This window comes from Pseudomonas sp. 30_B (genome assembly GCF_017491605.1).
Taxonomy (GTDB): Bacteria; Pseudomonadota; Gammaproteobacteria; order Pseudomonadales; family Pseudomonadaceae; genus Pseudomonas.
In genome coordinates this window covers 222,581-276,624 of sequence record NZ_JAFGYY010000005.1, presented here as the reverse complement: position 1 = coordinate 276,624, position 54,044 = coordinate 222,581, and the positions used below count along the sequence as shown (strand labels likewise).

General features: G+C 66.7%; 53 protein-coding genes and 4 riboswitches (2 of these 57 running past the window's edge). Of the genes, 29 read left to right on the top strand and 24 right to left on the bottom strand.

Translation table 11 applies throughout. The features are described from left to right. The 6 genes from rpsK to bfr all read left to right on the top strand — a co-directional run. Window positions 1-159: the 3' end of a 30S ribosomal protein S11 gene (rpsK, locus tag J5M67_RS07795; protein WP_003093689.1), read on the top strand. Its footprint begins 231 nt before the window's first position; 159 of the gene's 390 nt are visible here — the last part of the coding sequence; the start codon falls outside the window, past its left edge; it ends in the stop codon at window positions 157-159. A gap of 16 nt (window positions 160-175) precedes the next feature. Then, window positions 176-796, top strand: a complete 621-nt coding sequence (gene rpsD / locus J5M67_RS07790) for a 30S ribosomal protein S4 (protein ID WP_207884733.1) — start codon at window positions 176-178, stop codon at window positions 794-796. Between the two features lie 22 nt (window positions 797-818). Continuing rightward, window positions 819-1,820 carry a DNA-directed RNA polymerase subunit alpha gene (rpoA, locus tag J5M67_RS07785; protein ID WP_009617182.1) on the top strand — a complete coding sequence of 334 codons (1,002 nt, stop codon included), beginning with the start codon at window positions 819-821 and terminating at the stop codon, window positions 1,818-1,820. 43 nt (window positions 1,821-1,863) lie between these two features. Continuing rightward, window positions 1,864-2,253, top strand: a complete 390-nt coding sequence (rplQ, locus tag J5M67_RS07780; protein ID WP_015475338.1) for a 50S ribosomal protein L17 — start codon at window positions 1,864-1,866, stop codon at window positions 2,251-2,253. 261 nt (window positions 2,254-2,514) lie between these two features. Continuing rightward, a complete protein-coding gene (katA, locus tag J5M67_RS07775; protein ID WP_207884732.1) occupies window positions 2,515-3,963 on the top strand; it encodes a catalase KatA in 1,449 nt (482 codons plus the stop codon). 133 nt (window positions 3,964-4,096) lie between these two features. After that, complete coding sequence (gene bfr, locus J5M67_RS07770; protein WP_207884731.1) at window positions 4,097-4,561, top strand: bacterioferritin; 465 nt, start codon at window positions 4,097-4,099, stop codon at window positions 4,559-4,561. A gap of 119 nt (window positions 4,562-4,680) precedes the next feature. On the opposite strand, the gene uvrA is transcribed toward bfr, so the two are convergent. Next, window positions 4,681-7,515, bottom strand: a complete 2,835-nt coding sequence (gene uvrA / locus J5M67_RS07765) for an excinuclease ABC subunit UvrA (protein WP_207884730.1) — start codon at window positions 7,513-7,515, stop codon at window positions 4,681-4,683. Between the two features lie 214 nt (window positions 7,516-7,729). Between uvrA and J5M67_RS07760 the strand changes: the two genes are divergently transcribed. The 3 genes from J5M67_RS07760 to J5M67_RS07750 all read left to right on the top strand — a co-directional run bounded on the left by J5M67_RS07760 (window position 7,730) and on the right by J5M67_RS07750 (window position 9,999). Further along, complete coding sequence (locus J5M67_RS07760; protein ID WP_207884729.1) at window positions 7,730-9,118, top strand: MFS transporter; 1,389 nt, start codon at window positions 7,730-7,732, stop codon at window positions 9,116-9,118. A gap of 18 nt (window positions 9,119-9,136) precedes the next feature. Beyond that, the gene (gene ssb / locus J5M67_RS07755) at window positions 9,137-9,634 is read left to right on the top strand and encodes a single-stranded DNA-binding protein (RefSeq protein WP_207884728.1); all 498 of its coding nucleotides are present in this window, start codon (window positions 9,137-9,139) and stop codon (window positions 9,632-9,634) included. Between the two features lie 176 nt (window positions 9,635-9,810). Next, entirely contained in the window at window positions 9,811-9,999 is a 189-nt protein-coding gene (locus J5M67_RS07750; protein WP_207884727.1) for a hypothetical protein, read from the top strand. Window positions 10,000-10,158: 159 nt separating this feature from the next. Here J5M67_RS07750 and J5M67_RS07745 read toward each other — a convergent pair whose 3' ends face one another. From J5M67_RS07745 to cobG, 7 genes are all read right to left on the bottom strand, one after another. Further along, entirely contained in the window at window positions 10,159-12,603 is a 2,445-nt protein-coding gene (locus tag J5M67_RS07745) for a TonB-dependent siderophore receptor (RefSeq protein WP_207884726.1), read from the bottom strand. Window positions 12,604-12,781: 178 nt separating this feature from the next. Beyond that, window positions 12,782-13,738, bottom strand: a complete 957-nt coding sequence (locus J5M67_RS07740; protein WP_207884725.1) for a FecR domain-containing protein — start codon at window positions 13,736-13,738, stop codon at window positions 12,782-12,784. Beyond that, complete coding sequence (locus tag J5M67_RS07735; RefSeq protein WP_207884724.1) at window positions 13,735-14,232, bottom strand: sigma-70 family RNA polymerase sigma factor; 498 nt, start codon at window positions 14,230-14,232, stop codon at window positions 13,735-13,737. Before J5M67_RS07735 ends, J5M67_RS07740 begins: the two co-directional genes overlap by 4 nt. A gap of 265 nt (window positions 14,233-14,497) precedes the next feature. Further along, window positions 14,498-16,159 carry a precorrin-3B C(17)-methyltransferase gene (cobJ, locus tag J5M67_RS07730; protein ID WP_207884723.1) on the bottom strand — a complete coding sequence of 554 codons (1,662 nt, stop codon included), beginning with the start codon at window positions 16,157-16,159 and terminating at the stop codon, window positions 14,498-14,500. Beyond that, a complete protein-coding gene (locus tag J5M67_RS07725; RefSeq protein ID WP_207884722.1) occupies window positions 16,159-16,899 on the bottom strand; it encodes a precorrin-2 C(20)-methyltransferase in 741 nt (246 codons plus the stop codon). The genes cobJ and J5M67_RS07725 overlap by 1 nt, the downstream gene beginning before the upstream one ends. Further along, the gene (locus J5M67_RS07720; protein ID WP_207884721.1) at window positions 16,899-17,525 is read right to left on the bottom strand and encodes a precorrin-8X methylmutase; all 627 of its coding nucleotides are present in this window, start codon (window positions 17,523-17,525) and stop codon (window positions 16,899-16,901) included. Before J5M67_RS07720 ends, J5M67_RS07725 begins: the two co-directional genes overlap by 1 nt. After that, window positions 17,518-18,861 (bottom strand): precorrin-3B synthase, encoded by a 1,344-nt coding sequence (gene cobG / locus J5M67_RS07715; protein WP_207884720.1) that lies wholly within the window; start codon window positions 18,859-18,861, stop codon window positions 17,518-17,520. Before cobG ends, J5M67_RS07720 begins: the two co-directional genes overlap by 8 nt. 85 nt (window positions 18,862-18,946) lie before the next feature. Further along, window positions 18,947-19,192, bottom strand: a riboswitch (cobalamin riboswitch). 70 nt (window positions 19,193-19,262) lie between these two features. On the opposite strand from cobG, the gene cbiE reads away from it, so the two are divergent. Genes cbiE through J5M67_RS07700 form a run of 3 tightly spaced genes read left to right on the top strand, consistent with a single transcriptional unit; the run spans window position 19,263 to window position 22,300 of the window. Further along, entirely contained in the window at window positions 19,263-20,474 is a 1,212-nt protein-coding gene (gene cbiE / locus J5M67_RS07710; protein WP_207884719.1) for a precorrin-6y C5,15-methyltransferase (decarboxylating) subunit CbiE, read from the top strand. Window positions 20,475-20,477: 3 nt separating this feature from the next. Continuing rightward, window positions 20,478-21,575 (top strand): cobalt-precorrin-5B (C(1))-methyltransferase, encoded by a 1,098-nt coding sequence (locus tag J5M67_RS07705; protein ID WP_207884718.1) that lies wholly within the window; start codon window positions 20,478-20,480, stop codon window positions 21,573-21,575. Next, window positions 21,572-22,300, top strand: a complete 729-nt coding sequence (locus tag J5M67_RS07700; RefSeq protein WP_207884717.1) for a cobalt-precorrin-6A reductase — start codon at window positions 21,572-21,574, stop codon at window positions 22,298-22,300. The genes J5M67_RS07705 and J5M67_RS07700 overlap by 4 nt, the downstream gene beginning before the upstream one ends. A gap of 65 nt (window positions 22,301-22,365) precedes the next feature. Here the strand turns inward: J5M67_RS07700 and J5M67_RS07695 are convergent, their stop codons facing one another. Further along, complete coding sequence (locus J5M67_RS07695; protein WP_207884716.1) at window positions 22,366-23,097, bottom strand: VWA domain-containing protein; 732 nt, start codon at window positions 23,095-23,097, stop codon at window positions 22,366-22,368. Then, on the bottom strand, window positions 23,022-24,029 hold the full coding sequence (locus tag J5M67_RS07690) for an ATP-binding protein (protein ID WP_207884715.1): 1,008 nt from the start codon (window positions 24,027-24,029) through the stop codon (window positions 23,022-23,024). The genes J5M67_RS07695 and J5M67_RS07690 overlap by 76 nt, the downstream gene beginning before the upstream one ends. 584 nt (window positions 24,030-24,613) lie before the next feature. Here J5M67_RS07690 and J5M67_RS07685 point away from each other — a divergent pair. The 3 genes from J5M67_RS07685 (at window position 24,614) to J5M67_RS07675 (ending at window position 26,579) form a co-directional block, all read left to right on the top strand. Continuing rightward, window positions 24,614-25,711 (top strand): 3-deoxy-7-phosphoheptulonate synthase, encoded by a 1,098-nt coding sequence (locus J5M67_RS07685; RefSeq protein ID WP_207884714.1) that lies wholly within the window; start codon window positions 24,614-24,616, stop codon window positions 25,709-25,711. A 142-nt stretch (window positions 25,712-25,853) separates the two neighbouring features. Continuing rightward, window positions 25,854-26,012, top strand: coding sequence for a DUF5993 family protein (locus tag J5M67_RS07680; protein ID WP_207884713.1), 159 nt, complete (start codon window positions 25,854-25,856; stop codon window positions 26,010-26,012). Between the two features lie 9 nt (window positions 26,013-26,021). Continuing rightward, window positions 26,022-26,579 carry a disulfide bond formation protein B gene (locus J5M67_RS07675; protein ID WP_207884712.1) on the top strand — a complete coding sequence of 186 codons (558 nt, stop codon included), beginning with the start codon at window positions 26,022-26,024 and terminating at the stop codon, window positions 26,577-26,579. A gap of 162 nt (window positions 26,580-26,741) precedes the next feature. On the opposite strand, the gene cobN is transcribed toward J5M67_RS07675, so the two are convergent. Together cobN and cobW are read right to left on the bottom strand one after the other, a co-directional pair. Further along, entirely contained in the window at window positions 26,742-30,473 is a 3,732-nt protein-coding gene (cobN, locus tag J5M67_RS07670; RefSeq protein WP_207884711.1) for a cobaltochelatase subunit CobN, read from the bottom strand. A gap of 100 nt (window positions 30,474-30,573) precedes the next feature. Beyond that, window positions 30,574-31,626 (bottom strand): cobalamin biosynthesis protein CobW, encoded by a 1,053-nt coding sequence (cobW, locus tag J5M67_RS07665; RefSeq protein ID WP_207884710.1) that lies wholly within the window; start codon window positions 31,624-31,626, stop codon window positions 30,574-30,576. A 234-nt stretch (window positions 31,627-31,860) separates the two neighbouring features. Further along, window positions 31,861-32,056: riboswitch (cobalamin riboswitch) on the bottom strand. Between the two features lie 71 nt (window positions 32,057-32,127). Then, window positions 32,128-32,343, top strand: a riboswitch (cobalamin riboswitch). Window positions 32,344-32,445: 102 nt separating this feature from the next. On the opposite strand from cobW, the gene J5M67_RS07660 reads away from it, so the two are divergent. The 4 genes from J5M67_RS07660 to cobM all read left to right on the top strand — a co-directional run bounded on the left by J5M67_RS07660 (window position 32,446) and on the right by cobM (window position 34,737). Next, window positions 32,446-32,634, top strand: a complete 189-nt coding sequence (locus tag J5M67_RS07660; RefSeq protein WP_152219965.1) for a CbtB-domain containing protein — start codon at window positions 32,446-32,448, stop codon at window positions 32,632-32,634. A gap of 163 nt (window positions 32,635-32,797) precedes the next feature. Continuing rightward, window positions 32,798-33,508, top strand: coding sequence for a CbtA family protein (locus J5M67_RS07655; RefSeq protein ID WP_207884709.1), 711 nt, complete (start codon window positions 32,798-32,800; stop codon window positions 33,506-33,508). Between the two features lie 69 nt (window positions 33,509-33,577). Continuing rightward, entirely contained in the window at window positions 33,578-33,994 is a 417-nt protein-coding gene (locus J5M67_RS07650) for a cobalamin biosynthesis protein (RefSeq protein WP_207884708.1), read from the top strand. Then, complete coding sequence (gene cobM / locus J5M67_RS07645; RefSeq protein ID WP_207884707.1) at window positions 33,991-34,737, top strand: precorrin-4 C(11)-methyltransferase; 747 nt, start codon at window positions 33,991-33,993, stop codon at window positions 34,735-34,737. Before J5M67_RS07650 ends, cobM begins: the two co-directional genes overlap by 4 nt. 338 nt (window positions 34,738-35,075) lie before the next feature. Here cobM and mapR read toward each other — a convergent pair whose 3' ends face one another. The 3 genes from mapR to J5M67_RS07630 form a co-directional block, all read right to left on the bottom strand. After that, complete coding sequence (mapR, locus tag J5M67_RS07640; protein WP_207884754.1) at window positions 35,076-36,485, bottom strand: GntR family transcriptional regulator MpaR; 1,410 nt, start codon at window positions 36,483-36,485, stop codon at window positions 35,076-35,078. Between the two features lie 86 nt (window positions 36,486-36,571). Beyond that, entirely contained in the window at window positions 36,572-37,981 is a 1,410-nt protein-coding gene (ccoG, locus tag J5M67_RS07635; protein WP_207884706.1) for a cytochrome c oxidase accessory protein CcoG, read from the bottom strand. Between the two features lie 12 nt (window positions 37,982-37,993). Then, window positions 37,994-38,251, bottom strand: coding sequence for a hypothetical protein (locus J5M67_RS07630; RefSeq protein WP_207884705.1), 258 nt, complete (start codon window positions 38,249-38,251; stop codon window positions 37,994-37,996). Between the two features lie 75 nt (window positions 38,252-38,326). Between J5M67_RS07630 and J5M67_RS07625 the strand changes: the two genes are divergently transcribed. From J5M67_RS07625 to J5M67_RS07610, 4 genes are all read left to right on the top strand, one after another. Continuing rightward, on the top strand, window positions 38,327-39,991 hold the full coding sequence (locus J5M67_RS07625; protein ID WP_207884704.1) for a nitrite/sulfite reductase: 1,665 nt from the start codon (window positions 38,327-38,329) through the stop codon (window positions 39,989-39,991). Next, on the top strand, window positions 39,988-40,566 hold the full coding sequence (locus tag J5M67_RS07620) for a DUF934 domain-containing protein (protein WP_243434556.1): 579 nt from the start codon (window positions 39,988-39,990) through the stop codon (window positions 40,564-40,566). The genes J5M67_RS07625 and J5M67_RS07620 overlap by 4 nt, the downstream gene beginning before the upstream one ends. A 141-nt stretch (window positions 40,567-40,707) precedes the next feature. After that, window positions 40,708-41,592 (top strand): sugar nucleotide-binding protein, encoded by an 885-nt coding sequence (locus J5M67_RS07615; protein WP_207884703.1) that lies wholly within the window; start codon window positions 40,708-40,710, stop codon window positions 41,590-41,592. Then, complete coding sequence (locus J5M67_RS07610) at window positions 41,585-42,532, top strand: NAD-dependent epimerase/dehydratase family protein (RefSeq protein WP_207884702.1); 948 nt, start codon at window positions 41,585-41,587, stop codon at window positions 42,530-42,532. The genes J5M67_RS07615 and J5M67_RS07610 overlap by 8 nt, the downstream gene beginning before the upstream one ends. On the opposite strand, the gene J5M67_RS07605 is transcribed toward J5M67_RS07610, so the two are convergent. The 6 genes from J5M67_RS07605 to J5M67_RS07580 all read right to left on the bottom strand — a co-directional run bounded on the left by J5M67_RS07605 (window position 42,513) and on the right by J5M67_RS07580 (window position 47,021). Beyond that, entirely contained in the window at window positions 42,513-42,869 is a 357-nt protein-coding gene (locus tag J5M67_RS07605) for a SirB2 family protein (RefSeq protein WP_207884701.1), read from the bottom strand. The genes J5M67_RS07610 and J5M67_RS07605 overlap by 20 nt on opposite strands. 57 nt (window positions 42,870-42,926) lie before the next feature. After that, window positions 42,927-43,646, bottom strand: a complete 720-nt coding sequence (locus J5M67_RS07600) for an OmpW family protein (RefSeq protein ID WP_207884700.1) — start codon at window positions 43,644-43,646, stop codon at window positions 42,927-42,929. A gap of 133 nt (window positions 43,647-43,779) precedes the next feature. Beyond that, window positions 43,780-44,298 carry a DUF3299 domain-containing protein gene (locus J5M67_RS07595; protein ID WP_207884699.1) on the bottom strand — a complete coding sequence of 173 codons (519 nt, stop codon included), beginning with the start codon at window positions 44,296-44,298 and terminating at the stop codon, window positions 43,780-43,782. 152 nt (window positions 44,299-44,450) lie between these two features. Continuing rightward, window positions 44,451-45,716, bottom strand: coding sequence for an ABC transporter permease (locus J5M67_RS07590; protein WP_207884698.1), 1,266 nt, complete (start codon window positions 45,714-45,716; stop codon window positions 44,451-44,453). A 2-nt stretch (window positions 45,717-45,718) separates the two neighbouring features. Then, window positions 45,719-46,426 carry an ABC transporter ATP-binding protein gene (locus J5M67_RS07585; RefSeq protein WP_207884697.1) on the bottom strand — a complete coding sequence of 236 codons (708 nt, stop codon included), beginning with the start codon at window positions 46,424-46,426 and terminating at the stop codon, window positions 45,719-45,721. Between the two features lie 16 nt (window positions 46,427-46,442). After that, complete coding sequence (locus J5M67_RS07580) at window positions 46,443-47,021, bottom strand: DUF2796 domain-containing protein (RefSeq protein WP_207884696.1); 579 nt, start codon at window positions 47,019-47,021, stop codon at window positions 46,443-46,445. A gap of 129 nt (window positions 47,022-47,150) precedes the next feature. On the opposite strand from J5M67_RS07580, the gene J5M67_RS07575 reads away from it, so the two are divergent. Next, a complete protein-coding gene (locus J5M67_RS07575) occupies window positions 47,151-47,495 on the top strand; it encodes a hypothetical protein (protein WP_207884695.1) in 345 nt (114 codons plus the stop codon). Window positions 47,496-47,609: 114 nt separating this feature from the next. Here J5M67_RS07575 and trxA read toward each other — a convergent pair whose 3' ends face one another. The 3 genes from trxA to J5M67_RS07560 all read right to left on the bottom strand — a co-directional run bounded on the left by trxA (window position 47,610) and on the right by J5M67_RS07560 (window position 49,758). Then, a complete protein-coding gene (gene trxA / locus J5M67_RS07570) occupies window positions 47,610-48,479 on the bottom strand; it encodes a thioredoxin (RefSeq protein WP_207884694.1) in 870 nt (289 codons plus the stop codon). A gap of 170 nt (window positions 48,480-48,649) precedes the next feature. Continuing rightward, window positions 48,650-49,306 carry a 50S ribosomal protein L11 methyltransferase gene (locus J5M67_RS07565; RefSeq protein WP_207884693.1) on the bottom strand — a complete coding sequence of 219 codons (657 nt, stop codon included), beginning with the start codon at window positions 49,304-49,306 and terminating at the stop codon, window positions 48,650-48,652. Continuing rightward, window positions 49,303-49,758, bottom strand: a complete 456-nt coding sequence (locus J5M67_RS07560) for a YbaY family lipoprotein (protein WP_207884692.1) — start codon at window positions 49,756-49,758, stop codon at window positions 49,303-49,305. Before J5M67_RS07560 ends, J5M67_RS07565 begins: the two co-directional genes overlap by 4 nt. 139 nt (window positions 49,759-49,897) lie before the next feature. Between J5M67_RS07560 and nrdR the strand changes: the two genes are divergently transcribed. From nrdR to ribE, 5 genes are all read left to right on the top strand, one after another. After that, complete coding sequence (nrdR, locus tag J5M67_RS07555; RefSeq protein WP_207884752.1) at window positions 49,898-50,362, top strand: transcriptional regulator NrdR; 465 nt, start codon at window positions 49,898-49,900, stop codon at window positions 50,360-50,362. Next, on the top strand, window positions 50,359-51,459 hold the full coding sequence (gene ribD, locus J5M67_RS07550) for a bifunctional diaminohydroxyphosphoribosylaminopyrimidine deaminase/5-amino-6-(5-phosphoribosylamino)uracil reductase RibD (protein WP_207884691.1): 1,101 nt from the start codon (window positions 50,359-50,361) through the stop codon (window positions 51,457-51,459). The genes nrdR and ribD overlap by 4 nt, the downstream gene beginning before the upstream one ends. Window positions 51,460-51,570: 111 nt before the next feature. Next, window positions 51,571-51,733: riboswitch (FMN riboswitch) on the top strand. A gap of 156 nt (window positions 51,734-51,889) precedes the next feature. After that, window positions 51,890-52,558, top strand: a complete 669-nt coding sequence (locus J5M67_RS07545; protein WP_207884690.1) for a riboflavin synthase — start codon at window positions 51,890-51,892, stop codon at window positions 52,556-52,558. A 16-nt stretch (window positions 52,559-52,574) separates the two neighbouring features. Continuing rightward, window positions 52,575-53,681: a bifunctional 3,4-dihydroxy-2-butanone-4-phosphate synthase/GTP cyclohydrolase II gene (ribBA, locus tag J5M67_RS07540; RefSeq protein WP_207884689.1), complete on the top strand. Its 1,107-nt coding sequence runs from the start codon at window positions 52,575-52,577 to the stop codon at window positions 53,679-53,681. Between the two features lie 230 nt (window positions 53,682-53,911). After that, window positions 53,912-54,044: the 5' end (the start) of a 6,7-dimethyl-8-ribityllumazine synthase gene (ribE, locus tag J5M67_RS07535; RefSeq protein ID WP_081517125.1), read on the top strand. The gene runs 344 nt beyond the window's last position; 133 of the gene's 477 nt are visible here — the first part of the coding sequence; the start codon lies at window positions 53,912-53,914; its stop codon lies off the right edge, out of view.

The following is a 54,044-nucleotide window of genomic DNA, read 5'->3' as shown; positions in this document are numbered from 1 at the left end:
GGTCTGAAGAACCTCGACGTCAACGTCAAGGGCCCGGGCCCGGGCCGCGAGTCGGCTGTACGTGCGCTGAATGCCTGCGGTTACAAGATCGCCAGCATCACCGACGTAACCCCGATCCCGCACAACGGCTGCCGTCCGCCGAAAAAGCGTCGCGTGTAATAGGAGACAGTGAGAAATGGCTCGTTACATTGGTCCCAAGTGCAAACTGTCCCGCCGCGAAGGCACTGATCTGTTCCTGAAGAGCGGCGTCCGCGCCCTCGACTCGAAGTGCAAAGCAGAAAACGTTCCTGGCCAGCACGGCCAGCGTCGTGGTCGCCTGTCCGACTACGGTCTGCAGCTGCGCGAGAAGCAGAAAGTCCGCCGCATCTACGGCGTTCTGGAACGTCAATTCCGTGGCTACTATCAGGAAGCGTCCCGCCGCAAGGGCTCCACTGGTGAGAACCTGCTGCAGCTGCTCGAGTGCCGTCTGGACAACGTCGTCTACCGTATGGGCTTCGGTTCCACTCGTTCCGAATCCCGTCAGCTGGTGTCCCACAAGACCATCAGCGTGAACGGTCAGACCGTGAACATCCCGTCCTACCAGGTCAAAGCAGGCGACGTCGTTGCTGTTCGCGAGAAATCGAAGAACCAGTTGCGCATTGCCCAAGCTCTGGACCTGTGCGCCCAGCGCGGTCGCGTTGAGTGGGTCGAAGTGGATAGCGACAAGAAGTCCGGCACTTTCAAAAGTGTTCCGGCTCGTGCCGATCTGTCCGCCGACATCAACGAAAACCTGATTGTCGAGCTCTACTCCAAGTAAGGGCTAGAAAATAGGTGCATCCATGCAGAGTTCGGTAAATGAGTTCCTGACCCCCCGTCACATCGATGTGCAGGTGGTCAGCCAAACCCGCGCCAAGATCACCCTCGAGCCCCTCGAGCGTGGTTTCGGCCATACCCTGGGCAACGCGCTGCGTCGCATCCTGTTGTCCTCCATGCCTGGCTGTGCAGTAGTCGAGGCCGAGATCGACGGCGTACTCCACGAGTACTCCGCCATCGAAGGTGTGCAGGAAGATGTCATCGAGATCCTGCTCAACCTGAAAGGCCTGGCCATCAAGCTGCACGGCCGTGACGAAGTGACGCTGACCCTGGCGAAAAAGGGCTCGGGTGTGGTGACCGCTGCCGATATTCAGCTGGATCATGATGTCGAGATCGTCAACGGTGACCATGTTATCGCCCACCTGGCCGATAACGGTGCGCTGAACATGAAGCTGAAAGTCGCTCGTGGCCGTGGCTACGAGCCGGCTGATGCCCGTTCGAGCGATGAAGACGAAAGCCGTAGCATCGGCCGTCTTCAGCTCGACGCCTCGTTCAGCCCCGTACGTCGTGTTGCCTACGTGGTCGAGAACGCCCGTGTCGAACAGCGTACCAACCTGGACAAGCTGGTCCTCGATCTGGAAACCAACGGCACCCTGGACCCTGAAGAGGCTATCCGTCGCGCCGCTACCATCCTGCAACAGCAGCTGGCAGCGTTCGTGGACCTCAAAGGCGACAGCGAGCCCGTCGTTGAAGAGCAGGAAGACGAGATCGATCCGATCCTGCTGCGTCCGGTCGATGACCTTGAGCTGACCGTCCGTTCGGCCAACTGCCTGAAGGCAGAGAACATCTACTACATCGGTGACCTGATTCAGCGCACCGAAGTAGAGCTGCTCAAAACGCCGAACCTGGGCAAGAAGTCCCTGACCGAAATCAAGGACGTTCTGGCCTCTCGCGGTCTGTCCCTCGGTATGCGCCTCGACAACTGGCCGCCGGCAAGTCTCAAGAAAGACGACAAGGCTACTGCCTGATCGTCGTAGCTACCGAACGTAAAGTTTGGAAAGGAATTGAACCATGCGCCATCGTAAAAGTGGTCGTCACCTGAGCCGCACCAGCGCGCACCGCAAGGCTATGTTCCAGAACATGGCTGTGTCGCTCTTCGAACACGAACTGATCAAAACCACCCTGCCCAAGGCCAAGGAACTGCGTCGCGTTGCCGAGCCGCTGATCACCCTGGCTAAAGTGGATAGCGTTGCCAACCGTCGTCTCGCTTTCGACCGTACCCGTTCGAAAGAAGCCGTAGGCAAGCTGTTCAACGAACTGGGCAAGCGCTACGCCAACCGTCCGGGCGGCTACCTGCGCATCCTGAAGTGCGGCTTCCGCGCCGGCGACAATGCCCCCATGGCATACGTCGAACTGATTGACCGCGCTGTTGGCGGCCAAGCAGTAGAAGCTGCAGAGTAAGGTTTACGCCTTATAAGAAACCGGGCCCTGTGCCCGGTTTTTTATCGTCTGGAGGAAAGTTTTTCTCTATCGATCGTCTCAAATCAATAAATTGGATGCTAGGTCGCTCCTCGCCGATCCTGATCACGCCGACTTCCACGGCGCCTGAGCTGGATCAACTGCCAGCGGTCGTGGGGGCGCTTAATTGCCCGATGGGATGTCGGACCGCGCTCACCTTTCCGTGAGCAGTGGATACCGCACCCGCCGTTGAGGAGAGTAACGATGAGCGACAAGACCCGCCTGACGACCGCCGCTGGAGCGCCGGTCGCCGATAACCAGAATGTCCAGACCGCCGGCCCGCGGGGTCCGATGCTGCTGCAGGACGTCTGGTTCCTGGAGAAACTGGCGCACTTCGACCGTGAAGTGATTCCAGAGCGGCGTATGCACGCCAAGGGCTCCGCCGCCTACGGCACCTTCACCGTCACCCACGACATTACCCGCTTCAGCCGTGCCAAGCTGTTCTCCGAGGTTGGCAAGCAGACCCCGTTGTTCCTGCGTTTCTCCACGGTTGCCGGTGAGCGCGGTGCGGCCGACGCCGAACGCGATATCCGAGGCTTCGCCCTGAAGTTCTACACCGAGGAAGGCAACTGGGACCTGGTGGGCAACAACACCCCGGTCTTCTATTTCCGCGACCCGTTGAAATTCCCCGACCTGAACCACGTGGTGAAACGTGATCCGCGCACCAATCTGCGCAACGCGACCCTGAAGTGGGACTTCTTTTCTCACCTGCCCGAAGCGCTGCACCAACTGACCATCGACTTCAGCGACCGGGGCCTGCCGCGCAGCTATCGTCACGTGCATGGCTTCGGCAGCCACACCTTCAGCTTCATCAATGCCAGCAACGAGCGCTTCTGGGTCAAGTTCCACTTCAAGACCCAGCAGGGCATCGAGAACCTGAGCAACGAGGAAGCCGCCAAGCTGGTAGGCGCCGACCGCGAGAGCTCGCAGCGTGATCTGTTTGACGCCATCGAGCGCGGTGACTTCCCGCGCTGGACGATGTACGTGCAGGTGATGCCGGAGAAGGAGGCGGCGACCTACCGCTACAACCCGTTCGACCTGACCAAGGTCTGGCCGCACGGCGACTACCCGCTGATCGAGGTCGGCTACTTCGAGCTGAACCGCAACCCGGCGAACTACTTCGCCGAGGTCGAGCAGTCCGCCTTCAGTCCGGCGAACATCGTTCCCGGCATCGGCTTCTCGCCGGACAGGATGCTCCAGGGCCGCCTGTTCTCCTACGGTGATGCACACCGCTACCGCCTGGGTGTGAACCACCACCAGATCCCGGTGAACGCGGCGCGCAACAACCCGCGCATCTACCACCGCGACGGCGCCATGCGGGTGGACGGCAACAACGGCGACATGACCGTCTCCTACGAGCCGAACAGCTTCAACCAGTGGCAGGAGCAGCCGGACTACTCCGAGCCGCCGCTGACCCTGGAAGGCACCGCCGACCATTGGAACCACCGGGTGGACGACGACTACTACAGCCAGCCGGCCGCGCTGTTCCGCCTGTTCGACGAAGCCCAGCGGCAGCGCCTGTACGCGAACATCGCCGGCGATATGGCGGGCGTGCCGGAAGCCATCCAGCGTCGCCAGCTCGCGCTGTTCTTCAAGATCGATCCGGCCTACGGCGAAGGAGTCGCCAAGGCGCTGGACTTGAAGCTGAACTAAGCTCAGGCGTCAGGATAAGCCGCCCTCTTCGGAGGGCGGCTTCGTTTCAGGCCAAGGCCGGGCTTGACCCCGGTCATGCCCGGCTGGACCATAGCGCCGTTTAATTGGCTGTCACGTTCCAGGGAGAAGGCTGATGCAAGGCCACGCCGAGGTTATCGATTATCTCAACACGCTGCTGACCGGTGAGCTGGCCGCTCGCGACCAGTATTTCATCCACTCGCGCATGTACGAGGACTGGGGCTTCACCAAGCTCTACGAGCGCCTCAACCACGAGATGGAAGAAGAAACCCAGCACGCCGACGCCTTGCTGCGCCGCATCCTGCTGCTCGAAGGCACACCGCGTATGCGCCCGGACGATATCCATCCGGGCAAGACCGTGCCGGAGATGCTCGAGGCCGACCTGAAGCTGGAGCGCCATGTGCGTGCAGCGCTGGCCAAGGGCATTGCGCTGTGTGAGCAGCACCAGGACTTCGTCACCCGCGACATCCTGCGCGTGCAGCTGACAGACACCGAGGAAGACCATGCCTACTGGCTGGAGCAGCAGCTCGGGCTGATCCAGAAGGTGGGCCTGGAGAATTATCTTCAGTCGCAGATCTGATCTGCACCTTGTAGGAGCGCGCCATGCGCGCGAATCGTGGGCATGGCCCACTCCTGCAAGAGCTCAAAGAAAAGCCCCTGCGCCGATGGGCAGCAGGGGCTTTTTCATGCCGGTGCGGATCAGGCGCGATCGCGCTCCAGCAGCGGCTTGAGGAAGTGCCCGGTGTGCGACACCGCCAGCTCTGCAACCTGCTCCGGCGTGCCGGTGGCAATGATCTGGCCGCCCTTGGAGCCGCCCTCGGGGCCGAGGTCGACCAGCCAGTCGGCGGTCTTGATCACGTCCAGGTTGTGCTCGATGACCACCACGGTGTTGCCGTGGTCGCGCAGGCGGTGCAGCACGTCGAGCAGTTGCTGGATGTCCGCGAAGTGCAGGCCGGTGGTCGGCTCGTCGAGGATATACAGGGTCTTGCCGGTATCGCGCTTGGACAGCTCGCGGGACAGCTTCACCCGCTGCGCCTCGCCACCGGAGAGCGTGGTCGCGCTCTGGCCCAGCTTGATGTACGACAGGCCGACATCCATCAGCGTCTGCAGCTTGCGGGCGATGGCCGGCACGGCGTCGAAGAACGCGCGGGCGTCCTCGATGGTCATGTCCAGCACCTCGGTGATGCTCTTGCCCTTGTAGCGGACTTCCAGGGTCTCGCGGTTGTAGCGCTTGCCCTTGCAGACGTCGCAGGGGACGTAGATGTCCGGCAGGAAGTGCATCTCCACCTTGATCACGCCGTCGCCCTGGCAGGCCTCGCAGCGACCGCCCTTGACGTTGAACGAGAAGCGCCCCGGACCGTAGCCGCGCGAGCGGGCTTCCGGCACGCCGGCGAACAGTTCGCGGATCGGCGTGAACAGCCCGGTGTAGGTTGCCGGGTTGGAACGCGGGGTGCGGCCGATCGGGCTCTGGTCGATGTCCACCACCTTGTCCAGGTGCTGCAGGCCGTCGAAGGATTCGTAGGGCGCGACTTCCAGGGTGGTGGCACCGTTCAGCGCGGTGGCGGTGATCGGGAACAGGGTGTTGTTGATCAGCGTCGACTTGCCCGAACCGGAAACGCCGGTGATGCAGGTGAACAGGCCGACCGGGATTTCCAGGTTGACGTTCTGCAGGTTGTTGCCGCGCGCGCCCTTGAGCTTGAGCAATTGCTTCTTGTTGCGCGGGGTGCGCTCGGCGGGCACGAGGATCTTGGTGCGACCGGACAGGTAGGCGCCAGTGACCGAGTCCGGGTGGTCCATGACCTGTTGCGGCGTGCCCTCGGCGACGATCTGCCCGCCGTGCACGCCGGCGCCGGGGCCGATGTCGACTACGTAGTCGGCGAGGCGGATGGCGTCCTCGTCGTGCTCGACCACGATCACCGTGTTGCCCAGGTTGCGCAGGTGGGTGAGGGTGCCCAGCAGGCGCTCGTTGTCGCGCTGGTGCAGGCCGATGGAGGGTTCGTCAAGGATGTACATGACGCCCACCAGGCCGGCGCCGATCTGGCTGGCCAGACGGATACGCTGGGCCTCGCCGCCGGACAGGGTGTCGGCGCTGCGGTCCAGGGTCAGGTAATCGAGGCCGACGTTGACCAGGAACTGCAGGCGCTCGCGAATTTCCTTGAGGATCTTCGAGGCGATTTCGCCGCGGCGGCCGGTGAGGGTCAGGCTCTCGGCGTACTCACAGGCGGTGCCCACCGGCATCGAGGTGATCGCCGGCAGCGTCTTGTCGCCCACCCAGACGTGGCGTGCCTCGCGGCGCAGGCGGGTGCCGTGGCAGTCCGGGCAGGGCTGGGTGCTGAGGAACTTGGCCAGCTCCTCGCGCACGGTGGCCGACTCGGTCTCGCGGTAGCGGCGCTCCAGGTTCGGCAGGATGCCCTCGAACGGGTGCGCGCGCTTGACGATGTCGCCACGGTCGTTGAGGTAGCGGAACTCGACGTTCTCGCGGCCCGAACCGTTGAGGATGAACTTCTGGTGCTCCGGATCGAGATCCTGGAAGGGCTCCTCCAGGCTGAAGCCGAAGTGCCCGGCCAGCGAACCGAGCATCTGGAAGTAGTAGACGTTGCGCCGGTCCCAGCCGCGGATCGCGCCCTCGGCCAGGGTCAGCTCGCCGTTGACCACCCGCCGCGCGTCGAAGAACTGCTTCACGCCCAGGCCGTCGCAGGTGGGGCAGGCGCCGGCCGGGTTGTTGAAGGAGAACAGCTTGGGTTCGAGTTCGCTGATGGAGTGTCCGCAGACCGGGCAGGCGAAGCGGGCAGAGAAGATCATCTCCTCGCCTTCTTCATCGTCCATGGGGGCTACGAGCGCGATGCCGTCCGCCAGGTTGATCGCCGTCTCGAAGGACTCCGCCAGGCGCTGCTGCAGGTCGCCACGCACCTTGAAGCGGTCCACCACCACATCGATGGAGTGCTTGAGCTTCTTGTCCAGCTTGGGCAGCTCGTCCAGCTCATAGAGCTTGCCGTTGACACGGGCACGGACGAAGCCCTGGGCGCGCATTTCCTCGAATACCGCCAGGTGCTCGCCCTTGCGTTCGCGGATCACCGGGGCCAGCAGCATCAGCTTGCGGCCTTCGGGCAGCGCCAGCACCTGGTCGACCATCTGGCTGACGGTCTGCGCCTCCAGCGGGATGTCGTGGTCCGGGCAGCGCGGAATACCCACGCGCGCATAAAGCAGGCGCAGGTAGTCGTAGATCTCGGTGATGGTACCCACGGTGGAACGCGGGTTGTGCGACGTGGATTTCTGCTCGATGGAAATCGCCGGCGACAGACCTTCGATGGTGTCGACGTCGGGTTTTTCCATCATCGAGAGGAACTGCCGGGCGTAGGCCGACAGGGACTCCACGTAGCGGCGCTGGCCTTCGGCATAGAGCGTATCGAAGGCCAGGGAGGACTTGCCGGAACCGGACAGGCCGGTGATCACGATCAGCTTGTCGCGCGGCAGGGTCAGGTCGATGTTCTTCAGGTTGTGGGTACGTGCCCCACGGATGAGGATCTTGTCCACAGCGGCCTCGCATGGCGGGCGAAAACCGCTGAGTATACGGCTGGCCGTCCGTATGCGGCAAAGTCGCGCGAGTGTGCTGGCAAGCAGCAGGACTGGTAGAATGCGCGGCTATTTTTCGGCGTTGGCGACAGCCGGCCCTTCGCGGAGTGGAGGGGCACGCCGTCACGGGGGCACTGAAGCGCATCCCCGACATCCGTCTTCCCATGAGGGGCTTATGCACGATTCCCACACTGAGCGCATGAGTGGCACCGAAACCCGCGCGGCCGCCGGCCTGTCCCTGGTCTTCGCGTTCCGCATGCTCGGCATGTTCATGGTCCTGCCGGTCCTGGCGACCTACGGGCAGGACCTCGCCGGCGCGACGCCGGCTCTGATCGGCCTGGCCATCGGCGCCTACGGCCTGACCCAGGCCATCCTGCAGATTCCCCTGGGCACCCTGTCCGACCGTATCGGCCGCCGGCCGATCATCGTCGTCGGCCTGCTGGTGTTCGCCGCGGGTGCCGCGCTGGCGGCCAATGCCGACTCCATCTGGGGCATCATCGCCGGCCGCGTGCTGCAGGGCGCCGGGGCGATCTCCGCCGCCGTAATGGCGATGCTTTCCGACCTGACCCGCGAACAGCACCGCACCAAGGCCATGGCCATGATCGGCATGAGCATCGGCGTGTCCTTCGCTGTGGCGATGGTTGCCGGCCCGGTGCTGACCCACTGGTTCGGCCTGCACGGCCTGTTCTGGTTCACCGCCGGCATGGCCCTGGTGGGCATGCTGATCATCCTGTTCGTCGTGCCGACGCCGGATCACCGCATGCAGCACCGCGAATCCAGCGTGGCCAGGCAGTCGCTCATCCCGACCCTGAAGAACGGCGAGCTGTTGCGCCTGGACGCCGGCATCCTCGTGCTGCACGCCATCCTCATGGCCAGCTTCGTCGCGCTGCCGCTGGCGCTGGTGGAGCGCGCCGGGCTGCCCAAGGAGCAGCACTGGTGGGTGTACCTGACCGCGTTGCTGGTCGGCTTCTTCGGCATGGTGCCGTTCATCATCTACGCCGAGAAGAAGCGTCAGATGAAGCGCGTCCTGAGTGGCGCGGTAGCGACCCTGATGCTCTGCGAACTGTACTTCTGGGCCTTCGGCGACAGCCTGCAGGAACTGGTGTTCGGCATCATCGTCTATTTCACCGCGTTCAACCTGCTGGAGGCCTCGCTGCCGTCCCTGGTGAGCAAGGTGTCGCCCGCTGGCGGCAAGGGCACGGCGATGGGCGTGTACTCCACCAGCCAGTTCCTCGGCGCCGCGGTGGGCGGCATCCTGGGTGGCTGGATGTTCCAGCACGGCGGCTTGAACGGGGTATTCATCGGCTGCGCCGTGCTTGCTGCCATCTGGCTGGCAATTGCTGTTACCATGCGTGAACCGCCGTATGTAACGAGCATTCGCCTGCCTCTGTCCGATGAGGCGCTGCGCGATGCCTCGTTGGCCGAGCGTTTCAAGGCATTGCCCGGTGTGAGCGATGTGATGGTGGTCATCGAAGAGGCCGCCGCTTATGTCAAAGTAGATTCCCAACAAGTTGATCGCACGTCCCTCGAGCGCCTGGCCGGCGCCGAGCAGGCGACGTGCTGAAGCCTTTAGGAGAGCGTCATGGCCCGTGGGGTTAACAAAGTCATTCTGGTGGGTAACGTCGGTGGCGATCCGGAAACCCGTTACATGCCCAACGGCAACGCGGTGACCAACGTCACCCTGGCCACCAGCGAGAGCTGGAAGGACAAGCAGACCGGCCAGCAGCAGGAGCGTACCGAGTGGCACCGCGTGGTGTTCTTCGGTCGCCTGGCGGAAATCGTCGCCGAGTACGTGCGCAAGGGTTCGCAGATCTACGTCGAAGGCAGCCTGCGTACCCGCAAGTGGCAGGGTCAGGACGGCCAGGACCGTTACACCACCGAGATCGTGGTCGACATCAACGGCAACATGCAGCTGCTCGGCGGCCGTCCGGGCGCCGGTGGTGACGACGCTCCGCGCGCTCCCCGCGAGCCGCAGCAGCGTCCGCAGCAGGCGCCGCGTCCGGCCCCGCAGCAGCAGTCCCAGCCCGCGCCGCAACCGGCTCCGGACTACGACAGCTTCGACGACGACATTCCGTTCTAAACCGGACGGTTCGTCTCCCAAGAGCGCAGCCTTCGAGCTGCGCTTTTGCATTTCTGGGACGTCCGTTTGGGCGATTGCTCGTAACAGTCTTTCTCGAAAGCGAGTATTTAATTAGCTAGCTAATTAAATGATCCTGGCATTGCCTTGATGTACGGCAAAACCGGAGAAGAAAAGACATGAGCATTACAGTGACCGAGCGTGACGACGACCATAAATCCCGCGAGTTCCGCGCCCTGGGCGGGCGTTGCTGGGATGTGTATCAGGAAGGCCAGTTGGTCGGGATCTTCCACACCGAGCGCGAGGCGCACGCCTATCGCGCCTCCCTGGAACTGGAGGTGCGTCACCGCCACGCCGCAGAGTTCTGAAGCAGGAAAGCCCCGTGGCGACGGCCGCGCCACGGGGCTCATGGGCTGAAATTACTGTAGGAGCGAGCTTGCTCGCGAACAGATTTCCCGGCGGTCGCGGTGCCGAGATGTTCGCGAGCAAGCTCGCTCCTACAAAAGAAGTGTCGCCCGGCGAACCGATTAGAAATGGTAATTCACCGTCGCGGTGACGTTGCGCTTCTCGCCGAAGTAGCAGAAGTCCAGGCTGTAGCAGGATGCCACGTAGTCCTTGTCCAGCAGGTTGTTGGCGTTGAGGCTGACGTCCAGGCCTTTCAGGCCGACGCGGGACAGGTCGTAGCCGATGCGCGCATCCACCAGGGTGTAGTCCGGTACGCGCAGGGTGTTTTCCTTGTCCGCCCAGGTCTCGCCGACGTAGCGGGCGCCGCCGCCGATGGAGAGGCCGTCCAGCGGGCCGGCGTCGAAGCCATAGTCGGCCCACAGCGAAGCCATGTGCTTGGGCGCCTGGTTCGGGGTGTGGCCCTGGTTGCCGTCCAGCGATTTTGTGTAGGTGATGTCGGTGTAGGTGTAGCTGCCGAGCACCTTGAGGTTGTCGCTGACCTGGGTGTGGGCTTCCAGCTCCAGGCCCTGGGAGCGCACTTCGCCCACGGAGGTGTAGAAGTTGTCCTGCGGCTCCTTCGACGCGACGTTCTCCTGGGTGATGTGGAAGATCGACGCGGTGTACAGGCTGCGGCTGCCCTCGGGCTGGAACTTCAGGCCGGCTTCCCACTGCTTGCCCTCGGTCGGCTCAAGCGGCGTGCCGGACTGGTCGGAGTAGGCGTTGGGGTTGAACGACTCGGAGTAGCTGATGTACGGCGCAACGCCGTTATCGAACAGGTACAGCGCGCCGATGCGCCCGGTGAATTTTTTCCAGTCGTCGTCGGCCTTGCTGCCGGTGCTGCGGTTCTTGTCCTCGACCGTTACCCAGTCCTCGCGCATGCCGAGGGAGAAGCGCCAGTTATCGATGTCGATCAGGTCTTGCAGATAGACACCGGTCTGCTCCAGGCGGCGGGTGTGGTTGTCGTCCGGGTAGTAGCTGATGGCGTCGTTGCCGTAGTGCGGGTCGAACGCGTCCAGCGGCTGGGCCGAGCCGGAGCGCCAGTCCACGGCGGTGCGGCGGCGCTGGTAGTCCAGGCCCATCAGCAGGGTGTGCCTGGCCGCGCCGGTGTCGAATTCGGCCTGCGCCATGTTGTCCACGATGTACGCCTGCAGGTGCTCGCGAGCGCCGGAGAAGTAGCGGTTCAGGGTGTTCTCGTCCGGCGCGGTCCAGCCGTAGGCATAGACCTGCGAGAGATCGACGTCGGAGTCCAGGTAGCGGAAGTTCTGCCGCGCGGTCCAGACGTCGTCGAAACGGTGCTCCAGCTGGTAGCCGAACATGCGCTGGGTGCGGTCGAAGTCGTCCTTGCTTGGCTCGCCGTCGAAGAACTCGCGGGAGATCTTCCGGCCGTTGTGATGGAACAGCGTGCCGTCCGCCGGTACGCCGCCGTGGTAGCCGCCGTTCGGGTCGTGCTGCAGGTAGCTCTGCAACGTCAGGCTGGTGTCCTCGGTGAAGTCGATGGCCAGGGTCGGGGCGATGGCGTAGCGCTCTTCCTTGACGTGGTCGAACTGGGTGTCCGAACCCTTGCCCAGGCCGACCAGGCGGTAGGCGATGCGCCTCTCCTCATCCAGTGGGCCGCTGAAGTCGAAGCCCATTTCCTTCTGGCCCATGTTGCCGACGGTGCCGGTGATCTGGTGGTAGTCCTCGTACAGCGGCTTCTTGCTGGTCAGCGCCACCAGCCCACCGGGCAGGCTGCGGCCGTAGAGCACCGAGGACGGGCCCTTGAGCACGTCGATGCGTTCGAGGAAGTACGGGTCGGCCTGCATCGAGCTGAAGGTGCCGCTGTCGCCCATGGCCTTCAGGCCGTCGAGGTAGATGTTGTCCACGCTGTTGTCGGCGAAGCCGCGCATCACCACATAGTCGTAGCGGTTCGAGGCGCCGACCTGACCGGTGAAGATGCCGGGGGTGTAGCGCATGGCCTGCTGCACGGTCTTGGAGGCGGTGTCGTCGATCTGTTCGCGGGTGATCACCGAGACGCTCTGGCTGGTTTCCAGCAGCGACTTGCTGGTCTTGGTGGCGATCTGGCTGTGGGTCGCCAGGTAGCCGTCTTCCGCGCCCAGCGCGTTGCCGAGGGCGAACACGTCGCTGGACGGCATCGCCAGCACGTCGCTCGGCGCGGCGGCGCGCAGCACGTAGTTGCCGTCGCCCTGGTCCTGCGCTTCCAGCGGCGTGTCCACCAGCAGGCGCGAGAGCCCCTGATCCACCGAGTAGGTACCGTTCAACCCGGCCGAGTTCAGGCCACGGGTCTGCTCCGGAGTGGCCGACAGAGTGATGCCCGCCTCGCGGGCGAAGCTGTTCAGCACCTCGCCCAAGGGACCGGCTGGAATCGCGTAGGCGCGGCTGTTGGTAATGGCGGCGGCGTCGGCGGCCAGGGCGCTCAGCGGCAGGCTGGCCCCCAGGCTGGCGCACAGCAGCGCACCGCGCACGGCATGGGCCAGCCGACTGGCGCGGGGCTGGGCGGGGGAAGAGGTCGGGAGGTGGACGGCTCGCATGGCGGGATATTCCGTGGACAAGGGAAATGATCGGGTTATTCCTCCTTGCCGGCCGAGGCGGCGAAACCCGACAAAAATAAATCTCGATTGAGGGAGGCATGGTTTGAAATCTGAATGTAGGAGCGGGCCATGCCCGCGAATCGCGCCCATGGGGCGCTCCTACACGGGGAGTTCGCCGTCAGCCGCGCGCGCTCACCGTCACCCACCAGTCCGTGCGCTTTTCCACCTGCACCGGCAGCGTCTGCGGCAGCAGGGCCAGCAGCTTGTCGGTGTCGTCCAGGCGAAACACGCCGGAGAGGCGCAGGTCGGCCACGCTGGCATCGCAATGCAGGTGGCCGTAACGGTAGCGGCCGATCTCGGCGAGGAAGTCCGCCAGGCGCATGTCGCGGGTGACGATCAGGCCGTCGGCCCAGGCGCTGCTGTCCATGTTGCTGCGCTCAGCCAGCAGCGCGCTGTCGCCGTTGATGGCGTAGGTCTGCCCGGCTTCGGCGATGGCGGTGGTCTGGCCGCGCACGCGCGGGGCGATGGCCACCGAACCGTCCTCGACGCTCAGGCGCGTGGAGCGCTCGTCCTGGCGCAGCACGAAGCGGGTGCCCAGGGCTTCGAACAGGCCGTCGCGGTTGCGCACCCGCAGCGGGCGCGCGACGTCCCGGGCGGCGCTGACGAGCATCTCGCCGCGCTCCAGTATCAGCAGACGTTGGCGCGCGTCGAAGCGCAGGTTCACCGCGCTGTCGGTGTTCAGTTGCAGCAGGCTGCCGTCGGCCAGGGTGAAGCGCCGACGCTCGCCGGTGGCGGTGCTGTAGTCGGCCAGCCAGCGTTGCCAGGGCGCGACCTCGCGGGCCAGCCACAGCGCCGAGGCGCCGAGGGCAAAGGTCGACAGCAGCTTGAGCGCCTGGCGCCGCTGCAGACGCTGGGTGGTGTTTTCCAGCACCGCGTGGGCGCCCGGAACGGCCTGGTAACTGGCAGCCAGTTCGCTATTCAGCGTCTGCACCCGCCGCCAGGCGGCTTCGTGCTCGGGATCGGCCTGGCGCCAGTGCTGACAGGCGCTATGCAATTCCGCATCGGCATTGCCGTTCAGGCGCAGGGTCCACTGGATTGCCTGCTTCACCACCCTCGGGTCGGGCGCAGCGCTCATTCGGCGTACCGCAGCTGGTAGCAGTGGAACAGCGCCTCGGCGACGTAGCGCTCCACCGAGCGCACCGAGACGCCCAGCTCCTCGGCGATCCGTGCGTGGGGCACGCCCTCGCACTGGGCCAGCAGGAAGGCGCGGCGCACCTTGGGCTTGAGGCCGTCGAGCAGGCGCGCGATGGTTTCCAGCAACTGCAGGATGCTTTGCCGTGCCTCGGCCGATGGTACTTCCGCTTCCGGCAGATGGGCGATGGAATCGAGGTAGGCGCGTTCCAGTTCTTCCCGGCGCCAGTGGTCGATCACCAGGCCACGGGCGATGGTCCGCAGGAAGGCGCGCGGGGTGCGCAGTTCACTGCGCTCGGGCTTGAGCAGCACACGCACGAAGGTGTCCTGGGCCAGGTCGGCGGCATCGGCGGCATTGCCCAGCCGGCCGCGAAGCCAGCGGTGCAGCCAGCCATGATGGTCACTGTAGAGCGACTGGACGTCGGAGGTGGAGGGCATGAATGCGCTGGTTGCTGCAAATGATAATTCATCGCATTTTCAGCAAGGCGCTGGTCATTTGCAAGATGTGTCTGAAGCGTCGATGTTCCCTGTAGGAGCGGGCCATGCCCGCGATCGCGCCCATGGGGCGTTCCTACAGGTTTGTCTCAGCTCGTAGGATGGGTGGAGCTTGCGATACCCATCAACGTGACTTGTCGGCCATCGATGGGTATCGCTTCGCTCCACGCCATCCTACGCGAGCGCCATTGAGCGATTATGGTGGGGCTCAGCGATACCAGCGCGGCGTATACACCCAGTCCCCACCACCGGCGCGAGGGAAGCGTCGGGTCAGCGACGAGCCGACGATCACCAGGGTGCGCATATCCACCATTTCCGGCACCAGCTCGCCAAGGGTGACGACGCGCAGCGCCTCGGCCGGCCGGCCGATGTCGCGGCCGAGCACCACCAGCGTTTCCGGTGTGCGATGGCGGCGGACGATCTCCAGCGCCCGGCCCAGTTGCCACGGACGCGCCTTGGAGATGGGGTTGTAGAAGGCCATGGCCAGGTCGGCGGCGCCGGCGTGGTCCAGGCGCTTCTCGATGGTCTCCCAGGGTTTCAGGTTGTCCGACAGGGAAATCAGACAGAAATCATGCCCCAATGGTGCACCGGCTTTTGCGGCAGCGGCCAGCGCCGCGGACACGCCTGGCAGCACCTCCAGCTCCACCCCATGCCAATCGGGATTGCTGCTCTCGTGCAACGCTTCCATGACTGCGGCGGCCATGGCGAACACGCCGGGGTCGCCGGAGGAAATCACCACCACGCGCCGGCCGCTGGCGGCCAGTTCGAAGGCGTGGCGGGCGCGCTGCATTTCCTCGCGATTGTCGGTGCAGTGGCGCACCTGGTCGTCGCGCAGCGGCTCGGCCATCTTCACGTAGGTCTCGTAGCCGAGCAGGTCCTGGGCTTCGTCCAGCGCGCGGCGCACGGCGGGGATCATGAAGTCGCTGGCGCCGGGGCCGAGGCCGATCACGCTGAGTCGCCCGCGTGGCTGGCCGATGCGCTCGGCTTCGCCAGGAGTCGCGCTGCGATGCAGATGGAAGGAGTCGCCGTGCAACACGGCGGGCGGCAGTTCGTCTTCGCTGTGGATAAAGCGCAGCGGCACGCCCAGCGCGCGGGCGGCCTCGGCCAGCGCCGGATCGGCCATGCGGCAGCGCGGCGCCAGCAGTGCCGCCAGCGATGCTTCGGCCAGGCCCGCCTGCGCCAGGCCCTGGCGGATGCGTTCGGGAAGCTGCGCGTCCACCAGGGTGACGTGGGCGAGGACGATGCGCGGATGGATGCGCAGCTCGTTCTGCGCGATGCCCCCGGCGCGGGCATCGATGCACAGGGTGTGCGCGGCGGCGTCGGCCAGCGGCAGGTCCAGCTCGTCCAGCCAGGGCGCGTCGCCTTCGATGCGCAAGGTGTCGCCGCCCAGCAGGTCGGAAACGAAGCGCTTGCCCTGTTCGATGTCCGCCAGCGCGTAGCCTTCCGGTGGATCGAGCAGGCAGGCGCCGAAGCGCAGTTCGCCGCTGGTGGTGATCGCTGGCGCAACGTCCAATGCGGCGGCGATCTCGCGGGCCATGCGGTTCACTCCGCCCAGCCCGCCGAGCAGCGGCACCACGGCGCTGCCGTCCTCGGCGACGGCCAGCACCGGTGGCTCCGCGCCTTTGTCTGCCATTGAGGGGGCGAGCAGCGGGGCGAGGGTGCGAATGACGATGCCGGCGGCGCACAGGGCGATGATCGGGGTGTCGTTGCGGTAGAGCTGGCGCAGGGTATCGCCGAAGTTAGCGTAGGACTCATCGGCGCCTTCGACGCGGTCCTTCAGACCCAGCACACGCGCCTGCGGATAAACGCCCTGGACGCGTTGTGCGGTGGCCAGTGCGCCCTGGCCGAGAATGACGATGGCAGCGCGCATCAGCCGTTCCACCGTTGGCCGGGGATGACGATCATCGAGAAGTACGGCGAGGCCATCGGGTCGACGTCGTCCAGCGCGACGATGCGCTGCTCGCGCATGGTCGCGCGCTCGACGTAGTGGGCGCCGCCGTCACGGCCCAGCTCGCGCAGCACGCGGCGGACCTTGTCGAAGTTGCGGCCGAGCTTCATCACCACTGCCGCATCGGCGTCGGCCAGGCGGCGCTTGAGTTCCTCTTCCGGCAGCACGCCGGACAGCACCGACAGGCTCTGGTTGCGGTACACCAGCGGCACGCCGAGCACCGCCGCGCTGCCGAGCATGGAGCAGACGCCGGGTACGACTTCGGTGTCATACCGTTCCGAAAGACGGTCATGCAGGTACATGTAGGAGCCGTAGAAGAACGGGTCGCCCTCGCAGATCACTGCCACGTCGCGGCCGGCCTCCAGGTGCGCGGCCACCTGCTCGGCGGCGGTGTCGTAGAAGTCGCTGATCACGCCTTCGTAGGTCAGCGGCGGCTCCAGCTTCTCGGTGGTCACCGGGTAGACCAGCGGCAGGCGCTGCTGCGACTCCAGCAGATGTTCCTCGATGATGGCGAAGGCGTTGCCGCCCTGGCCGGCGTGGTGCTTGGCCTTGGCCACGAAGTAGCCGATCACCGGGGACGCGCGCAGCAGGCGCAGGGCCTTGAGGGTCAGCAGTTCCGGGTCGCCCGGGCCGACGCCCAGGCCGATAAGGCGGCCGGTCATCACTCCACCTCCGTGGCCAGGGCGTTCACCGCGGCGGCCGCCATCGCGCTGCCGCCACGGCGGCCGCGGACGATCACGTAGGGCACGCCGCGGCTGTCGGCGGCGAGGGCGTCCTTGGACTCCATGGCGCCGACGAAGCCCACCGGGAAACCGAGGATCAGCGCCGGTTTCGGTGCGCCGGCGTCGAGCATTTCCAGCAGGTAGAAGAGGGCGGTCGGCGCGTTGCCGATCACCACCACGCTGCCTTCCAGGTGCTCGCGCCAGTGCTCCAGCGCCACCGCCGAGCGGGTGTTGCCCAGCTCACGGGCGAGCGCCGGGACATCCGGGTCATTGAGGGTGCAGATCACCTCGTTGTGCGCCGGCAGGCGCGCGCGGGTGATGCCCTCGGCGACCATCCGCGCATCGCAGAGAATCGGCGCGCCGGCGGCCAGCGCCGCCCGGCCGATGGCCCCGGCGCCGGCGGAGAAGCGCAGGTCCTGCACGACGTCGACCATGCCGCAGGCGTGGATCACCCGCACGGCGAGTTTTTCCAGGTCGGCGGGGATGCCGGACAGGTCGGCTTCGGCGCGGATGGTGGCAAAGGATTGGCGGTAGATCGCCTGGCCGTCGCGGATGTAATCAAGCATCAAGGGGGGCTCCGGGTGCGGCCAGCAGATCGCCGGCGGCCTCGAGGGAAAGGTTGCGCGCCAGCGGCTGGCCGAAGCCGGCCACGCCATCGGCGCGACGGAACAGGTCATAGCGACCGTCGGCGACGGCCAGCAGGGTGTAGGGGGCGACGTGGGCGGCGGCGCAGGAGCGCGGGCAGCCGCTCAGGTGCACGCCAGCCGGCGGCGCGTTGCGCAGGCGCTCGGCCAGGCGCAGGGCGTCGGCCTTGGTGTCGGACAGCCCGCGTGCACAGCCAGTCGAGCCGCTGCAGGCGACGACGCGTGAGAGCGGCTGGGCGGCATCGATTACCAGCCCGATATTCGCCAGCGCTGCGAGCACGACGGCGGCATCGGCCCGCGCCACGTCGGGAAGGATCAGGCTTTGCCAGGGCGTCAGACGCAGCTGTCCGCCGCTGAAGCGCTCGGCGAGATCGGCCAGGCCGAACAGCGTGGTACTGTCGAGACGTCCGAGGACGAATCCCGCACCGACCATGACGCGCTCCGGCTGACGCTGGGGCTGAATCCCGAGATGGCCGAAGGCGCGTGGCGCAGGACGTCGCCAGTTATCCACCGCCGGGCCGAGTTGCAGCGCGAAGGGCAGGCGTTGCTGCAAAGGTTCCAGCAGCGCGGTGTCACCGAGCATCTCGCGCAGGTGGCGCATACGCGTCTGGCCGTCGCCGGCGAGATCGAGGAACAGGTGCAGCAGGGTTTCCACCAGCACTGGCACCTGCTCGGCGGATACGGCGGCGAGTGCGGCGCGATCGGTCTCGCGTTGCGGCGGATAACCGGCCAGGCCGAAGGCGAACAGCGGCGCCGCGTCGTCGGACATGGCCGACAGCCAGATATCGTTGGAGTGTTCCAGCATCGCCAGCGCTTCGCCGGCGTCCAGCTGGATGCCGAACTTGGGCGACAGGCCGTGGAAGCGCGGCGTGCGCTCCAGCAGATCGAGCAACTGGCGGGCCAGCGGGGCAGCGTCAAGAAACGTGGCGTCGAGGCCCAGCGCCGGGCTGACCAGCAGGTTGCGCACGTCATCTGCCGCCAGCTCGCGGGGGCCGAGCCCGGCGGCCAGCAGGTCGAGGCTCAGCGCATTCTCGGCGCCGGCATGCACTCCACGGATTTGCAGGTTGGCGCGGTTGGTCGCCTCCAGCACGCCGTCGGCATGCCGCTCGGCGGCCTGGGCGATGGCGCGCGCGGTACGGGTATCGAGTTGCCCACAGGGCAGCTTGATGCGGCAGATACCGCCATCGCGGGAGGCCACGATGCGCAGCAGGCCGGGGCAGGCATGCGGGCGGACGGGTGGAGCTGAGGAATCTTGCACTGAGGTCACCAGGGCTGGGTCGCGGTGACCTGCGAATCCCCCAAGGGGACTTCACGACACCGATACACCCCGCTCGATGTCTGCACGCGCGACTGGTCTCGTCGGCAGGTCTCCTGGCTGGCAGGTCCTCATCCAGCGCGGCCTTCCCGGTAACCCAGTGGCCAGATCGACGGCAGCGGGCACTTGCCCTGCCAGGCGATCGAATTGCGCGGACTCGCTGCTTACAGTTGCGGGGGCAGCCACGGTTTTTTCCGTGTTCCCTCTTCGGCTCCCGGATGCATCGCTGATCAATGCGAAGCGTCCTACGAGCACCGACGATGCGGGTATTATGCCTGCTTTGCCCGAGGGCGGAACAAGCCTGCCCGTCGGATCGATCGTCGCATCCCTTCAGAGGAATTCCCATGACGCCCTGGCTGACCATCGTCGGCATCGGCGAGGACGGTTACGCCGGCCTCGGCAAGGCCGCGCGCCGCGCCCTGCTTGCCGCCAGCGAGGTGATCGGTGCGCCGCGCCAGCTGGAGCTGCTGCCGCATTGCCTGCGAGCCAACCGCCAGGCCTGGCCGAGCCCCTTCAGCCTGGAGCCGGTACTGCACCGGCGCGGTGAGCCGACCTGCGTGCTGGCCAGCGGTGACCCGATGCTGTTCGGAGTCGGCGCGAGCCTGGCGCGGCAGATTCCGTCCGGGGAAATGCTCGTACTTCCTGCGCCGTCCTCCGCATCGCTGGCGGCGGCTCGGCTGGGCTGGGCCCTGCAGGACTGCACGCTGCTGTCGCTGGTCGCGCGCCCATTGGCCGCGCTCCAGGCTCAGGTGCATGACGGCGTGAAGCTGCTGATTCTCAGCAATGACGGCGAGAGCCCGGCGGCCATCGCCGCGCTGCTGCGCGAGCGCGGTTTCGGCCCGAGCCGGATCAGCGTGCTGGAGCATCTGGGCGGTGAGTCCGAGCGGCGCATCGACGGACTGGCCAGCGACTGGTCGCTGAGCGAGACCGCCGCCCTGAATCTGGTGGCGGTGGAATGCGTGGCGGGCGCCGACGCCGTTCGCCTGTCATTGACCACCGGTTTGCTGGATGACGTTTTCCGCCACGACGGCCAGCTGACCAAGCGCGATGTGCGCGCCGTGACCCTGGCACGGCTGGCGCCGAGGCCCGGCGAACTGCTCTGGGACGTCGGCGCTGGCTGTGGCTCCATCGGCATCGAGTGGATGCGTGCGCACCCGAGTTGCCGCGCGCTCGCCATCGAAGCCAACGAGGGGCGCCAGGAACATATTCGCTTCAACCGTGATGCCCTCGGCGTACCGGCCTTGCAATTGGTCTGCGGTGCAGCGCCGGATGCTCTGCAAGGACTGGAGCGCCCCGACGCCATCTTCATCGGCGGCGGCGTGACCGTGCCCGGCGTGTTCGAGCACTGCTGGGAGCAGCTCAAGCCCGGCGGTCGCCTGGTGGCCAATGCCGTCACGCTGCAGAGCGAGGCGACACTGGTGGGCTGGCGCGAACGCATTGGCGGCGAACTGACCCGTCTTTCCGTGGCCCAGGCCCAGCCGCTGGGTGGTTTCGATACCTGGCGCGCGGCGTTGCCGATTACCCTGTTGGAAGTCTGGAAACCGCTGGCCGATTGAAGCATGCGTGAAGAAACCCACGAGGAACCCCGCCCGCTGCGTAGCGGCTACACCACCGGCAGCTGCGCTACCGCCACCAGCCTGGCGGCGGCGCGCCTGCTGCTGACCGGCGAGGCCACCGATGCGGCGCAGATCGCCCTGCCCAAGGAGCGCGTCGCCACCCTGCGCCTGGAGTTCTGCCGGCTGACCGCCGGCGGCGCCGAGGCGGGCACGCTGAAGGATGCCGGTGACGATCCGGACGTGACCCACGGGGCGCTGGTCTTCGCCTACGTCGCCCTGAGCGCCGAACCGGGTGTGCGTTTCCATGCCGGAGAAGGCGTTGGCACCGTGACCAAGCCCGGCCTGGTGCTGGCGGTGGGCGAGCCGGCGATCAACCCGGTGCCGCGCCAGATGATGCAGGATAACCTCGCCGCGCTGGCGGCCGAGTGTGGTTATGCCGGCGGCTTCGAGGTCACGATCAGCGTCGAGGGCGGCGCCGAGCTGGCGCTCAAGACCATGAACCCGCGCCTGGGCATCCTCGGCGGGCTGTCCATCCTTGGCACCACCGGCATCGTCCGGCCCTTCTCCTGCTCGGCCTACATCGCCTCGATCCAGCAGGGGATCGACGTCGCCCGCGCCAACGGCTTCCGCCACCTGGCCGCCTGCACCGGCAACGCCAGCGAGGACGCCATGCGCCGGCGCTACGGTTTTGATGACACCGCGCTGATCGAGATGGGCGACTTCGCCGGCGCCGCGCTCAAGCACCTGCGCAAGGCACCGGTGGAGCGCTTCAGCGTCTGTGGCGGCTTCGGCAAGATCAGCAAGCTCGCGGCCGGCCACATGGACCTGCACAGCCGCCACTCCAGCATCGACCTTCCGCAGTTGGCCGAATGGGCGGCGGAGATCGGCGCGTCGGCGGAGCTGCAACAGCACATGCGCGAAGCCAACACCAGCCAGCAGGCGCTGGCGCTGTGCAGCGCCGAGGGCATCGCCCTGGGCGACGCCGTCTGCGCCCGCGCGCTGGCCTTCGCCCGGCGCATCGTACCGGACGAAGTGGCGCTGGAAGTCTTTGCCATCGACCGTCAGGGCAACCTGGTGGGCGAAGCGCTGGAGGTGAGATGAAACGTGTCCTGCTGCTCGGCGGAATCGGTGAAGCGCTGGCCATCGCGCGGCGCCTCAGTCCGCAGCATCTCTACAGCCTCGCCGGGTTGGGCAAGGTGCCGGACGATCTCATCTGCGAAGTACGCGTGGGCGGTTACGGCGGAGCCGAGGGCCTCGCCGGTTTCATCCGCGAGCGCGGTTTCGACCTGCTGCTCGACGCCACCCATCCCTACGCCGCGCAAATCAGCGCCAACGCCGCCCGCGCCGCGCAGTTGGCCGGCGTCCCCTGCTGGGCATTGCGCCGCCCCGGCTGGCAGACCGGGGCTGGGGACGACTGGCGCGAGGTAGCAGACTGGCCGGGGTTGATCGAGGCGCTCAAGGACTTCCGCCGTCCGCTGTTCACCCTGGGCCGCGAGCCGCTGGAGCACCTGGACGAGATTCCCGCCCACCAGCGCTGGACCGTGCGCTGCCTGCAGAATCTGCCGGGCAATGATCGCGCTGAAGTACTGGGTGCGCGCGGCCCCTTCACCCTCGACGGCGAGCGCGAGTTGTTCGCCCGCCTGGACACCGACGTGCTGGTCAGCAAGAACAGCGGCAGCCAGGCCACCGAGCCCAAGCTCCAGGTCGCCCGCGAACGGGACGTGCCGGTACTGATCCTGGCGCGGCCGCAGTTGCCGGCGGTGGATCGGGAGTTCGAGAGTGTCGAGGCGTTGTGGATGGCGCTGGAGCCGTTTCTGGATAACTGACGGGGCGATCTGGCGGCCGTCGATGAATCTGGATGGGGTTGTGCAAGCTGCGGGTAGGCCGATTCTCAGAGCTCGGCGATCGGCCGATAGTCCGCGTCGAGCTGTTCCGCCAGCTTCCGCGCCCGCCCCAGCCGCACCGAGCCACCCTCGATATCCACCAGCAACGTCGGACAGGTCATCGCAGGTAACGCCGGCCAGTCCTGCAAGCGTCCATCGGTGAGTACCAGCAACCGCTGATGCTCGTTGGGCTTTTGTCGTTGGCGCTTTTCCAGCCAGTCGCGTGCTTGCTGCAGCGCTTCGATCAGCGGCGTGCCGCCACCCGCGCCGAGTTGTTCCAGCCACTCCTTTAATTGCACCGAAGCCTTCTGCCCCTGCCACAGCCAGCGCGGTTGTGCGCCGGTGGCATGCAGCACGGCGAGGCGTGCGCGTTGCCGGTAAGCCTGTTCGACGGTGTCGGCGAGCAGCCCCTTGGCCTGGGCGAGGGCGCCGTGGCGGCGGGTGCTCGCGGAGGCGTCGACGATCACCAGCCAGAGTTCGCCGGGCTTGCGGCTGCGGGCGCGCAGCACCAGGTCGGCGCGGCGTTGCGGGCGGCCGTTGCGCAGGGTGGCGGGCCAGTCGATGCGGCCGTGCGCGCCTGCTTGGCGGGCGCCGCTGCGGCCGCCGGCAAGCTGGCCGGGTCGAGGGTTGGCATCCGCGCCTGGGGCCGGGCGCGGGCGGATGCTCAGGGCTTTTTTGGCCAGCCCGTCAGTTGCCGGCGTTCTCCCATGGCAACACTCTGCGCGGGCAGTTCGCCCCATTGGCCTTCGCCGTTGGAGGCATTGGACGATGCCTGGGATTGGCTGGAAGACGACTGCGGCGGCGGGCTCGACTGCGCTGGCGGGGGACGACGGCGATGGGCGAGGGCGAAGTGCTCGACCGCATCGATGTCCTGTGCCTCGATGGAACTTGCGCCGCGCCAGGCGGCATGGGCGCGGGCGGCACGCAGCCAGACGAGGTCGGCGCGCAGGCCGTCGACGCCGGCGGCGTGGCAGCGCTCGGCAATGTCATCTAGCGCAGCGTCATCCAGCGGAATCGCCGCCAACTGCTGGCGCGCATCACTGCAGCGTTGTTGCAGGGCTTGCTGCGCGCCTTGCCACTGATTCAGGAAAGCCTGCGGGTCGGCATCGAAGGCCAGTCGGCGGCGGACGATCTCGGCGCGCTCGGTCGGCGCCGGCACACCTTCCAGCTGCACCTTGAGGCCGAAGCGGTCCAGCAGTTGCGGACGTAGTTCGCCTTCCTCGGGGTTCATGGTGCCGATCAGCACGAAGCGCGCCGGGTGGCTGTGGGACAGGCCGTCGCGTTCGATCAGGTTGACCCCGCTGGCAGCCACGTCGAGCAGCAGGTCGACCAGGTGGTCGGGCAGCAGGTTCACTTCATCCACATAGAGCACGCCGCCGTGGGCATGGGCCAGCACGCCGGGGGAGAACTGCGCGCGGCCTTCGCCCAGCGCCGCGTCCAGGTCGAGGGTGCCGACGATGCGTTCCTCGCTGGCGCCCAGCGGCAGGGTGACGAAGCGCCCGCCGTCGAGCAGGTCGGCCACGCCGCGCGCCAGGGTGGACTTGGCCATGCCGCGCGGCCCTTCGATCAGCACGCCGCCGATGGCGGGGTCGATGGCCACCAGGCACAGGGCCAGCTTCAGCTCATCGGCGCCGACGACGGCGGCCAGTGGGAAATGGGGAAGGGCGCTCATGGGGATGTCCTGCGGATTGCGTCCGTGCATGGTAGCGAACCGGGACTAGGAGGTGCGACCCGTGTCCATCGGATCGATAGATTCAAGTCATTGATCGGCGCCTCGCGATGCAGTAAGTTGGCTCCTATTCCACGGAGAACATCATGCCGTCTAGCCTATCCATCCAGTCCCTCGCCCGCCTCGGTGCCATCGGCTCCGTGGTTGCTCGTGCGCAGGTTCTGGCCGTGGCTGCCGGTTATTTCTTCTATGGGTATTGGTTTAGCCAAAGGCGCGCCTGATACCCCACAGGCGCCCTAGCAAGCAGGGTCGCCAACCAGAGAGATTCTTCAAACCCCGGTCGGCAACCCGACCGGGGTTTTTGTTTTTTCCGGCCCACAAGGCCAACGCATTGCCAACCAATTGAATCGGGCCAAAACGCCCGGACAGAGGATCGACACATGAACACCACCTATTACCGCTATTACCGCAACTCCGACTGGCGATTTAGCAGCGCGCTGCGTGCCACCCAACGAGCCTTGCCACGAACACTTAGATAGAGCGCCGAGCGCGGAAAGACCACCGCGCCGGCCAAGGATGCCAGTCAGATGAACGCTTCCACCTCCGCCCTGATCCGCCCCAAACACGCAGCCTCCGCCGAAGTCCTCGACCTGCCGCTGCCCTCCGCCCGCCGCCGCGAACAGCCGCTGCCGAGCCCCGCCGAACTGCGTCAGCGCCTGCCGCTGTCCGCCGCCATGGCCCACCGCGTCCGCGAAGGCCGCGAGGCAATCCGCGCCGTGCTCGATGGCCGAGATCCGCGCCTGCTGGTCGTCATCGGCCCCTGCTCGCTGCACGACCCCGTTTCCGCCCTCGAATACGCCGACCGCCTCGCCGAACTGGCGCCGCAGGTGAGCGACCAGTTGCTGCTGGTGATGCGCGCCTACGTTGAAAAACCGCGCACCACCGTCGGCTGGAAAGGCCTGGTCTACGACCCGCAACTGGACGGCAGCGGCGACATGGCCGGCGGCCTGGAACTGTCGCGCCGGCTGATGCTGGGCATGCTCGAACGCGGCCTACCGATCGCCACCGAACTGCTGCAACCGCTGGTGGCCGGCTACTTCGACGACCTGCTGGGCTGGGCCGCCATCGGTGCGCGCACCAGCGAATCCCAGGTGCACCGCGAGATGGTCAGCGGCCTCGACCTGCCGGTGGGCTTCAAGAACGGCACCGACGGCAGCATCGGCATCGCCACCGACGCCATGCGCTCGGCGGCGCACCCGCACCAGCACTTCGGCATCGATGCGCTGGGTCGTCCGTCGCTGGTGCAGACCCAGGGCAACCCGGATACTCATCTAGTGCTGCGCGGCGGTCACGCTGGCCCGAACTTCGATGCGGCCAGCGTGCAGCAGATTCGCCAGGGACTGGAGAAGCTCGGTCTCGAGCCGAACATCATGGTGGATTGCAGCCACGCCAACAGCGGCAAGGACCCGCTGCGCCAGCCGGCGGTGCTGGACAGCGTGCTCGACCAGCGCCTGGCCGGCGACGCTTCGCTGCGTGGCGTGATGCTGGAGAGTCATCTGTTCGACGGCTGCCAGCCTCTGTCCGGCGAGCTGCGCTACGGCGTGTCGATCACCGACGGCTGCCTGGGCTGGAGCGGCACCGAGGCACTGCTGCTGAATGCGGCGGAGCGGCTGCGTCGCGTTTGAGTGACCGACGCAAGCGTTTGGGAAAGGACTCCACGGAATCGAGAAATCTCTCCAGGCGGTGACCGCTAATGTACAGGCGGCGCCGCCGGGACCCGGCGGCTGAATCTCCTTTCTGCTCCCGCTGCGGAGCGAGGTAACGCCGATGTACATGTTCCTGCCGTTTCTGATCGCGCTCTGCGCAGCCGTCAGCACTCTTATGGGGAAAACCGGGGCCAGCTACGCGTTGTGGCTGGCACTGCTGCTGGTGACCCTGGGGTGGTTCGATCACCACGTCACCGACCCGTTGACCTTGTCGTTCTGAGGGCTGGCCATGAATCTGTCTGTCTTCCAGTCCGAAAGCCGATTGCCGCACTGGCTGAACGTCCTTGGCCTGTATGCGATCTGCGCCGCGCTGCTGGTCGCGTTCTACTACCAGCTGATGAAATCCGAACTGCCTTGCCCGCTGTGCCTGTTGCAGCGGGTCGGGATGCTCCTGATCGGTTTCGGTTTCCTGTTCAACGTCCGCTTCGGCATCCGCAACCGTCATTACGCCATGGCGCTGCTGGGCGCAATAACGGCGGGGGCTGTGGGCATGCGCCAGGTATTCCTGCATATCACCCCTGGAGATCCGGGCTATGGATCACCCTTCCTCGGCCTGCATTTCTACACCTGGACGGTGGTGGCTGCGCTGCTGGTGATCGTAGCCGTTGCCCTGATGATGCTGCTGAAAGAGCGCTCCGATCATGGGGCTCCGCACTTCTCGTTGGTGGGCAAGGCAGGGGCGGTGCTGTTCACTGTGCTGATCGCAGCAAACCTGGTGTCCACCGTGCTGGAGTGCGGCGGTGGGCAGTGCGATGACAACCCCATCTTCTACCAACTGCTGCGCTGAGGGGGACGCTCCGTTGTTTACCGGAGCGATGAGTGAAACTCGTGGAGCTCGACCGCGAGTGTAGGGCGGCTTTGTGTAGGAGCGGACTCCGTCTGCGAAGGGGCTGCATCGCGCTGGACGCCATCGCGGACGGAGTCCGCTCCTACGAAAGCTGGATATCCCTCACTGCTCCTCGCTGTCCACCAGCAGGTTCTCCAGCGTCTCCCGGTACTCCCCCGGCTCCTCCCACAACCCGCGCTGCTGCGCCTCCACCAGGCGCTCGGCGATGTCGCGCAGGGCTTCGGGGTTGTGCTGGCGGATGAATTCGCGGGTGTCGTCGTCCAGCAGGTAGGCGTCGGCCAGCAGGCAGTACTGGTGGTCGTCCACCAGTTCGCTGGTGGCGTCGAAGGCGAACAGGTAGTCCACCGTCGCGGCCAGTTCGAAGGCGCCCTTGTAGCCGTGGCGCTTCATGCCGGCTATCCACTTCGGGTTCACGGCGCGGGAGCGCACCACGCGGCCGAGCTCTTCCTTGAGGGTGCGGATGCGCGGGTTGTCCGGCTGGCTGTGGTCGCCGTGGTAGCTGGCGAGATGCTGCCCCTGGATGACCTCGGCGGCGGCGAGCATGCCGCCCTGGAACTGGTAGTAATCGTTGGAATCGAGGATGTCGTGCTCGCGGTTGTCCTGGTTGTGCAGCACCGCCTGCAGGCCGGACAGGCGTTGGGCGAAGCGTTCGCGCGCCGGCGTGCCGTCGTCGCTGGCGCCGTAGGCGTAGCCGCCCCAGTTCAGGTAGGCCTCGGCGAGGTCGGCGCGGCTGTCCCACTGGCGTGACTCGATCACGCCCTGCACGCCGGCGCCGTACGCACCGGGCTGGGCACCGAAGATGCGCCAACCGGCCTGGCGGCGGGCTTCATCAAGCGCCAATCCCTCGGCTTGCAGGCGTGCCTGATCAGCCCGCACACGAGCGGCCAGCGGGTTCAGGTCATCCGGCTCATCCAGCGCGGCGACGGCCTGCACGGCGGCGTCGAACAGGCGGATCAGGTTGGCGAAGGCATCGCGGAAGAAGCCCGAGACGCGCAGCGTCACGTCGACCCGCGGGCGGTCGAGCAGGGTGATCGGCAGGATCTCGAAGTCTTCCACGCGCTGGCTGCCGGCTTGCCACACCGGGCGTACGCCGAGCAGCGCGAGGGCCTGGGCGATGTCGTCGCCGCCGGTGCGCATGGTCGCCGTGCCCCACACCGACAGGCCGAGTTGACGCAGGTGGTCGCCGTGGTCCTGCAGGTGGCGTTCGAGCAGCCGGCTGGCGGACTGGAAGCCCAGGCGGAAGGCGGTGGGCGTGGGCAGGTTGCGCACGTCCACGGTGAAGAAGTTGCGCCCGGTGGGCAGCACGTCGACCCGGCCGCGGCTGGGCGCGCCGCTGGGGCCGGGCGGGACGAAGCGGCCATCGAGACCGGCGAGCAGGTGGCCGATTTCGCTGGCGCCGCAGGCGTCCAGGGTCGGTGCGATCTGCTGGTGAAGTTGTGCGAGGACTGCGGCGCTGGCGCTTCCCGGTGCGCCGGCGAGGCCGTCGATCAGGCGCAGGGCGAACAGCTCCAGGCGCTCGCGGGTGTCGCCGTTGCTGCGCCAGGGTTCGTCGCTCACGGCGAGCAGCACGTCCGGGCGCGGACCTTCCCAGGGTTCGGCGAAAGCTTCGTCCAGCGGGTCGCGGCCCAGTTGCAGATCCTCGCCCAGCGTGCGCAGCAGGCTGGCGTTGCCGCCGCGCCCGTCGCCGCGCGGGATGCGCACCAGCGACAGCAGCGTGTCGCGGCGCAGCTCACCCACCGGCGATTCGCCGAACACATGCAGCCCATCGCGAATCTGCGATTCCTTGAGGTCGCAGAGGTAGGCGTCCAGCTGCGGCAGCCAGCTTTCCGGGTCGTCGCTCAGCTGCAGGCCCAGCTCGCGCTCCAGCGCAGTGTCGCGCACCAGCGTGAGGATGTCGCCGCGCAGCTCGTTGGCGCGGCGCGGGTCAAGCAGGGAGGCGTCGTAGTACTCGTCGGCCAGGCGTTCGAGGTCGCGTAGCGGGCCGTAGTTTTCCGCGCGGGTCAGCGGCGGCATCAGGTGGTCGATGATCACCGCCTGGGCTCGGCGCTTGGCCTGCGCGCCTTCGCCGGGGTCGTTGACGATGAAGGGGTAGAGGTTCGGTAGCGGGCCGAGGATCGCGTCCGGCCAGCATTCCTCGGAGAGCCCGACGCCCTTGCCCGGCAGCCATTCGAGGTTGCCGTGCTTGCCGACGTGGATCACCGCGTCGGCGCCGAACGCCTCGCGCAGCCAGAAGTAGAACGCGAGGTAGCCGTGGGGCGGCACCAGCGACGGGTCGTGATAGATCGCCGCGGCGTCGAGCTGGTAGCCGCGCGCCGGCTGGATGCCGACGAAGCCGAGGCCCAGGCGCAGGCCGGCGACCATCATGCGGCCGCTGCGGAACATCGGGTCCTGCTGCGGCTCGCCCCAGCGTTCGCGCACCGCTTGCTGGTTCGCTGCGGGCAGGCGCGCGAAGCAAGCGAGGTAGTCGTCCAGCGCCAGGCTCTGCGCGCAGGGGCGCAGGTCGAGGCTGTCGAGGTCGTTGCTGACGCCGCCGAGCAATTGCTGGATCAGCGCCGTGCCGGAGTCGGGCAGGCCGGCGACCGGGTAACCCTGAGCCTCCAGCGCACGCAGGATGTTCAATGCGGCGGCCGGCGTGTCGAGGCCGACACCGTTGCCGATGCGTCCGTCGCGGGTCGGGTAATTGGCCAGGATCAGCGCCACGCGTTTGTCGGCGTTGGCCTTGCGTGAGAGCAGCATCCAGCGCCGCGCCAGCTCGGCGACGAAGTCCATCCCCGGCAAGTGCGGCAGGTAGCAGACCACATCGCTCTGGCTGCGCTCGCTGCGCCAGGCCAGGCCCTTGAAGCTGATCGGCCGGGTGATGATGCGGCCGTCCAGTTCCGGCAGTGCGATGTGCATGGCCAGGTCGCGTGGGCCGAGGCCCTGCGGGTTGGCACGCCAGAGGTCGAAGTTGTCCAGCGAGCAGATGGCTTGCAGCACCGGCACGTCGCGTCTGAAGGGCCGGTCTTGTGGTGCTTCCGGGTTCGACTGGGCGAAGCCGGTGGTGTTGATGATCAGCTCGGCGTCGGCGGCATCCAGCAGGTTTTCCACCGCCTCCAGGCAGGCGGTTTCCTTGAGGCTGGCCACGGCAATGGGCAGCGGGTTGATGCCCTGGGCCTGCAGGCGTTCGCAGAAGGTGTCGATGAAGCCGGTGTTCGCGGCCTGCAGGTGCGTGCGGTAGAACAGCAGCGCGGCGACCGGACACTCGGGGTTCCAGTCGGCCTGCCAGTGGGCGAGATCGCAACTGCCGACGTGCGGGTGATAGACCGCCACGCGCGGCAGCGTCCGGGGTTCGCTCCAGGTGTAGGCGCGCTGCAGGTGACGGTTGGCCAGGCAGGCGAAGAACTGCCGGGCGTTGTCCATGCCGCCCTGGCGCAGGTACTGCCAGAGGCGCTCGGCGTCCGCCGGCGCGACGCTGCACAGGGCGCTGAGTTCGGGGTCGGGTTTGTCGTCGCCGGGCACCGCGATCAGCGTGGCGCCGCGCTCGGCCAGCGCTTCCAGCTGCTCCATGCCATAGCGCCAGTAGCCGACGCCGCCGTGCACCGAGATCAGGATGACCTTGGCGTGCCGTAGCACCTCGTCGACGTAGAGGTCCACCGAGGCGTGGTTCTGCAGCTGCATGGGGTTGGCCAGGCGCAGGCTCGGATAGTCCTCCGGCAGATCGCGGGCGGCCTCGGCGAGCAGCGCCAGGTGCGAGTCGCCGCTGCAGAGGATCACCAGCTCGGCGGGCGTCTGGGCCAAGTGGGCGATGCCGTCGTCGGGGATGAAGCCGCCGGGTTGGGTGCGCAGCAGATGCATGAGGCGTGCTCGGTTTGGGCTGTTTGTAGGATGGGTGGAGCTTGCGATACCCATCATGGGTGGTGGGTATCGCTGCGCTCCATGCCACCCTACGAAGTCATCAAGTCAGGGCGGTACGCAGCTCGTTGCTGATGGTGGCCTGGTCCAGTTCCTGGCCGATCACCACCAGGCGGGTGCCGCGGGTTTCGTCGCTGCGCCAGGCGCGGTCGAAGTGCTTGTCGAAGCGCTTGCCGACGCCTTGCACCAGCAGACGCATGGGCTTGCCGGGGATGGCGACGAAGCCCTTGATGCGCAGCACGGCGTGGCGCTCGACCAGGGCGTTCAGCGCATCGAGCAGGGCGCGCTCTTCCACTTCCGGCAGGTCGACGTGGAAGGAGTCGAACTCGTCATGGTCGTGGTCTTCATGGCCTTCGTGGTCGTGATGAGTGGGGCGGCTATCGATATGCAGCTCGGCCTCGGCGTTCAGGCCCAGCAGCACCGAGAGCGGCAGCTGGCCGGAACTGGCTTCGACGATCTTCACCGCCGGCGGCAGTTCGTCTGCGACTTCGGCGCGTACACGGGCCAGCGCATCGGCATCCAGCAGGTCGGCCTTGTTCAGCACCACCAGGTCGGCGCTGGCCAGCTGGTCTTCGAAGAGTTCGTGCAGCGGCGATTCGTGGTCCAGGTTCGGGTCCTGCTTGCGCTGCTCGTCCACCTGCTCGGGGTGGGCGGCGAAGGTGCCGGCGGCCACGGCGGGGCTGTCGACCACGGTGATCACCGCGTCGACAGTGCAGGCGTTGCGGATTTCCGGCCACTGGAAGGCTTGCACCAGCGGCTTGGGCAGGGCCAGGCCGGAGGTCTCGATGAGGATCTGGTCGAGGTCGCCCCGGCGCGCCACCAGCTCGCGCATCACCGGGAAGAACTCTTCCTGCACGGTGCAGCACAGGCAGCCGTTGGCCAGTTCGAAGACGCGGCCGACCGCTTCTTCTTCGCTGCAACCGATGGAGCACTGCTTGAGGATTTCGCCGTCGATGCCCAGCTCGCCGAATTCGTTGACGATCACCGCGATGCGGCGGCCTTCGGCGTTGTCCAGCATGTGGCGGAGCAGGGTGGTCTTACCGGCACCGAGGAAGCCGGTGACGATGGTGACGGGGAGTTTGGCCAGGGTTTTCATGCGCGCCTCGCAAGCGAAAGTTTGAAGGCGGATGAAGGGCGCGCGCGCGGGTTCGCCGCGCAACGAAGGTCGCCACCGGATCACCCCGCCCGGTTGTCTGTTGATAACGAACTCGTTCTGGATCTCGCGAGCTAGAGCCAGGCAAGGCGGAGGATCGTCGGGGACGCGGAGTTGACTGTAGTCAATGAGCAGTCCCCGACGATCCTCCAACGCAGCATGGCCGACGCGCAGCAGATCGAAAACCAGTCACGAGGCAGGTCTCCTGGCTCACAGCCCATTGTTGTCTCCTCGCCTTCCCGCCCGAATCGGCAGTGGCGCGTGAAGAGACAGGCTGTTCACAGTTGCGGGGGCAGCCGTGGCGCATCCGAAGATTTCCACGTTCCCTCTTAGCTCCGGCCAGTGCCGGAGAACCTCGAAGGGCAGAAGGCTACGCAGCGATGGCGGGGCGGTCAATCGCCGGGGATCGGTTGCCGCGCGGTTGACGCTCGCGGGGCTTCGTGGTCAGCTAACGCGGTTTCAGGTGTCTCGCGCCGTCGTGCGCGAGGTGAAACGGGAAGCCGGTGCGTCCGCAAGGACAAGTCCGGCGCTGCCCCCGCAACGGTAAGCGATTGAAGGGTCATCGGTAGCCACTGTGCTCGCGCATGGGAAGGCTGACCCGCCCGGCCGCATCGGCCGACATCGCAAGCCCGGAGACCGGCCTGGAATCCTTCGTTTTTGGCAAACCCGCGGTGGGCGGGCGCAGGCCGTGGCGCGACCGATTGGCGCGTTCGAATGCGTTCAACCTCTGCGTTCTCTACTCAAGTTTCAGAGGGAACGTTCATGTCCAGCAGCATCCTGGCGCAACAGGCGTCGAGCACTTCCATCCCCCTTTCCAAGCGCATCAGCCTGGCCGTCGGCGCCAGCCTGCTCGGTGCGCTGCTGGTGTATTTCGCCGGTTTCTCGCATCTGGAAGCGGTGCACAACGCCGCTCACGATACTCGTCATAGTGCGGGCTTCCCCTGCCACTAATGCGGTTCTGATTTCAATCGGCTGCGCGTCGGCCAGGCTGCGTTGGAGTATCGCCGTGGACTGCTCATTGACTGCAGTCAACTCCGCGTCCCCGGCGATCCTCCGCCTTGCCTGGCTCTAGCTCGCTCGATTCGAGAGTCCGGAAAGGAAAGGAAAGGAAAAAATGATCAAACGTATCGCCCAGACCGCCGGTTTCGCCGGTCTGATCGCGGCGCTGGTGCTGACCGTGGTCCAACTGCTGTGGGTGTCCCCGCTGATCCTCAAGGCGGAAACCTATGAGAAATCGGAGCCGGCCGCCGCGCTGGTCGAGGAGCACAGCCACGAGCACGCCGATGGCGCCGCCGCCGGACATCACCATGACGCGGAAGCCTGGGAACCGGAAGATGGCTGGCAGCGCATCCTCTCCACCACCGGCGGCAACCTGGTGGTCGCGGTGGGCTTCGCGCTGATGCTGGCCGGCCTGTTCACCCTGCGCGAGCCGGGCAAGACCTCCGAGGGCCTGCTCTGGGGCCTGGCCGGTTTCGCCGTGTTCACCCTCGCACCGTCCCTCGGCCTGCCGCCGGAAGTCCCCGGCACCGCCGCGGCGGACCTCGCCCTTCGGCAGACCTGGTGGATCGGCACCGCCGCCGCCACCGCCGCCGGCCTCGCCCTGCTGGTGTTCGGGCGCCACTGGGCGCTGCGCATCGTCGGCCTGGCGCTGCTGGTGGTGCCGCACGTAATCGGCGCGCCGCAGCCGGAAGTGCATTCCAGCCTGGCGCCGGAAAGCCTCGCCCATGAGTTCATCGTCGCGTCTCTGGTCACCAACGCGGTGTTCTGGGGGGCCCTGGGCCTGGTCGCCGCCTGGCTGTTCCGCCGTTTCGCCCCCTCGGCCTGATTCACCGCTATGCTCGACCCCGCAGCCGGCCCGGCCGACTGCGGGGTTTTTCATTCAAGGAGAGTGACGATGACGCTGGTTGCCGGCCTTGGTTGTCGCCGGGGCTGCTCGCTCGACGAGCTGCGTGCGCTGCTGCAGGACACCCTGGCAGAAGCCGGGCTCGATGAGTCGAACCTCACGGCGCTGGCGAGCGCCACGCTGAAGGCTGACGAAGAGGGTTTGACCGCCTTGGCTGCGGCCCTCGACTTGCCGCTGGTGCTGTTCACACCGCAGCAACTGGCGGCCTGCGAGAAGCACCTGGACCAGCCCTCGGAAGGGGTGCGCGCGGCTACTGGCAGCGCCAGCATCGCCGAAGCCGCCGCGTTATTGCAGGCCGAAGCCCAGGGCGGCGCCTCCGCGCGCCTGCTGGTGGGCAAGCGCCGCAGCGAGCACGCCACCTGCGCGCTGGCCTTCATCCCCGTCGAATCCGGACAGGAGCAGCCATGACGGTCTACTTCATCGGCGCCGGCCCCGGCGATCCCGAACTCATCACGGTCAAGGGGCTGCGGCTGATCCGCTCGTGCCCGGTGATCCTCTACGCTGGCTCGCTGGTGCCGCCGGCGGTGCTGGACGGGCACAGCGCCGAGCGTGTGGTGAATACCGCCGAGCTGCACTTGGACGAGATAGTCGCGTTGCTCGCGCAGGCTCATGCTGACGGCAAGGATGTGGCGCGGGTCCACTCGGGCGATCCGTCACTGTTTGGCGCCATTGGCGAGCAAATTCGCCATCTGCGCGAGAGCGGCATTCCCTACGAGATCATTCCCGGCGTCACCGCGACTTCCGCCTGCGCGGCGATTCTGGGTTGCGAGCTGACTCTGCCGGACATCTCCCAGACATTGATCCTCACCCGCTATGCGAGCAGGACGCGCATGCCCGAGGGTGAATCACTCGCGGAGCTGGCGCAGCATCGCGCGACGCTGGCGATTCACCTGGGTGTCGGCCAACTGGCGAACATCGTCGCCGAGCTGCTGCCGCACTACGGCGCGGACTGCCCCATCGCGGTGATCCATCGCGCCAGCTGGCCGGACCAGGACCAGGTCACGGGCACGTTGGGCGATATCCTGCCCAAGGCAGAGGCCAAGGGCTTCCGACGCACGGCGCTGATCCTGGTGGGCAAGGTGCTGGGAGCGGAGGGCTTTGCCGATTCATCGCTGTACAGCGCGGGGCATGCGCACCTGTATCGGCCGTAGAGCGTGGGCTTTTTGCTTCCTGTAGGAGCGAGCTTGCTCGCGAACAGAGTTTCCTGGAGGCACTAGAGCTGGGCCGTTCGCGAGCAAGCTCGCTCCTACGAAGAGCCGTTCAGGCCCGCCACTCATCCGAGCGCGGCAGCATCCCGCGCCGCAGGTACCAGCGTACCCACAGGTGCACCCCAAGCGCGGCGCACACCGTCAGCAGGATCATCAGGCCTTCCGTATCCATGGCAGCTTCCCTCGTCCGGGTTTCCTGCCTGACAGACTATTCCTGCGGCAACTTGCCGCACAGGTACAGAAGGTTTCCGAATGTGCGGATCAGTTCTTCAGCACTTGCCCTACAAGGAATGAATGATCCGCCCGAGGGTTTCCATGGCCTGTTCGCTGGTCGCGGTCCAGGGGTGGCCGTAGTTCAGGCGCAGGCAGTGGCCGAAGCGTCTGGTGGCGGAGAATATCGGCCCCGGCGCGAGGCTGATGCCCTGGGCATGGGCGAGCTGGAACAGCTTGAGCGCGTCGATGTGCTCGGGCAGTTCCAGCCACAGGAAGTAGCCGCCGCTGGGCCGCGTGACGCGGGTGGCGGCGGGGAAGTGCCGGGCCACGGCGGCGAGCATCGCGTGCTGCTGGCTTTCCAGGGCGTGGCGCAGCTTGCGCAGGTGGCGGTCGTAGCCGCCGTGCTGCAGGTAGTCGGCAATGGCTGCCTGGGCCGGTACCGAGGCGGACAGGCTGGTCATCAGCTTGAGCCGCTCGATCTGCTCGGCGTAGCGCCCGCCGGCGACCCAGCCGACCCGGTAGCCCGGCGCCAGGCTCTTGGAGAAGGAACTGCAGTGCATCACCAGCCCTTCGCTGTCGAAGGCCTTCACCGGCTTGGGCGCCTGGGCGGCGAAGTACAGCTCGGCGTAGACGTCGTCCTCGATCAGCGGCACCTGGTGCTGGGCCAGCAGCGCGGCGAGGGCGCGCTTCTTGTCCTCGGCCATGCTCGCGCCCAGCGGGTTCTGGAAGTTGCTCATGAACCAGCAGGCCTTGATCGGCAGGCGCGCGAGACTGTCGGCGAGCACGTCCAGGTCGATGCCCTCGCGCGGGTGCACGGGGATTTCCACCGCTTTCAGCTTCAGGCGTTCGAGTACCTGCAGGCTGGCATAGAAGGCCGGCGCCTCGATGGCGACCAAATCGCCCGGCTGGGTGACCACCTGCAGGCAAAGGTTCAGCGCTTCCAGCGCGCCGTTGGTGACCACCAGTTCCTCCACCGGCAGCGGCATGCCGCCGACCATGTAGCGCAGGGCGATCTGCCGGCGCAGCGCGTGGCTGCCGGGGGCGAGGTCGGCGACCACCGAGCGCGGGTCCATGTCGCGCACGGCGTGGGCCATGGAGCGCGCCAGGCGCGGCAGCGGGAACAGTTCCGGGGCCGGGAAGGCCGAGCCGAAGGGCACGGTATCCGGGTCCTTGATCGAGCTGAGCACCGAGAACACCAGCTCGCTGACATCCACCTCAGTGGTCTGCGCGTCGTGGCGGGCGATGTCTGGCTCGGCCAGGGCGCGCTGCACGTGCTCGCGGACGAAGTAGCCCGAACGCGCGCGGGCGACGATCAGCCCACGATCCTCCAGCAGGTAATAGGCCTGGAACACGGTGGAGGCGCTGACCCCGTAGGTGCGGCTGGCATGCCGCACCGAGGGGACTTTCTGGCCGGGGGCGAGCACGCCGCTGCGGATCAGGCCGGCGATCTCATCGGCGAATTTCTCGTAGCGCTTCATCTTGTCCTGCACGGCGGCCTGGGGGGCGGAAGAATCCGCCCACTCTAGGCGCTGCGCCGAGGTCACGCCAAGCTCCCGTGCCATGCTCAGCGCCTCGGCGAGACGAAGGTGCTGGCGGCGTCGATGGTCTCGTTGCCGTCACTGACCCTGAAGTGCAGCGGTACCGATCCCCCGGCGCTGCTCTGCGCCAGGCTTGCCACCGAGACGGCGAAGTCGCGGATCTCGCCCGGCTGCAGCGTCAGCTCCGGCACGCCCTGCAGGCGGTAGCCGGAGCCGTCGGCGAGGCTCAGCTGGTAATGCTGCGGCTGCTGGGTCTTGTTGATCAGCTTGAGGTTGTAGATGTTCTCGATCTCGCCGGCGGCGTTCTCGCGGAACAGGCCACGGTCGCGGGCGACGTCGAGGTTGATCAGCGGCCGTGCTTCCAGTGCCCAGACGAAGGCGCCGATCATCACCAGCAGCACCGCCGCGTAGCCGACCAGGCGCGGGCGCAGCAGGTGAGTCTTGCCGCCTTCCAGCGCGCGCTCGGAGGTGTAGCGCACCAGGCCGCGGTCGTAGCCCATCTTGTCCATCACCGAATCGCAGGCGTCGATGCAGGCAGCGCAGCCGATACAGGCGATCTGCAGGCCGTCGCGGATGTCGATGCCGGTGGGGCAGACCTGTACGCACTGCTGGCAGTCGATGCAGTCGCCCAGGCCGAGGGCCTTGGGATCGGCGTCCTTCTTGCGCGCACCGCGGGACTCACCGCGCGCCGCGTCGTAGGAAATGATCAGGGTGTCCTTGTCGAACATCACGCTCTGGAAGCGCGAGTACGGGCACATGTGGATGCACACCTGCTCGCGCAGCCAGCCGGCGTTGGCGTAGGTGGCGGCGGCGAAGAAGGCGACCCAGAAGGTGCTTTCCAGGTCGAGTTTGAGCGTGAACAGATCGGCCACCAGCGGTCGCACCGGGGTGAAGTAGCCGATGAAGGTGATCGCCGTGACCAGGCTGATCAGCAGCCAGAGGCCGTGCTTGGCGCCTTTGCGCAGCACCTTCTCGGCGCTGGCCGGGCCGGCGTCGCGCTTCATGCGCTGGTTGCGGTCGCCCTCGGTGACCTGCTCGGCCCACATGAAGATCCAGGTCCACACGCTTTGCGGGCAGGTGTAGCCGCACCACACGCGGCCGGCGAACACCGTGATGAAGAACAGGCCGAAGGCGGCGATGATCAGGATCGCCGAGAGCAGGATGAAATCCTGCGGCCAGAAGGTCGCGCCGAAGATGTAGAACTTGCGCTCGGGCAGGTCCCAGAGCACCGCCTGGCGGCCGTTCCAGTTCAGCCACAGGGTGCCGAAGAACAGCAGGAACAGCAGGCCGCCGCCCAGGCGCCGCAGGTCGCGGAAGCGCCCGGCGAAGCGCTTGGTGTAGACCGTCGGGGTCACCGCCGACAGCGGCTTGGGTAGAGGGGTGAAACGTTGCGGTGCGTCGATCTCGATGACCTTCGCGGGGATTCGTTCGCTCATTGTCGTGGCCCATCAGGCGGAAGAGGCGCCGCGACTGTACGAATCCGTCTGCACCCGAAACAGATTCAGGTTCGCCGGAAAAAACCATATCAGATGGTGAAAAATGCCCCGCGCCGCAGCGCCACGGGACTTGGCGCGCGTCTCGACGGAGGGCGTGATAGTGCCTGTTGCGGCAACCGGTCGCAGGCCCGCCGAAGTGGGTTTACGGCTCATCTGATCTGGTTTTTCCGCTGCGATCTGCCGCTGTTTTGCACACCAGGCGCCGGCCATAGTTCGGTCATCCGTGAAGTGGTGCGCCCGACGACAGAAGCAGGCGGCCACGCGATGTCCGAAGGTGGCCTGGCGATGTACCGATACGATGATTACGACCGCGCCCTGGTGCGCGAACGGGTGGCGCAGTTCCGCGACCAGGTGCAACGGCGCCTGAGTGATGAGCTGAGCGAAGAGGAATTCCTGCCGCTGCGCCTGCAGAACGGCCTGTACCTGCAGAAGCACGCCTATATGCTGCGCGTCGCGATTCCCTACGGAACCCTGTCCAGCGAGCAGATGCGCATCCTGGCCTGGATCGCCCGCGAGCATGACCGCGGCTACGGCCACTTCACCACGCGGCAGAACATCCAGTTCAACTGGGTGGAGCTGGAACGCGTGCCGGACATCCTCGAACGCCTGGCGGATGTCGAGATGCACGCCATCCAGACCTCCGGCAACTGCGTGCGCAACATCACCACCGAGGCCTTCGCCGGTGTCGCCGCCGACGAATTCCTCGACCCGCGACCACTGGCGGAAATCCTCCGCCAGTGGTCGACGGTGAACCCCGAATTCCTCTTCCTGCCGCGCAAGTTCAAGATCGCGATCTGCGCCGCCGAGGAAGACCGCGCGGCGGTGATGATGCATGACATCGGCCTCTACCTGCGCCGCGCCGAGGACGGCGAACTGCGCCTGAGGGTGCTGGTGGGTGGCGGGCTGGGGCGCACGCCGATGCTCGGCCAGGTGATTCGCGACGAGCTGCCCTGGCAGCATCTGCTGTCCTACGTCGAGGCCATTCTGCGCGTGTACAACCGCCACGGCCGGCGCGACAACAAGTACAAGGCGCGGATCAAGATCCTGGTGAAGGCGCTGGGCATCGAGGCCTTCTCCCGCGAAGTGGAAGAGGAGTGGCAGCACCTGCGCGACGGCGAGGCGCAGCTGACGCGCGATGAATACGAGCGGGTGGCTGCTGCCTTCGATCCGCCGGTCTATCCGGCTGCCGATGAGCTCGCTTATGGCAGCGCATTGGCCGCCGACGCGGCGTTCGCCCGCTGGGTTTCGCGCAATGTGCGCCCGCACCGCGTGCTCGGCTACGCCAGCGTGGTGCTCTCCACCAAGCCGGGCGCCGAAGCGCCGCCGGGGGATGTCACCGCGTCACAGATGGAACGCGTGGCGGAGTGGGCCGAGCGTTTCGGCTTCGGTGAAATCCGCGTTGCCCACGAACAGAACCTGGTGCTGCCGGATGTGCGCAAGTCCGACCTCCACGCGCTCTGGCTGGAGGCCTGCGAGGCCAGCCTGGGCACGCCGAACCAGGGCCTGCTGACCGACATCATCGCCTGCCCCGGCGGCGATTTCTGCGCGCTGGCCAACGCCAAGTCGATCCCCATCGCCCAGGGCATCCAGCAGCGCTTCGAGGATCTCGACTACCTGCACGACCTGGGCGACCTCAGCCTGAACATCTCCGGCTGCATGAACGCCTGTGGCCACCACCACATCGGTAACATCGGCATCCTCGGCGTCGATAAGAACGGCAGCGAGTGGTACCAGATCACCCTGGGCGGTGCGCAGGGCGTGAAGAGTGCGCTGGGCAAGGTGATCGGCCCGTCGTTTAGCGCCGCCGAGGTACCGGACGTGATCGAGGCGCTGGTGCAGACCTATGTGGAGCAGCGCGGCGCCGGTGAACGCTTCGTCGAGACGGTGGAGCGCATCGGCCTGGAGCCGTTCAAGGCGCGGGTCTATCGCCAGGCGGAGGTGCCGGCATGAAGAGCCTGATTCGTCTGCGGGACGGTGTGGCGGAGCTGGTGCCGGACGATACTTGGGAGTTGCTGCGTGAAGTGCCGGAAGAGCTGCCGCGCGGAAACCTGATCCTGCCACTGGAAACATGGTTGAACGGTGCTTCCTGTAGGAGCGAGGGGGACGCCATCGTTACTGCTCGCGAACAGAATTCCCCGGCAACTGAAGAGCTGGGCGGTTCGCGAGCAAGCTCGCTCCTACAAAAGCAGGGCGTGTGGCTGGGGCCGGATGATGATCCCCAGCGGTTGGTTGGCCGACTCGATGAACTTTCGCTTATCGCCATCGACTTCCCCAGCTTCCGCGACGGGCGTGGCTACAGCCTGGCCTACCTGCTGCGTAGCCGTCTGGGCTGGCGCGGCGAGTTGCGCGCGGTGGGCGATGTGCTGCGCGACCAGTTGGCGCACATGCGCCAGTGCGGTTTCGATGCCTTCGCCGTGCGCGAGGACAAGTCGGTGGAGGACGCGCTGAAGGGCCTGGCGGGCCTCAGCGTGCTCTACGGCCGCTCGGTGATCGAGCCGCGCCCGCTGTTCCGCCGCCGCTCCTGAGGGCCTTTGGCCACGGATGGCCGAGCCTGCAGCGGGTCGACCGCGCTTGACGCTGTGCCGGGGCGCAGGAAAAATGCGGTCATCACCCTCCGGCGCCCGTGCGCGCCGGCGCTAACCCATGGATTCGAGTGACCCCAGACTATGCGCATGCGCCTGATGCTGTTGGGCGGCGGTAATGCCCTTGGACAGGCGCTGATCCGCCTGGGCGCCGAGGAAGACATCGGCTTCCTCGCCCCCCGGCCGCCCGAAGGGGGCTGGGACGCTTCCAGCCTCACCGTCCTGCTGGACGAAACCCGCCCCGACGCGGTGATCAACCTCGCCTACTACTTCGACTGGTTCCAGGCCGAAAGCGTCAGCGACGCTCGCCTGGCCAGCCAGGAGCGCGCGGTGGAGCGTCTGGCCGAACTCTGCCAGCACCACGAAATCCTGCTGATCCAGCCCTCCAGCTACCGCGTGTTCGACGGCGCCCGCGCCACCGCCTACAGCGAGAAGGACGAGCCGCAGCCGCTGGGTCCGCGTGGCCAGGCGCTGTGGCGTATGGAGAAGTGGGTCCGGGCGACCTGCCCGCGCCACGTGCTGCTGCGCTTCGGCTGGCTGATCGACGACAGTCTCGAAGGCTCGCTCGGTCGCTTCCTCGAACGTGCCGAGAAGGAGCAGGTACTGTTCCTCGCCGACGACCGCCGTGGCAACCCGACGCCGGTGGACGACGCCGCGCGGGTCATCCTCTCGGTGCTCAAGCAGCTCGACTGCCAGGCGCCGCTGTGGGGCACCTATCATTACGGCGGCCTGGAGGCCACCACCACCCTGTCGCTGGGCCAGGTGGTGCTGGGCGAAGCCCGCGCCTTCCATACCCTGGCCGTACAGGAACCGAGCCCGCAGGCCCACGCCGCGCGCCCGGACGCCAGCGACGAACCGCAACACGCGGTGCTCGCCTGCAAGAAGATTCTCCATACCTTCGGCATCAAGCCGCGCGCCTGGCGCGCCGGCCTGCCGGCCTTGCTGGATCGTTACTATCGCCATGTCTGAACGTCTTTCCCCCTCCGCGCAGCCGATCCTCATCACCGGAGGTGCTGGCTTCATCGGCTCCCACCTGGCGGACGCGCTGCTGGCGCGGGGCTTTGCCGTGCGGGTGCTGGATGACCTGTCCACCGGCAAGCGCGAGAACCTCGACAGCCGCGTCGAGCTGATCGTTGGCGATGTTGCCGACGAAGCCACGCTGCGTGGCGCGCTCAGCGGATGCCAGGGCGTCGCGCACCTGGCAGCTGTCGCGTCGGTGCAGGCTTCGGTGGATGATCCGGTGGGCACTCATCGCGCCAATTTCATCGGCACCCTGAACCTCTGCGAGGCCATGCGCCTGGAAGGCATCCAGCGCGTGCTGTTCGCTTCCAGCGCTGCCGTCTACGGGCAGAACGGCGAAGGCGCCGCCATCGACGAGGACACCGCCAAGGCGCCGCTGACGCCCTACGCCTCGGACAAGCTGGCGAGCGAGTACTACCTGGATTTCTATCGCCGCCAGCACGGCCTGGAGCCGGCGATCTTCCGCTTCTTCAACGTCTACGGGCCGCGCCAGGACCCGTCGTCGCCCTACTCGGGGGTGATCAGCATCTTCGCCCAGCGCGCTGAGCAGGGCCTGCCGATCACCGTGTTCGGCGATGGCGAGCAGACCCGCGATTTCATCTACGTCGGCGACCTGGTCAAGTTGCTGGTGCAGGCGTTGCTGGCGCAGGACGTGACCGAGTCGGCGATCAACGTCGGGCTGGACCAGTCCACCAGCCTGAACCAGTTGCTGGCCGAAATCGGCAAGCTCACCGGTGGCCTGCCGCAGGTCACCTACGCTGCACCGCGTGCCGGGGATATCCGCCATTCCCGCGCCAATAATGGCCGCCTGCGCGAGCGCTTCCAGCTGGACGCGCCCACGCCGCTGGCGGATGGGCTGGCCCGGCTGATCACCACCAGGGTTTGTTGATCGCCAGCAGGAAGATGCCGGCCAGCGAACCCAGCGCCAGTGCGCTGAGCGTGGCCTTGCGCGGCCTCGAAGTGCTGCGCAGGGCGAACGCCGCCAGCACGATGTAGAGCACCAGCAGGCCGATCTTGGCCTGCAGCCAAACCGGCAGCGGCCAGGGCATCGCCAGGTGCACCAGGCCCAGGGCGCTGAGCAGCAGTAGGGTATCGATCAGATGCGGCAGCCCGCGCTGCCAGCCCGAGGGGCGCTTGCCCCACCAGCTCAGCCCCAGGCGCAGCAGGAAGAGGACGGTGCTGATGATGGCGAGACTGACGTGCAGTGCCTTGAGTTCGAGGTACATACCGGTTCCCTGAAAGCGAAAAAGGCGCCCTTGGGCGCCTTTTTCATGTTTGCTCCGTCAGAAACGGTAGCCGAAACCGACCATGTAAACCCAGGGGTCTACGTCGACGTCAACCTTGGTCTTCTGAACGCCCAGGGCGGTCGGACCATCGACGCTGGCCTTGGTATCGATGTCCATGTACCAGACCGCGGCGTTGACGAAGGCGTGCTCGTTGAGCATGTAGTCCATGCCCAGTTCGGCAGCCAGGCCCCAGGAGTCCTGCAGCTTCAGGTTGCTGAAGCCCTGGTCCTTGCGGTTGCTGGCCAGGTCTTCCTCGAAGAAGGTGGTGTAGTTCACGCCCAGGCCGCCGTAGGGCTGGAAGGCGGAGTTGGTACCACCCATGGGGTAGTACTGCAGCAGGACGGTCGGCGGCAGCTGCTTGACGTCAGCGAGCTTGCCGTCCAGGCCGGAGAGGCCGGTGGCCTTGTTCAGGCCCTTGACGTCGACCTGGTGCTTGAAGGGAGTGGCGGCCACCAGCTCGATACCGATCTTGTCGGTGAGCAGGTAGGCGAAGGTCAGGCCCAGCTGGGTGTCGCTGTCGACGGTGGCCTTGGTACCGCTGACCTTGGCGCCGTCGAGCTTGATGTCGGAACTGCTGTCGTCCGGAGCCACGGTGGCGATACCGCCGCGAACAAGGAAGTCGCCCGCCTTGTGTCCACGGATGGTGTCAGCCTGGGCCACGACGGGGGCTGCGACGGCGAGTGCAAGAAGCGAGGTGGTGAGCCAGGACTTGCGCATGATGAGCTCCATATCTCTTTGGTATAAGTGTTGGTGCCCATCATAGTAGACAGTGCTAAAAGTGCACTTTTGATTTGGCTCAATAAAGCCCCCAAGCTTCGTAGTATCTCGGGGTGCGACTAAGCGTCGCGCTTTATTGGCCGGTGTACTCGTAGGGTTCGATAGTGCTCGCCTGCATCTGGTAGCCGGCGTCGGCGAGATCGCTTTCCACCGGTTTCACGCTCAGCTTGCCGGTAATCCAGAAGGGCTGGTAAAGCTCGTCGACTTTTACGCCCTTGCCGCCTCGAACATAGACGATCTGGTTGGACGGAGGCGGCGGTACATGGATGCACGCGCCGTAGTAAGGCACCAACAGGAAGTCGCGCACCGTCTGGCCGTCCTCTTCCACTTCCAGCGGCACGATGTAGCCCGGCATCTTCACTTCCTGCCCGTCCAGCGCCTGCACCACCGGGGCGTTGGGTGTCTGCTGCTTCACGGCCGGGCCGCTCTCCGAATTGAGTACGTCGGAGAGTTTCGACAGGTCATGCAACGGTACCGGCGGCGGGGGCGGCGGCGCGCCCTCGGGGATCAGTTCGGGCCAGGTCAGCTCGCGCGGCGCCGCCCAGGCAGCGGCGCTGGTTAGCATCAACAACAGGAAAAACAGGCGGCGCATCGGGCTTCCTCAGAGTCTGTTCATGGGCGAGCGAGCTAGCGCAGAACAAGGCGGAAATGGGGCAGGGAGCGGAGTTTACACGTTGTAAATGAGCATCCCTGACCCATTTCCAACGCAGTTATGCCGACGCGCAGCCGCTCATGGGCTGGCTCTCAGAGGCGGATCGACAACCCATCGGCCAGCGACTGCCGATAGGCACGCCAGGCCGGCACACAACCGATCAGCAGCGCGGCCAGGAGTATGCCGCCCAGCAGCGACCATTCATAGGCGCTGGGCAACGCCAGTGGCAGGAAGATGCCGTAGTTGGCCTGCACGTACGCCTGGCTACCGGCGATGCCGGCATAGAGTAGGCCGGTGCCCAGCGCCACGCCGGCGAGCGCCAAGGCAAAGGCCTCGGCTACCAGCAGGCCGAAGATGTGCCAGGGCCGTGCGCCCACCGAGCGCAGGATGGCCATTTCGCGGCGGCGCTCGTTGAGGCTGGTGAGGATGGCGGTGAGCATGCCGATCAGGCCGGTCAGCACGACGAACAGCGAGACCACGAACAGCGCCTTCTCCGCCGTGCCCATCAGTCCCCACAGTTCCTGCAGCGCAACGCCCGGGAGAATCGCCATCAGCGGCTCGCCATCGTATTCGTTGATCTGCCGTTGCAGGGTGAAGGTGGCGACCTTGCTTTTCAGGCCGAGCAGGAAGGCTGTGATGGCCTTGGGTTGCAGATCCATGCTGCGTGCCTGGTCTTCGCTGATGCGCGTGGCGCCACGGGCTGGAACACCATTCTTCCAGTCGACGTGCAGCGCCTCCATGCCCTGCAGCGAAATGTGCAGGGTGCGGTCCACCGGGGTGCCGGTGCGCTTGAGGATGCCGACCACGGTGAAGGGTTTGTCGTCGTGTTGCACCAGGGCGATGGTGCTGACGCCGTGGGCGAGGACGATCTTGTCGCCCAGCTTGTAGTGCAGCGCCTGCGCGACTTCGGCGCCGAGCACCACGTCGAACAGGTCCTGGCCGAACGGCCGGCCCTCGGCCAGCTCCAGCGTCTGCCCGCGACCGAAGCGGTAATGCTCGAAGTAGCCGGTGTCGGTACCCATCACCCGGTAACCGCGGTGCGAGTCGCCCAGGGAAATCGGGATCGCCCACTTCACCAGGGGGCTGTGGGTGACTGTCTCGTAGCTTTCCCAGCGGATGTTGTTGGTGGCGTTGCCGATGCGGAACACCGAATAGAGCAGCAGGTTCACCGAGCCGGAGCGGGCGCCGACGATCAGGTCGGTGCCGGAAATGGTGCTGGCGAAGCTGGCCTTGGCCTCGGTGCGCACGCGCTCCACCGCCAGCAGCAGGCAGGCGGAGAGGGCGATGGCGAAGATGGTCAGCAGTGCGGTGAAGCGGCGGTTGGACAGGCTGGCGAGCGCCAGGCGCAACAGGTACATGCTCAGATTCCCGGCGCGCGGGCGGCGCGGTTGAGGTCGGCGAGCGAGACGCTGCGGTCGAACAGCGGCGCCAGGCTCTGGTCATGGCTGACGAACAGCAGGCTGGCGCCGGCCTCGCGGCATTCGGCGAACAGCAGTTGGAGGAAGGCTTCGCGGGCGTCGGCGTCCAGCGCTGAGGTCGGCTCGTCGGCGATCACCAGTTCCGGCTGGCCGATCAGCGCGCGGGCGGCAGCGACGCGTTGCTGCTGGCCGATGGACAGGCTGTCGGCGCGGCGCTCGATCAGCGCGGTGTCGCCCAGGCCCAGGTGCTTGAGCAAGGTTTCCGAGGCTTTGGCGACGCTGCCGTGGCGCAGGGTCGCGCGCTCGGCGCGGCTGCGCGAGAAATGACAGGGCAGCTCGACGTTCTCCCGCACCGAAAGGAACGGCAGCAGGTTGAACTGCTGGAAGATGTAGCCGGTGTGGTCGACGCGAAAATGATCGCGGCGCGCCGACTTCATCTGCGCGATGTCCTCGCCGAGCAGTTTCACGTTGCCGCGCTGGGGGCGCTGCACGCCGCCGAGCAGGCCGAGCAGGGTGGTCTTGCCGCTGCCGGACGGGCCCTTGAGGAACAGGGTTTCGCCAGGGGCCAGTTGGAAGGCGGGGATATCCAGCAGCTCCGCCTGGCCGGGCCAGGCGAAGCCGAGGTTGTCGAGTTCGAGCAGTGCGATCATTTCGGTGGGTCGACAATCAGAAGTTCAGGGTCGGGGTGGCGGCGGTCAATTCTGCACCCTTCTGGCCGTTCGGGCCGATCAGTTGTACCTGGATTTTCTGAGTGGCCGGGAAACGTTTGAACAGCGGCGCGAAATTCAGGCCGGCAAGGTCCTGCGGCTGGGCGCAGGTCAGCTGGTAATGGGCGTCGATGTCGGCGTGCTGATGGCCCTCGTGTTCGTCGTGGTCGCCGTCGGCATGCTCGTGGTCATGATCCTCTTCGGCCTTGGGCGCGTCGCCGAACAGCGGGCTGGAGAGTTCCACCGATTGCACGCTGCACTGGGCCGAGGCGGGCAGGTTGAGCAGTTTCAGCGGCTGTTTGAGCTGGGCCTGCACGGCGGCGACCGTGGCCTTGTCGGCATCGCTGGTGGCGGCGTGCTCGAAGCCGACGAAGTTCATCGCCGGGCTGTCCATCTCCAGTTCCAGGGTCTTGCCGTCGAGGGCGACGTTGAGCTGGGCGACGCCATGCTCGTGCTTGCCGAGGCTGCCGTGTTCATGTTCGTCGTGGGCTTGGGCAGCGAGGGGCAGCAGGGCGACAGCGAGGAGCAGGGGGCGCATGGGAAACTCCGGTCTGATGAATGATTTTGTTACGTTATAACAGATGAATTATTAACGCCAGCTTAGCGTTCGTTTGGCGCGATAGCCGCGCCGTGGGAGCATGCGCGAAAGGCCGCGAGGAGAAGGGCGATGCTGAGAATCAAGGGCACCATCGGCGACTGGCCGGTGGACCTGACCGTGGAAATGGATGACGCCGACTGGGCGCGGCTGGCGCAGAACCTGCCGGCTGCTGCCGTGGCGCCTGTTGCGCCAGTGCCGGCAGCGAGCGGTCCGGCCGATCAACTCTGGCTAGCTGCGCAGGACCTGCTGCGCCGTAGTGGCAGCACGGAAGGTCCGCAATTGCTGGGTGAACTGGAGGCGTTGGCCGGCAGTGCAGGGGCGGCGAAGGGATTGCTGGTGCGCCTGCGCCATAGCCCGAAGGTGAAGATCGAGGTACGCGAGGGCGTGCAGGTATTCAACTGGGTGGAGGAGTAGAAGCTTTTCGTAGGAGCGAGCTTGCTCGCGAACAGCCCCGCTGCGGGATTTGGTTCGCGAGCAAGCTCGCTCCTACAAGGTCGATTTCCCGCCGCGAACGCGGCGGCGGCTCGATCAATACAACACGTTCGCCAGCTTGCGACGGTAGGCAATCACCAACGGGTGATCATTACCCAGCAGGTCGAACACCTGGACCAGCGTCTTGCGCGGCAGGTCTTCGCCGTAGCCGCGGTTGCGCACGAACAGCTTGAGCAGGCCGTCCATCGCTGCCTCGTACTGCTGGCGGGCCAGTTGCTGGACAGCCAGCTGGTAGGTGGCTTCGTCGTCGTTGGCGTCGGCGGCCAGGCGGGTCTTCAGCGCGGCGGCGTCCGGCAGGTCGGCGGCCTGGCGCAGGAAGGTCAGCTGCGCCTTGGCGGCGGCCAGCGCCTGCTTGTGCTCGTCGCTCTTCACCGCGCCGAGCACGGTCTCGGCTTCACCCAGTTCGCCGCGCTCGGCGAGGCAGCGGGCGTAGAGGATCAGCGCGGCGGCGTGGGTGTTGTCTTCGCCCAGCAGGGCCTTGAGCTGGGCCTCGGCCTCGGCGAAGCGACCTTCGTTGAAGGCGGCTTGCGCGGATTCCATCGGGTCGGCGGCGGCCGGAGCCGGGGGTTGTACGTGCTGTTCGAGCATCTGGCGGATCGCCGATTCGGGCTGCGCGCCAGCGAAGCCGTCCACCGGCTGGCCATCCTTGAACAGCACCACGGTGGGCAGGCTGCGGATGCCGAAGCGCATCACGATGTCCTGCTCGATGTCGCAGTTGACCTTGGCCAGCAGCAACTCGCCCTGGTAGGACTCGGTGATCTGCGCCAGCAGCGGCATCAATGCCTTGCACGGGGCGCACCAGTCGGCCCAGAAGTCCACCAGGACCGGCTTGTGGAAGGAGTTCTCGATGACGACCTGATCGAAGTTGGCGATGCTGGCGTCGAAGATGTAGGGCGTATCGCTCATGGGGAATCTCGGGCGAGTGGGGCGATGAGGGTGATTGCCACTATAAGTGGGGGCGGTGCCTGACGGAAACAACCCACACGGCTGGGGGCTGCATTCCCCTTTGTAGGTGCGCCCCATGGGCGCGATCGCGGGCATGGCCCGCTCCTACAGGGGGGCGCCGGTGCCGTGTGTCAGCCGCGCCGCGCGTGGTAAAGGCTGACATGGCGGAATTCGGCCGGCTCGGCCAGATCCGGCCAGGTGCAGCCTTCGAGAATCCCCAGGCGCTGGTACAGCGGATGACTGAAGTCGCGCACCCGCGAGTCGGCCACCAGGGCTTCGCGGCCACGGCTGAGGAACTCGTCCAGCAGCGGCAGGTTCGCGCGGTCGTAGAGCACGTCGGCGACGATGATCAGGTCGAAGCGGTCCGCCTCCTTGAAGAAATCGTCCGAGTAGCTCAGCTCGACCCCGTTCAGCTCGGCGTTGGCGCGGCACGCCAGCAGTGCCAGCGGGTCGAGGTCGCAGGCCACCACTTCGGCGGCACCGGCTTTCGCGGCGGCGATGGCGGCGATGCCGGAGCCCGCGCCGAAATCCAGCACGCGCTTGCCGCGCACCCATTCCGGCTTTTCGGCCAGCCAATGCGCCAGCACCAGTCCGCTGGCCCAGCAGAAGCACCAGTAGGGCGGGTCTTCGAGGATGCGCCGGGTCTCGTCCGGGCTGAAAGCGCGATCCATGTTCTGCGCGTCGATCAGCCACAGCTCGATGTCGGTGCCGGGCAGGCGCTCGGCCACCAGGCGGGCGTCGCCCAGCAGTTCGCTCAGCGCTTGCTGCAGCGGCAGCGGTGCCGTCACGGTACGCGCTCCAGGCGCAGCTCGCCGAGGGCCTGGGATTCCGGCTGGAAGATGCGCACCGGCGTCAGGCGCCAGGCGAGCTGGCCGGACTGCGAGACGCGGGCGTGCAGTTCGACGCGAGCGCCGCTCGGGAAGGATTGCGGATTGAACACCAGGCGGAAGGGCAGCGCCTGGCCGGTGGCGATCAGCTTCTCGCTGGAGAGCAGCTGCTGCGGGCGGTCACGTTCATCGATCACCAGCAGCGCCAGTTCCACTTCACCGCCGGCGGGCAGGTAACCCTGGCGGCTGCTGAGCTGGCCGCTCAGCGCGCGCATGTTGGCCGGTATGGGGGATTCGGCCGATGCAGCGCGGGCGGGCGCGGATTGCGGAGCCTGCGGGGCAGGTGCCGGCTTGTCGCTGGAGCAGGCAGCGAGCAGGGCGATCAGGGACAGGCAGAGCAGACGGGCGGACATGGGCGGACTCCATCGCGGCACATTTCCAGGCGGGCGCCTGTATAGCCTAAAGCGTTCGGCTTGTCTCGGGGGAGCCAGGGTTTCATCGGCGGAGCGATGCGCTACCATGAGCCTTTCCCTCATTCGTACAAGACCCGCCATGCATTGTCCCTTCTGCGGCGCCCACGACACCAAAGTCATCGATTCGCGGCTGGTCGCCGAAGGCGATCAGGTCCGCCGTCGCCGCGAATGCCTGAACTGCGGCGAGCGCTTCACCACCTTCGAGACCGCCGAGCTGGTCATGCCGCGCCTGATCAAGCAGGACGGCAGCCGTCAGCCGTTCGACGAGGACAAGCTGCGTGCCGGCATGCAGCGCGCGCTGGAGAAGCGCCCGGTGAGCATCGAACGGCTGGAGGAGGCGCTGGCGCACATCAAGCACAAGCTGCGCGCCACCGGTGAGCGCGAGGTGAAGTCGCGGGTGCTGGGGGAACTGGTGATGGCCGAGTTGCAGAAACTCGATGAAGTCGCCTACATCCGCTTCGCCTCGGTGTACCGCCGCTTCCAGGACCTCAACGAGTTCCGCGAGGAAATCGAGCGCCTGGCCCGCGAGCCGTCCAAGGAATGAGTGCGCTGGATGAGTTCTGGATGGCCCGCGCCATCGAGCTGGCGCGCAAGGGCTGGTACTCCACCCATCCCAATCCTCGTGTGGGCTGCGTCATCGTGCGTGAAGGCGAAGTGGTCGGCGAAGGCTGGCACGTGCGCGCCGGTGAGCCGCATGCCGAGGTCCACGCCCTGCGCCAAGCCGGCGACAAGGCCCGTGGCGCCACCGCCTATGTCACCCTGGAGCCCTGCAGCCACTTCGGCCGCACGCCGCCCTGCGCCGATGCGCTGGTGACGGCCGGCGTGGCTCGGGTCGTGGCCGCCATGCAGGACCCCAATCCGCAGGTGGCCGGCAGCGGCATGAAGCGTATTGCCGAGGCGGGTATCGAGGTGCGTTCCGGCGTGCTGGAGAGCGAAGCGCGCGCGCTGAACCAGGGCTTTCTCAAACGCATGGAGACCGGCCTGCCGTTCGTCCGCGTGAAGTTGGCGATGAGCCTGGACGGCCGCACCGCGATGGCCAGTGGCGAAAGCCAGTGGATCACCGGCCCGGCCGCGCGCCAGGCCGTGCAGCGGCTGCGCGCGCAGTCGAGCGTCGTGCTCTCCGGCGCCGATACCGTGCTGATGGACGATGCCCGGCTGACCGTCCGCCCCGCTGAACTCGGGCTCGATGCCGAGCAGACCGATCTGGCAAGGCGCCGCCCGCCGCTGCGCGTGCTGATCGATGGCCGTCTGCGTGTGCCGCTGAGCGCCACGTTCTTCCAGGCAGGCCCGGCGCTGGTAGTCAGCACGCGGCAAGCCCCGGGCTATGCCGAGGCGGGTCACGAACTGCTGGTACTGGCCGGGAGTGATGGCCAGGTCGATCTATCCGCGCTGATGGCCGAACTGGGCCGCCGTGGCGTCAACGAGGTGCTGGTGGAGGCCGGGCCGCGCCTGGCCGGCGCCTTCGCCCGCCAGGAGCTGGTCGACGAGTACTGCATCTTCATGGCGCCCAAGTTGCTCGGCTCCTCCGCGCGCCCGCTGCTGGAGCTGCCGCTGGAGCGCATGGCCCAGTCCCGCGAGCTGAAGATCAGCGATATCCGCGCGGTGGGCGACGACTGGCTGGTCACCGCGCGCCCCCGCTGATGGCTGCGCTCGTCGCCTGGCGAATGCGGTGGCGGAATAAACAGAACCTTCCGACTTGTGTCGGCCTGTGGTAAAACGCCACACGCGGTCGAGGTTGTAGACGACCGCGATTGACGTTCTCAGGGCGGGGTGCAAGTCCCCACCGGCGGTAATGGCGTGCAATACGCCTAGCCCGCGAGCGCTTGCCCGGACCGGTTCGCCGCAAGGGTAAGGTCAGCAGACCCGGTGTGATTCCGGGGCCGACGGTAACAGTCCGGATGAAGAGAGAACGGGATGAGCCACCGGGGCGTGCCTGCGCACGTCCGCGAAATCCCTTCGATCCGATACGCCCTGTTTTCTAACCAAAACAGGAGTTCGCCACCATGCAACATCGTTCCCAGTTGGCATCGCGGGCCTGCCGGCCAGCCGCCTTCGCCGTGTGGGAGGCCCCATGTTCACCGGCATAATCGAATCCATCGGCAGCATCGCCGCCATCACTCCCAAGGGCGGTGACGTCCGTCTGTACGTGAAGACCGGTAAGCTCGACCTCGCCGACGTCAAGCTCGGCGACAGCATCGCGGTCAACGGCATCTGCCTGACCGCCGTCGAACTGCCCGGCGACGGCTTCTGGGCCGACGTCAGCCGCGAAACCCTGGCGCGCACCGCCTTCGCTCAGCTCAAGATCGGCAGCCGGGTGAACCTGGAGAAAGCCCTGACCCCGACCACCCGCCTGGGCGGCCACCTGGTCAGCGGTCACGTCGACGGCGTCGGCGAGATCGTCAAGCGCGAGGAAAACGCCCGTGCCATCCAGTTCACCGTGCGCGCGCCGCGCGAGCTGGCCAAGTACATCGCGCTCAAGGGCTCGATCACCGTGGATGGCACCAGCCTGACGGTCAACGCAGTCAATGGCGCCGAGTTCGAGCTGACCATCGTTCCGCACACCGTGCAGGAAACCATCATGGCCGACTACCGTGGCGGCCGTCTGGTCAACCTCGAAGTGGACCTGCTGGCGCGCTACCTGGAGCGTCTGCTGCTGGGCGACAAGGCGGCGGAACCTGCGGCCGGCGCTGGCGGCATCACCGAAGCATTCCTGGCCGAAAACGGCTTTCTGAAACACTGATAAGGCTTGTCCCCGTATGGCACTCAACAGCATTGAAGAACTGCTCGACGACATGCGTCAGGGCAAGATGGTCATCCTCATGGATGACGAGGACCGCGAGAACGAAGGCGACCTGATCATCGCCTCCGAGTGCGTCCGCACCGAAGACATCAACTTCATGGCGCGCTTCGCCCGTGGCCTGATCTGCATGCCGATGACCCGCGAACGCTGCGAACGCCTCGGCCTGCCGCTGATGGTGCAGCGCAACGGTTCCGGCTTCGGCACCAAGTTCACCGTCTCCATCGAGGCCGCCGAAGGCGTCACCACCGGCATCTCCGCCGCTGACCGTGCCCGCACTGTGCAGGCTGCTGCCGCCAAGAACGCCGTCGCCGCCGACATCGTCAGCCCCGGTCACATCTTCCCGCTGATGGCTCAGCCGGGCGGTGTGCTGGCTCGCGCCGGCCACACCGAAGCGGCCTGCGACCTGTCGCGCATGGCGGGCTTCGAGCCGTCCGGTGTGATCTGCGAGATCATGAACGACGACGGCACCATGGCCCGTCGCCCGGAACTGGAAGAGTTCGCCCAGCAGCACGGCATCAAGATCGGCACCATCGCCGACCTGATCCACTACCGCCTGATCCACGAGCGCACTGTCGAGCGCCTCTCCGAGCAGAAGCTGGACACCGAACTGGGCCAGTTCAACCTGATCACCTACCGCGACTCCGTGGAAGGCGACGTGCACCTGGCGCTGACCCTGGGCAACGTCTGCCCGGAAGAGCCGACCCTGGTGCGCGTGCACAACCCCGATCCGCTGCGCGACCTGCTGATGGTCAACCAGGCGGGCCGCTGGAGCCTGCGCGCGGCCATGGCCAAGGTGGCCGAGGCCGGCACCGGCGTGGTCCTGCTGCTCGGCCATCAGGTCGGCGGCGAAGACCTGCTGGCGCACGTTCGCGAGATCACCAACGCCCACGCGCCGGTGCAGAAGCCGACCACCACCTACAGCACCGTGGGTGCCGGTTCGCAGATCCTGCGCGACCTGGGCGTGCGCAAGATGCGCCTGATGTCGGCGCCGATGCGCTTCAACGCGATATCCGGTTTCGACCTGGAAGTTGTAGAATACCTGCCCGCTGACGGGCAGCACTGATCGCGGCTGCGCTTGGTCGGGCCGCGTTGGGAATCGCCTCGAAATGCTCGTTTACTCCAGTAAACTGCGTGTTTCCGGCGATTCCGTACATGCCAGGCCTGCCCTCGCGATGTGCTCAGGACTATCCGAATGAACCCCGCCGCCGTGCCCTGGCACCGCGGCGCCGTTCTTCTACCCTATTTGCGGAGCGTTGCTGAACGCTCCGGCTCTTTAACAGACGAGACCTGCCCATGACCCTGAAGACCATCGAAGGTACCTTCATCGCCCCCAAAGGCCGCTTTGCCCTGGTGGTTGGCCGCTTCAACAGCTTCGTGGTGGAAAGCCTGGTGGAAGGCGCCATCGACGCGCTGGTTCGCCACGGCG

Bases quoted from the DNA above. Each gene is read 5' to 3' on its own strand.
- rpsD (WP_207884733.1), top strand. From the start codon at position 176: ATGGCTCGTTACATTGGTCCCAAGTGCAAACTGTCCCGCCGCGAAGGC.
- rpoA (WP_009617182.1), top strand. From the start codon at position 819: ATGCAGAGTTCGGTAAATGAGTTCCTGACCCCCCGTCACATCGATGTG.
- rplQ (WP_015475338.1), top strand. From the start codon at position 1,864: ATGCGCCATCGTAAAAGTGGTCGTCACCTGAGCCGCACCAGCGCGCAC.
- katA (WP_207884732.1), top strand. From the start codon at position 2,515: ATGAGCGACAAGACCCGCCTGACGACCGCCGCTGGAGCGCCGGTCGCC.
- bfr (WP_207884731.1), top strand. From the start codon at position 4,097: ATGCAAGGCCACGCCGAGGTTATCGATTATCTCAACACGCTGCTGACC.
- J5M67_RS07760 (WP_207884729.1), top strand. From the start codon at position 7,730: ATGCACGATTCCCACACTGAGCGCATGAGTGGCACCGAAACCCGCGCG.
- ssb (WP_207884728.1), top strand. From the start codon at position 9,137: ATGGCCCGTGGGGTTAACAAAGTCATTCTGGTGGGTAACGTCGGTGGC.
- J5M67_RS07750 (WP_207884727.1), top strand. From the start codon at position 9,811: ATGAGCATTACAGTGACCGAGCGTGACGACGACCATAAATCCCGCGAG.
- J5M67_RS07745 (WP_207884726.1), bottom strand. From the start codon at position 12,603: ATGCGAGCCGTCCACCTCCCGACCTCTTCCCCCGCCCAGCCCCGCGCC.
- J5M67_RS07740 (WP_207884725.1), bottom strand. From the start codon at position 13,738: ATGAGCGCTGCGCCCGACCCGAGGGTGGTGAAGCAGGCAATCCAGTGG.
- J5M67_RS07735 (WP_207884724.1), bottom strand. From the start codon at position 14,232: ATGCCCTCCACCTCCGACGTCCAGTCGCTCTACAGTGACCATCATGGC.
- cobJ (WP_207884723.1), bottom strand. From the start codon at position 16,159: ATGCGCGCTGCCATCGTCATTCTCGGCCAGGGCGCACTGGCCACCGCA.
- J5M67_RS07725 (WP_207884722.1), bottom strand. From the start codon at position 16,899: ATGACCGGCCGCCTTATCGGCCTGGGCGTCGGCCCGGGCGACCCGGAA.
- J5M67_RS07720 (WP_207884721.1), bottom strand. From the start codon at position 17,525: ATGCTTGATTACATCCGCGACGGCCAGGCGATCTACCGCCAATCCTTT.
- cbiE (WP_207884719.1), top strand. From the start codon at position 19,263: ATGACGCCCTGGCTGACCATCGTCGGCATCGGCGAGGACGGTTACGCC.
- J5M67_RS07705 (WP_207884718.1), top strand. From the start codon at position 20,478: ATGCGTGAAGAAACCCACGAGGAACCCCGCCCGCTGCGTAGCGGCTAC.
- J5M67_RS07700 (WP_207884717.1), top strand. From the start codon at position 21,572: ATGAAACGTGTCCTGCTGCTCGGCGGAATCGGTGAAGCGCTGGCCATC.
- J5M67_RS07695 (WP_207884716.1), bottom strand. From the start codon at position 23,097: ATGGGGCGAACTGCCCGCGCAGAGTGTTGCCATGGGAGAACGCCGGCA.
- J5M67_RS07690 (WP_207884715.1), bottom strand. From the start codon at position 24,029: ATGAGCGCCCTTCCCCATTTCCCACTGGCCGCCGTCGTCGGCGCCGAT.
- J5M67_RS07685 (WP_207884714.1), top strand. From the start codon at position 24,614: ATGAACGCTTCCACCTCCGCCCTGATCCGCCCCAAACACGCAGCCTCC.
- J5M67_RS07680 (WP_207884713.1), top strand. From the start codon at position 25,854: ATGTACATGTTCCTGCCGTTTCTGATCGCGCTCTGCGCAGCCGTCAGC.
- J5M67_RS07675 (WP_207884712.1), top strand. From the start codon at position 26,022: ATGAATCTGTCTGTCTTCCAGTCCGAAAGCCGATTGCCGCACTGGCTG.
- cobN (WP_207884711.1), bottom strand. From the start codon at position 30,473: ATGCATCTGCTGCGCACCCAACCCGGCGGCTTCATCCCCGACGACGGC.
- cobW (WP_207884710.1), bottom strand. From the start codon at position 31,626: ATGAAAACCCTGGCCAAACTCCCCGTCACCATCGTCACCGGCTTCCTC.
- J5M67_RS07660 (WP_152219965.1), top strand. From the start codon at position 32,446: ATGTCCAGCAGCATCCTGGCGCAACAGGCGTCGAGCACTTCCATCCCC.
- J5M67_RS07655 (WP_207884709.1), top strand. From the start codon at position 32,798: ATGATCAAACGTATCGCCCAGACCGCCGGTTTCGCCGGTCTGATCGCG.
- J5M67_RS07650 (WP_207884708.1), top strand. From the start codon at position 33,578: ATGACGCTGGTTGCCGGCCTTGGTTGTCGCCGGGGCTGCTCGCTCGAC.
- cobM (WP_207884707.1), top strand. From the start codon at position 33,991: ATGACGGTCTACTTCATCGGCGCCGGCCCCGGCGATCCCGAACTCATC.
- mapR (WP_207884754.1), bottom strand. From the start codon at position 36,485: ATGAAGCGCTACGAGAAATTCGCCGATGAGATCGCCGGCCTGATCCGC.
- ccoG (WP_207884706.1), bottom strand. From the start codon at position 37,981: ATGAGCGAACGAATCCCCGCGAAGGTCATCGAGATCGACGCACCGCAA.
- J5M67_RS07630 (WP_207884705.1), bottom strand. From the start codon at position 38,251: ATGGCCGGCGCCTGGTGTGCAAAACAGCGGCAGATCGCAGCGGAAAAA.
- J5M67_RS07625 (WP_207884704.1), top strand. From the start codon at position 38,327: ATGTACCGATACGATGATTACGACCGCGCCCTGGTGCGCGAACGGGTG.
- J5M67_RS07620 (WP_243434556.1), top strand. From the start codon at position 39,988: ATGAAGAGCCTGATTCGTCTGCGGGACGGTGTGGCGGAGCTGGTGCCG.
- J5M67_RS07615 (WP_207884703.1), top strand. From the start codon at position 40,708: ATGCGCATGCGCCTGATGCTGTTGGGCGGCGGTAATGCCCTTGGACAG.
- J5M67_RS07610 (WP_207884702.1), top strand. From the start codon at position 41,585: ATGTCTGAACGTCTTTCCCCCTCCGCGCAGCCGATCCTCATCACCGGA.
- J5M67_RS07605 (WP_207884701.1), bottom strand. From the start codon at position 42,869: ATGTACCTCGAACTCAAGGCACTGCACGTCAGTCTCGCCATCATCAGC.
- J5M67_RS07600 (WP_207884700.1), bottom strand. From the start codon at position 43,646: ATGCGCAAGTCCTGGCTCACCACCTCGCTTCTTGCACTCGCCGTCGCA.
- J5M67_RS07595 (WP_207884699.1), bottom strand. From the start codon at position 44,298: ATGCGCCGCCTGTTTTTCCTGTTGTTGATGCTAACCAGCGCCGCTGCC.
- J5M67_RS07590 (WP_207884698.1), bottom strand. From the start codon at position 45,716: ATGTACCTGTTGCGCCTGGCGCTCGCCAGCCTGTCCAACCGCCGCTTC.
- J5M67_RS07585 (WP_207884697.1), bottom strand. From the start codon at position 46,426: ATGATCGCACTGCTCGAACTCGACAACCTCGGCTTCGCCTGGCCCGGC.
- J5M67_RS07580 (WP_207884696.1), bottom strand. From the start codon at position 47,021: ATGCGCCCCCTGCTCCTCGCTGTCGCCCTGCTGCCCCTCGCTGCCCAA.
- J5M67_RS07575 (WP_207884695.1), top strand. From the start codon at position 47,151: ATGCTGAGAATCAAGGGCACCATCGGCGACTGGCCGGTGGACCTGACC.
- trxA (WP_207884694.1), bottom strand. From the start codon at position 48,479: ATGAGCGATACGCCCTACATCTTCGACGCCAGCATCGCCAACTTCGAT.
- J5M67_RS07560 (WP_207884692.1), bottom strand. From the start codon at position 49,758: ATGTCCGCCCGTCTGCTCTGCCTGTCCCTGATCGCCCTGCTCGCTGCC.
- nrdR (WP_207884752.1), top strand. From the start codon at position 49,898: ATGCATTGTCCCTTCTGCGGCGCCCACGACACCAAAGTCATCGATTCG.
- ribD (WP_207884691.1), top strand. From the start codon at position 50,359: ATGAGTGCGCTGGATGAGTTCTGGATGGCCCGCGCCATCGAGCTGGCG.
- J5M67_RS07545 (WP_207884690.1), top strand. From the start codon at position 51,890: ATGTTCACCGGCATAATCGAATCCATCGGCAGCATCGCCGCCATCACT.
- ribBA (WP_207884689.1), top strand. From the start codon at position 52,575: ATGGCACTCAACAGCATTGAAGAACTGCTCGACGACATGCGTCAGGGC.